The organism is Gimesia aquarii (assembly GCF_007748175.1).
GTDB classification, from domain to species: domain Bacteria; phylum Planctomycetota; class Planctomycetia; order Planctomycetales; family Planctomycetaceae; genus Gimesia; species Gimesia aquarii_A.
Genome location: NZ_CP037422.1, coordinates 6,779,952 through 6,837,622, shown reverse-complemented (window position 1 = coordinate 6,837,622; position 57,671 = coordinate 6,779,952). Strand labels below are relative to the sequence as shown.

The following is a 57,671-nucleotide window of genomic DNA, read 5'->3' as shown; positions in this document are numbered from 1 at the left end:
CTGTCCCAGGCAGAAGAAATTGATGAAATTCGCACACTGGTGCGAAATAGTGGCCTGCGAAGCACTGCGGCCCGAATTACAGTCATTCAGTTTCTACGTCAGGCCTCATCACCTCTTACGCACGCAGAGATTGCCGAAGATCTGACGCCGATGGGATTCGACAAGGCGACCGTCTATCGTAATCTCATCGATCTTGCTGAAGCGGGGCTCGTCAAACGAACAGAACTTGGAGATCATGCGTGGCGATTTGAATTACGCGATCCCAATGAACCGGAGGATGCTGAGCACCCTCATTTTGTCTGTACCGAATGTGGCAGTGTTTCCTGTCTCCATGATGTCGAATTCAAGACACCCAGTAATAAGCATTGGTCTCAGGTAGGAAAAGTGACAGAAATTCTCCTGAAGGGAATTTGCAGTGAATGCGACGAAGCTTGAGCGGGAATAAAACTCGTCTAGTGACTGTGATTGTGTGAGTGCTCGGCTTCGTGATTTGAAGAATCCGCTCCATGACTGCCATGGTGATGGACATGGTCAGGTTCAATGAAACCAATTCCATATGCGAGTGCGATACCCAGCAGTAGCACAAAGGAGAGTCGAAACCGGTTATGCGAATGAAATTCCATTTCCGGCAGTAAGTCTCCCAGAGAAATACAGATAAATACGCCCGCCGAAAAGGCAAGCGCGCATCCGATGATGATATGTTGATTTTCCGAAAATTGTTGAACTCCCAGGAAAAACAACAAAGCTCCTAATGGGCACATTAAAGCAAAACCAATATTCACGGCATTGCGCCAACCTGCAGACCAGCCTCCTGCAGCCATCAAAGAAGTGATCGAAACAGCATCGAGAGGTTTATGTAATGTGATTGCCAGAAACGTTCCCAGTCCGAACAAAGACAGAAAGACTTCATGATGTTGCTCGGCAATGATACTCGCACCCAAAGCCAGCCCGTCAATCAGAGTGTGCAGTGCTAAGCCTAAGGCAATACCGACCCAACTCAATTTATGGGAATGCGTATGTGAGTGCACGTGAGCATGAGCGTGGTGATGGTCGCAGTCATGATCGTGCGTGTGTTCTTCGTCCTCGTCAAGCTCTACGGTGCCGTGTTGGTGAAAATGGAAGGTACGGATCAGGAAAAACAGTGTCAGGATACCGGCCATCATCCACCAGACAGCGCGATCAACGGAGCCCATTTCAGCTACGGCGTGAGGCAGCAGATGGAATACGCCAATTCCCAGCATGAGCCCACCGACGAAACTGATCAGCGTTTCCATGCGCGTGTGAGTCAAGCGAATGAGTGATGGTAACCACCCACCCAGCAGGGAAGAGAATACGATGACACTACAATAAACACCCAATAGAGTATAAGCCCACATGATGCTGATTGGTGCTTTTGTATCCGCATTTGCAACTGTTGATGATTCCGATGTGTTTTCAGATTCAGTATGTGGATGAGTATGTTCAGCCGCCAATGTAGGTTGCGAAACAAAAAATCCGGGTGCGATCAAAAACAGAACGAGAGGAATCGTCATTAAGAGTAACGTAAGTTTAACGTCATTTTTGAAGTGAGAGAGCGGTTTCATTGAGTTAAAAAGCCACCAGAGATCCAGATAGAGTGAGTTTCCCAGATTTCCAGGCCAAGCGTCACTCGCATATTGTAATAGCAAATTAGTTGCGAATGACTTTAGCTTTTGTGAAGGATCATAGCAAGAGCCTTCTCTGACTGTATTTGAGGAGATTCTGAACTTTTGCTCGGTAATGAATCCGGATCATTGAATTTCAACCTTAAGGTTTTGAATACCAGATCCCAGTGATTTCCAAGTGAAATCACTCATTTACCGAGGGTAAGTTCAAATCGGAACACCTTTTAAATGTTAAACTGTAACGGTTAGGTTTTCTTTCAGGCGTGTGCGCGTTGAAGGGGTAAATGTTAAGGTCCTTCATCGTTTCTTAATATTCGCTTAAAAAAAGAACAGCCGATAAGACCCTCATAATCGGACTATTCGTACATAGCCGCATAACACGTAAATTTAGTACAGAATCGCTTGTCATGACTTCCAGGCGATCAACCATCAGGGATGAGTATGCGCACGTTCATTAAATTTGCAGGGTTTCTACTTCTCTTAGGAACGATCTTCCGTTCTCAGAGTAGCTTTGCTGAAGACACTAAAATCAGTTCTGATAAATTGGAAAGATTACTCGAGCGATTAGAGGCCGCCGAGAGTCGAATTCAGGAACTGGAGAAAACCAAGGCTCAACCATCAGCGCCAGCAAAAGCCACGGTGTTACCACCCCAACTGGAAAAAGTGGGAGGCAGTCTTGATGAGTCAGATGAAATGCTCATTAACAGTTTTCGTAATGCCGAAGGAGACCCCGCACTGGAAAGTCGCCTGTCGACTCTTGAAGAGGACTGGAAGAAATTCAGTGAGTCCGAACAGGCGAAAAAGGCAAAAGATGCTTCCAAAGTTACGACCCTAAAAGTCTTCGGTCGAATTCATTTAGATGGATGGAATTTCTCTGATAGTACACCGGGGATTGCTGCCTTTAATAATCCGGCAGACCCAGCCGATCCAGAAAACCGTTTTGAATTTCGTCGTTTGCGTATCGGTGTTTCCGGTGATATTAAAGATAACATGCTCTATAAATTCGAGTACGACTTTGGTAATCCCGGAGATCCTGCATTCAAAGATGTTTATATCGGATGGAAGGACCTACCCGTCTTTCAGACGCTCTTGATTGGTAACCAGAAGCGTCCCCTGGGTATGGATCACCTTAATAGTAGTCGTTACAACACGTTCTTGGAACGTCCTCTGGTAATCGAAGCATTCAATGAAGATGCCCGACGTTTGGGGATCGCCGCTTATGGTGTTTCTGAAGACGAAACCTGGAACTGGCGCTATGGTATTTATAATTTGGAGAATATTGCCAGTGATGGAACCTATGTTGGTGATGCAGGGCAAATGAGTGTGAACGGTCGTTTGGCAGGAACTCCCTGGTATGATGAAACCTCTGGCGGTCGTGGCTACTTGCATCTGGGGATTGCCGATATGTGGGCTCATCCGGATGGAGACGTGGTAGAACCCAGTTCTGATAACAACGAAGCCCGGTTTCGAACTCGACCCGAAGCACGTACGGGAAGTGTGCGTTGGTTAAATACAGGTCGAATTGCCGGAGCAGACTGGTTTAATACGCTCGGTTTCGAATTCATGTTGAACATCGGATCGTTCTCAGTTGTGAGTGAATACCAGGTTACCAATGTGGGACGTGGTAATGATGGACCCGATCTCACTTTCGATGGTGCATATGTGCAAGCAGCCTACTTCCTGACAGGTGAGTACCAGCCCATCAATCGTAGAACAGGTACTATTGCTCGTGTGAAACCTTTGGAAAACTTTTTCTTAGTCAACACCTGCGATGATGGCAAAGCCGGTGGTTGGGGGGCCTGGCAGATTGCTGCTCGCTATTCTTACCTCAACTTAACTGATGCTGATATCACTGGTGGTGACGAACGCAACTTCACGTTTGGTATGGTTTGGTGGTGGAATTCGCATGCCCGCCTGCAGTTCAACTATATCCATGCTCAAATTGACGATCGTGGTCCGATTGATGGCTTCACCGGTGGTCGGTCAAACATCTTTGGAGCACGATTCATGGTTGACTTCTAACAGCAGAATAGTGTTGATTTAAAAGTGTGATACTAAAAAATTAATCTCTCAGGAAATGAGTAATATGAAATATCCAGGAATGATTTTACTGGCGATCACAGCCACGCTCATAAGTGGGCACCGGAACTTTGCCGAATCTCAAGTGCCCTGTTATGATCAGACGAAAGGTGTTTGTGGAAACACCAATTACTGTTCACAGGGTTGCAAAACCTGTCGAATGCATGTGGAAACATTAAAAGTCAAAAAGCATTGTTACTATATTGAATGCAAGGATATCTGTATTCCTCCCGTACGTTTTCCCTGGCAGAAATGTTGTGATTTAAAATGTGGGAAAATCAAAACGGTTCGTGTTCTGAAAAAGCATAATTATACTTGTGAGAAATGCGGATATAAGTGGACCGTTGAATGCAACTGTGATTCCTGCTCGTCTGGTAGTTGCGTAACAGCTGTTCAAAAACCACTCCAAAAGCCGGTCCAAAAACCAGCTCAATCCGCCAAAGCACGACCTCCACTGGCTCCTGCGACGCTAATCAGAAAATAGTAAAAAGAAACCACTGCGTAACTTTTGAGTCAGTCCCTCGTAGTGGTCCTGTTTCTGATTTGAAAACAAAACGCTTCCTCTACTTTATCATCTGAGGAAGCGTTTTTTATTGAAAAGAGACAAAACGATCAGCGTGTCAATAAATTTGCCGAAGAACAAGATTGGCGCTTTCATTACAACACAGATCTGGCATAATTGATGGGCTTCGATTTGTAAAAGTGTTCTGGCTCTACCATCTCATTTCAGATTGATTGTGAAGCAGCATGATTTGTACCTCCGTGACTCCCGAATCCCGTAGCTTTGCCAAAGTGGATATTCTAAATGCTGCTGCACAATCTGATTTGGTGGAGCTCTGCCTGGATCGGTTGATTAAAACCCCCGATATTGGAGACTTGATCGCCGGCTTCGATGTACCCATTCTGGTTTCCTGTCGTCGACCCGAGGAGGGAGGGTCTTTCAAAGGGACCGAGTCAGAACGGATCAATCTACTGAAGCAGGCCATCATCGCAGAACCTGCTTATATCGAACTAGATCTGGAGACCGCTCAACAGATTCCGCGATTCGGAAAAACGAAACGTGTTATTAGCTATACGAGTTTAATGAAACCGTTGGCTGCGGTAGATGATATCTTTGATGAAATGGAAGATGCCAAGGCAGATATCATTAAATTCACCTGGCCGACTCCCACCTTGCAAACGGCCTGGCCTTTACTCGCTGCGATCAGCCAGAAACGGGAGATTCCGGTGGTCGGTTTAGGGCTGGGAGCCGCAGGCATCACCTTTTCATTACTCGGTTTGAAGTATGGGTCTCCCTGGATCTATGCTGCTCTGGAAAAAGGGATGGAAGCCTTCGAAGGGCAACCGACCTTGGCAGAATTAGATGAAGTCTATCATCACAAAAAAATCTCAGCCAAAACACGCTTTATCGGTGTTGCCGGTTTAGGTATCGCAGAACGACGCACAGTGGAAGTCTTCAATAAAGCTTCAGAACAGTTGGGGCTGGATTTTATTTGCCTGCCACTGATGATTAATGATTTCAAACAAGTTCATAAAATGCTGGGGATTCTAAAAATTCGCTCATTAGTGGTGAGCCCGCGTATGGGAGAATTTATTTTACCGCTGGCAGAGCATCTGGAAGAATCATCACAAGCGACCGGTTACGGGGATTTGCAACTCAATCAGCCAGATGGTTGGCACGCTTACGATACAGTGCGGCGGAGTGCAGTGAAAAGTCTCGAAGCCACCTTTGAAGAGCATGCGACAGGATCAACGAGTGCCTTCCAGCGTAAAAATATTCTCGTCCTGGGTAGCAGTGGTTTAACAAAAGCCATCGTTTATAGCCTGGTGCAACAGGGCGCTGTTGTCAGTGTTGCTTCGGGTAACGACAAAGCAGCCCAGGCAATCGCGCGTATGTTTGATGTTCGTTATGTCCCGTTTGCCAATTTATACGATACTCTTTCTGACGTCGTCATTCAGACCGACCCTGAATTAAAACTGGGACCTGGCAAGACCGAATTTAATCCTGCATACCTTCGCGAAACAATGACTGTGATGGATATCAGTCAGCTGCCCGAAGAAACGGAACTCATTCGCGAAGCCGAGGGCAGAGGGTGTGAAGTCGTCGATGTAAACGAAGTATACCGCAAACAGCTCAATCAGATTTTCAAAGCGATTACGGGATCGGAAATTCCAGAAGCAGTCTTTGAAAGTCGCAGCGAGTATACAAAGTAAACGCGGTGACAATGAGTCACACTTCTTTCAGCTTTGTCGTTGCCGGCGTCTGGAGCAAACGCAGGCCATTGAATATGACGAGCAGTGAAGCCCCCATGTCGGCGGCGATGGCTGCCCACAACGAGGCTTGGTCAAAGACCATCAACAGCATGAATAACACTTTGATACTCAACGCAAAGATGATGTTCTGACGAATAATGCGCAACGTACGGTGCGAGTGACCAATCAGCCACGGGATTTTGGTCAGGTCATCTGTCATTAATGCGATGTCAGCCGATTCGATGGCGACATCACTGCCAGCGGCTCCCATCGCAATTCCTAAAGTCGAACGACTCATTGCGGGCGCGTCATTCACGCCATCACCGACCATCGCCACGTACTCGAATTCTTCCACCAGCGATTCCATGACGGTGAGCTTATCTTCCGGCAGTAATTCGGAATGCACGGTATCCATACCCACTTCTTCAGCAACCGCTTGAGCAGTGCCCGCGTTGTCACCCGTCAGCATGACAAGCTGTTTTACACCCTCATGGTGTAGGTCGCGAATCACATCCGCCGATGTCTCGCGCACACGATCTGCTAAAGCGATGAAACCACAGACATGAGTTTCATTCCCGACAACGACTACGGTTTGACCAGCGTTCGAAAGCGCCTCAAGCTGCCGGTGTACTTCGGGAGTTTCTTCATTTCGCTCTTCCAGGTAGCGATGAGAGCCCAGCCAGAATTCTCGCCCATTAATCAGCGCCGTTGCGCCTTTACCTTGAATAATCTGGTAGTCTTCCGCCGGCTGATATTTGACATTCTGTTTTTCAACCGCGTCCAGAATTGCTACCGCCAGAGGGTGATTACTGTGCGCTTCCAGTGCGGCGGCCCGTTCAAGTAACTCTGATTCGGTGTGACCGTTCAACGGAACAATTTTGGTGACGACAGGTCTGCCTTGTGTGAGCGTACCTGTTTTGTCCAGCGCTAACGCTTTCAATTTGGAAGGTGCTTCAACAAATTCGCCCCCTTTAATCAGCACCCCATTCCGGGCTGCTGCTGCGAGCGAAGCCACGATGCTGACCGGCGTGGAGATCACAAGTGCACAAGGACAGGCAATGACTAACAGCACAAGTGATCGATAAAGCGAATCGTGCCAGCTAATTTGCAATAGAGGCGGCAGAGTCAGCAAAATCAACAATGCTGCCGCCATGACAATTGGTGTATAAACTTTAGCGAATTTTTCGACCCAAACTTCCGATGGCGCACGGCGAGTCTGCGCTTCTCCCACCATGCGAATGATTTGTGAAAGGATGGTATCTTCCGCCAGTTTGGTACATTTCGCTTCCAGCAGGCCGTCCCCATTAATCGTCCCTGCGAAAATTTCATCATCAACTTGTTTCATGATGGGGATCGATTCGCCTGTAATGGGCGCCTGATTGACTTCGCTTTCCCCTTTTACCACTCGGCCGTCCAACGGAATTTTTTCGCCCGGTCGGATGAGAAAAATCGTATCGACTTCCACAGACTCGGGTGTGACCGTCGTTTCGTTTCCTTGCTCATCGCGAATACGGGCAATCGGAGTTGTCAGGTCCATTAACGCCGCGACTGCTTTGCGTGCACGACCCACACTCCAGGCTTCCAGCAGTTGTGAGAAGGCGAACAGAAACGCGACAGCCGCGGCTTCAAACCACTCATCTATAAATAGCGCTCCAATCACAGCGATGCACATCAACAGATTCATATCCGGTCGTAATCGCTTTAATGCAAACCAGGCTTTAGGCAGCACAAACCAGATTCCTGTGATGATGGCTGCCAGATATTGCAGACGGACAGGCAACGGCATTGATGCGTTGACCGTTTCTTCCGCACCCAGGGCAGCGCTGAAACTGCCTGCTAAAATGATATGAGTCAGAAACGCTGAGCACATCATCACACCGCTCAAGCCAGTCAGTAGAGAGCGTCCCTGTTTCGACCAGAATGAACCGGATTCCGCTTGTTGTTTCTCTGCATCCCAGATCTCGGCCCGCATCCCGGTTTCATTGATGGCTTGAATCACTGCTTCCGCAGAAACAGGTTGCGTTGATGGCTTGACTGTCATTCTTCGATTGAGAATGTCAAAAAACAGATATTCCTCTCCACCGACGAGTGGGGAAATTTCCCGTTTCAACACGGAAACTTCTTCGACACAATCCATGTCCTGGATTTTAAAGATTTGTTCGTCTTGGTTCTGGTCCATGAAAAATCGATATCGAAAATAGAGAGAGGAAGCAGGGGCATATCCTAATCAAAAGTAATAAAATCATAGCACCTCAGGAGAAGAAACAGAAACTTCGGATTTTTTTCTTCGCAAATTTCTCATAAAAGGATTAAGATCCGACTTTGACCGTTTTAAATGGAATCATTTCCATAATCGCTTTGATCGGCATAGCGAGCCAGATGGCAACTTACAAAAATGTAACAGTTGGTCAGCAAAATTTATAGAAGTAAATCGCGTAAAAAACAGCAAGTTAGTGCGACTATCAGCACTAGTTCATAAAGGAATCCCATGAGTAAAGACTATATCGCCGCCAGACAGAAAAAATTGAATTCACTCCTGAAACGCATGGGAGTCGAAGCACTGTTAGTCACCAGTGAAACGAATGTGACCTATCTTACCGGTTTTGGGGGGGATTCCAGCTACTTATTAATTGGAAAAGCGCAAACCGTTCTGATCAGCGATGCCCGATATACGATTCAAATCGAGGAGGAATGTCCCGGTCTGGATGTTTACATTCGCCCGTCCACCGAGTCGATGACAACGGCTCTGGAAAAAGTCTTGAAAAAAGCACATTTGGAAAAGGTTGGATTCGAAAGCCATGTTGTGACCTGTTCGCTCTTAGACTCTTTGAGTGGTATCACACCTGCCATCCAGTGGACCCCCCTTGACAGTTTTGTCGAAGAGCTACGGATGGTGAAAGATGCTTCGGAAATCGAGGAAACCCGCAAAGCCGTTCAACAGGCACAACAGGGCTTCGGTGTCTTGCGCGCCATCCTGACGAAGGACATGACCGAGCTGCAGGGGGCACACGAATTAGAACATGCCATGCGACGTTTCGGGGCTCGACAAGCAGCCTTCGATCCCATCGTCGCAGCGGGCGAGCGGGCAGCGTTACCGCATGCGATACCGTCCGAGAAACGAATTGGGGAATCTCCTTTTTTGCTGGTCGACTGGGGCGCTATGACCCAAAAAGGATATCGAAGCGATCTGACGCGTATGATCATCCACGGTCGACCTACAAGCAAGTTGGAAAAAGTTTACAACACGGTTTTGAAGGCGCAGTGTGCTGCCATCGAAGCCATAGGACCGGGAGTGACATGTAAAAAGGTCGATTCCGTCGCAAGAAAAATCATCGACAAAGCAGGATTTGGAAAATACTTTTCGCATGGACTGGGGCACGGCATCGGTCTCGACATTCACGAAGGTCCGCGTCTCGGAGCCAACCAGTCCACAGAACTCAAGCCGGGCATGATTGTGACCGTGGAGCCAGGCATCTACCTGTCAGGCTGGGGAGGCGTACGCATTGAAGACGACGTACTCGTGACCCGCGACGGGCATGAAACACTTACCAGTGTGCCGAAGGAGTTTGAGTCTTCCCTGTTGTAAATTCAGTGCAACAATCACCAGTCTTTTCCAAAGCGGTTCTACTCAAAATATTCTCTTGACAAAAGGGAGGCTATTGAAACGCAATAACGCTTCCGTATTTTCAGTGTTTAAATTCAACTTGACACCACCGCGCTACTCGCGAAACTCTGTGATCTGCGTCGCGCGCGCGAGGCGCTCATTTTTTTCGAGTGCATATCTTCACCCCTGCGGATGTTATCACCATAAAAGTCCCTTGTTTTTGAGAGTTTGCTACGATACATCTCGAACACATTCCCTTTGATCACGTTTGTTTTGAACCCAATCAAACGAATTTCATTTAAAAATCGATGCGTTTCAGGACAGAATTTACCAATGTCGAGACAATAACGCGCATAAGTAATCTGCTTGACCCACTCACGCCATTTGTGATGATGGTTCGAAATCAGATCACAATCTGTGAACCAGAACGAAAGCAGAGAACGATGCAGCACAGAACAACACATTAGGTCATCTCCATTGAGTTTAAGTGAATCAGGATCAGTCAGGCAGTGAGAGCAACCCCCCCGCACGAGCAAACAGATTCTGCGCAGACGCATTCTACCCGATAAGAACCGGCACACAGGAGATGAATATTGGGAACTAACTTTACTTCAAAAGTGTAGGCAGTCGTTGATTGCTCTTTTCGAAATATAAAAAGTGTATGAGTATGAGGTATTTTCAGGTCGTCACCCTAAGGATTGTTTTTAAAACGGCCGGTTTACTTGCTGTGCCGCAGTCGACAAGTTTCGTGAAATGATTGCAGCCAAACGAAGAGTTGTGGATCCTGAAGGTCTTTAGCACCCCTGCTCTCGACGCGACTCATGGGCTGTTTACTCAACAACAAACAACGATCTCGGCCGCGAGACGTAGTTCAATCGCCGCATGGGATGAAAGAGGAATCAATTTGAGTGCGTACGTAACGCAAAGAGGTTGATCAATATTGCCCGGAAGTCCCTTCGCCCTGGCTGGCACCGTTCCACGTCAGTGACATCGCATAAACTTCCTGGTTAATATTCTCACTGACGAAAGTCACGCGACCGTCAACCCACAGCATGTTTACACCGCCGGTATGCCGTGAATTGGGCGCCGGCATCAAGCCGTGCGATCCACCGGCGGAATGTGAAACAGCCGCGTTAATTCCATAACGCTCCAGATCGGTTGAGATAATCTGCAGCGAGGTTGGAAATGCCGTGTCGTTACCAGCAGACGATTCACCTTGCAGTTGGATGCCGTCGTCACCAATACCGAACGCGACATTACACAGGCCGGGACTCCCGGAGACCGGGAGACTGCTGCCGGAGTAGATCACATTATGCGAGAAACTGCCAGCATACAGATTTTCTGTCATCGCAACCGTGTTCGACGTACCATCGCCAACGTTGACGTGCGAGAGGTTCACATGCTTGTCAGACCAGAACATTCCTGTCCCCCATCCGCCGTCGGCCGTCTCTGTATTATGGCGGTTTGTCGCGATGACACTAAACGGGACACTTGGATGCACAAAACTAGGCTTTTGAATGAATCCGACTCCGATCGGGGCCGAGTTGATCGAACTGCGCCCCGTGTAGCCAAAATTGACCACGTATGTCAATTCTCCTGGTACACCTGATGCCGAGCTGTCATCGGGACATGTGTAAACAGGGATGGTAACGTTGCTCAAATCGAATGCCGGGTTTTGCTTCAAGGATTCATAAATGTTTTTCTGTTCGAGGTACGGCAGCAGCGTGATCGCCCACGAACGATACTCACCTGGGTCACCGGAGTGAATTCCTATCAACGGAAAGTCGCCGTCGTAAGTCGATGCAAAATTGTGTAACGCCAGCCCCAATTGCTTCAAATGATTCTTGCATTGAGCCCGTCGTGCGGCTGCGCGCGCCTGCTGAACCGCAGGCAAAATCAGCGAGACAAGAATTCCGATAATTGCGATGACGACGAGAAGTTCAATTAGTGTGAAACCATTTCGATGCTGCAACTGCTTCCGACATTTGTGACAAGTTATCATTATATCATCGATCCTTTTCCTAATGCAATTATTGACAATCCGATTCAATATGACCCGATATAAATGGAGGGTTGGTTTGGAAAACGCGAATCGTCGTCTTGATTTATGCGTCCATCTTAAGTTGCCGATGAACGGCCGTCGCTGACGCCCCCGTTCCATGATGCTGAATCTGTTGCCAGCGAGCTGAGCATGATAGCTGGTCTAAATCACATTTCAAGATATGAAGGTGTGACTTCATTGAGATTTAATACTTAGAACTAATCTTCAGCAAATATTAATCAACGGAAAACGCAACAAACTGAGAAAACAGCATGATACTTGTTGAGCAACTCATAGAGAATTTGAAACGTAAACTGTTTTCCGGTTCGCGATGAATCTGCAAATACCGATGGATTTCCTGCATTCAGTTGTATGAAGTCAATTCTAAAATAGGTGTGAATATTTATTGTTGTAGGTGTATTAGTTGATTAGATCAAGAGAGGCACTAGTGTCGCATAATCCTGCATATTAATACCGGCTGAGTTTTTTAACCCTACGCCAACGAAATTCCACCAAGTTTGGGCTTAGTACAACAATGAAAGTATTGCTCGTATGAAGCCCAGTGAATAGCTTGTCAAAATCGAGTCATCAACCCCGATTCTCCAGTGGTTCTGCCAAACGTCGAATCAAAATCTATTTAACCAGCACGCGCGTTCGACTGACCATTTGAAAACACCCGGTGTGCGTGTTCGGGGGCATTGGATTGTTACGTGACATCCTCTGCCAATTCATCGAGCGCTGCTGTGTTGTCCCAACCATTGAATTGCAGCGATTCGTCTCCGTGACAACAGCAAAGCACATCGCGATCGCGGATCAAAAAGCAGACTCCATGTTCGTCGTCGACGGGTGAATCAGCGTAAAGGAACACATAGGGCGTGTCGGTATGTTCCAGATATGGTACTGAAGCGTATTCGGACACAAAAGACAGTTCGTCTTCGTCTAGGTCGGCGCTCAAATACGCAATCGCATATTTTCGCAGGCATTCGGTGAGCGCTGGCTTCATTTTTGGAGTCAGGTCTCGGACGAGTTGCAGGCATTTTTCTTGTGTTCGCGTAAGTCCGTCGGAATGCCGTGAGGGAATGTCAACTTTTACCGAGCCAATCAGATCGCAGCGCACGTAGATCTCCCACGAACCAGTGCCGTTACCGTTGTCACGCCACTGCAATTCGTCATGTGGTATGTCGTGGTTTCGCACTAGCTTCATCCATGCAACTTGAGTTAGACTGAATTATTTCGGTATCACCCATTAAGGGCAGAATTGATGGAACCTTATTTGACCAGAGACGAGTTGTCAAGCAAATTACAGCCGCGCCAGGCATAACAGCTCTGCGCGGAGAGTCGACCACGTTCACTCTTCAGTTTCTTTTAGTACGTCCTTTAGCAGATTTACCAATGAAATCAATTCAAAGTGTTCTACGACAATAGAATCGTACAAGGCATGGCACCGTTTATCTGAGGAAGGTCACTGTTTGGGTATTTCAGTGCGTTGCTAAAGTGATCCCATTGTCTTGTTCGGCTGCGTTTTTGCTCCAGAATTTAAGTGATGTTCATGAACCAATTGAGACGTCTCTGTTAACTGCATCAATAGTTCGATCAAGTTTTGAGGAAACTTTGGTTAAATCGCACATTTGGCAAAAGGTACGACTTGGTGGGATACCACTTGGTGCCTGACTAGTGATCAAGCCGCGGCGAACTTATATCTTAGTGGGCGTCAAGTCCAATTGACCCCCTGACTGCATAAATGGTACACTCCCGCGCAAAGCTCTCTGTGGAAGAGAGCGAACTTCTCCCCGTTAATGGAATGGAGTCCCATCATGCGCACGGGTACGTATCTCTGCAGTATTCTCTTTTTGGTTTTTGCTAGTACTTCTTATGCGCAGACCGATCTTCTGCCTGACGCACCGGATCTGGTGGATTCGGCGGTGCAGATCAAGCAGGCGGTTCCGAAGTTGGTGGACGAGGCAAGTGATAAAGTTTACCATTTGGAACAAGCCGCCAATCATCTCGAAGCCGCTGGGCTTAACAGTGAAGCACAGCGTCTGCGCAGTCAGGCCACGTCGCTGCGCAATCAGCGGCAACTAAAAGAAAAACTCAAAGCCCTGCAAGAGCTTCAAGACGAAATTCGCAAACTATACCGGCTGACTGGTGTTGTCCAGCAAATCCAAGTCGACGTAAAGCTCATTGAATTCGATTTGGAGAAGCTCGCCACAGACGGGGTCAAGCTGTGCGAATTCAACGTCGAAGTCCCAAAGTGCAATAGCTGCAAGCAAGAGGCGCCAGAAAAACTATTCGACGAACACGGTCAATTCTCAACGACCGGGCAGCGGCTTCGCAAAGCGGGAGTATTTAAGGTAATTGCCGAACCATCACTCATTACTACTCCCGGGCAGCCCGCCAATCTGCTCAGCGGTGGAGAGTTTCCGATTCTCATTCCTCAGCAATCCGGCAAAACGAGCGTCGAGTGGCACGAGTTCGGTACTCGGATCGAAAGTGTCACAGCTGTGATGCCTGATGGCAAGATTCGTTTGGAGTTACAGGTCGAAGCCTCTCATCGCGACTTCAACAACGCTATCAATATCAGCGGGAACGTTGTTCCGGGGTTGACTTGCCGCTGTATCAATACGCACGTGTTAGCCGAGCCGGGCAAAACGATTTTGATCGGCGGTCAACGCTCGCTGCAATCTCAGGAGAAGTCTAAAGGCGGGAAGATAACAAAGAAGTGTCTGACCGTCGCCGTGACACCAACGCTCTTGAGTATCCCGAAGGTGAATCCAGGCAAGTCAGCAACTGAGTCAGACGGGAATCCATAGAGGGAACGAAATTTACATTTTAAAATGAAGGCGTTGAAAATACAGGTCTGGATGAGAAGAAACCGAATCCTCTTTAATCGCTGGTCCATACTGGATCGCCCAGCACGTCCATCCTTGGTCGAATCCCGAGACCCGGACTTGTCGAAGCGGACATGCGTCCGCCGACGCGTTGGGGGGCTCCTTCGGCGATTGACGTTGTTACATAGCTGTTAAAGTCGGTGGATGTAAACTGAAATTCGGGAGGTGTTCCTTGCGCCAGATGCGCGATGGCAGCGGTGACGATGTCGCCGCCCCAACTGTCTTCCAGCGTCATTGCAATCCCCAGTGAGACACACAAGTCGCGCGCCTGCTTGGCGCGTGTCAATCCACCAAATTTGCTGATCTTAATATTAACGACATCCATGGCACTATCGGATGCGCCTTGAAGAATGGCCGCCGTGGAGTCGATCACTTCGTCCAGCACAAACGGCAACGTGGTATTGCGGCGGATACTGAGGCACTCATTGTAGGTCAGACAGGGTTGCTCGATATACACGTCGATATCTTTCACCGCATTCACCACACGCATCGCTTCATGCATTAACCAGCCGGTGTTGGCATCAGCCACGAGTTTGTCTTCCGGTTCCAGTACTTCCCGAGCTGCACGAATACGGGCAATATCGTCATCGGGGTGGCCTCCTACTTTCAACTGAAAACGTCGATATCCCTCGGCACGGTATTGTGCAATGTTTTCCGCCATTTCTTCGGCCGGACGTTGCGAAATTGCCCGGTACAGGGTGATATCTTCGCCATAGCGACCACCGAGCAGATCGCAAACTGGCATTCCTGTTAACTGCCCCAGCAGATCCCAGCATGCGATATCGATGGCGGACTTGACGTAGGGGTGCCCTTTCAGCACCCGATCCATCTTATGATTGATGACGAGTAATTGCCGGGGATCTTCGCCGAGAAGTGCAGGTGCCAACTCTTCAATCCCCGCGCGGACACCTCGTGCATAAGCGGGAAGATAGACCGGACCCAGCGGGCAGACTTCGCCGTAGCCGGTAATCCCAAGATCTGTCTCAACTTCGACAACAGTCGAGTCAAACACATCAACACTTTTTCCCTCAGACCAACTGTATTTTCCTTCCAGCAAAGGTAAGTCCACCTGGTAAACCTTGATTCGCGAAATTTTCACGCTTGTACTCTCTTTCTAATGCTTGCCTGACGTGGTTGAGTTCACGATGAAGTGTGTGAAATGAAGTGAATCAACGATTTCTGTGAATGAAAACAGACTCCCAAAGCCTTAAAAGCTCCTTATTTCTGGTTACTCGATCATACACATTTCGATCCAATTCTCTATGATCACACTCATTTTGACCATGATTAAACGAGTTTCAAAGCAAAATTTCAGTCATTCAGAATGAGAATGAATCAAATCGAGACAGTACTGCGCCTCAATTTCGGATTGACAGGTTTACGCCTTTCGTACAGGAGATGAGGATTCGGGACTGACTCTGTCGCAAAAGTGAGGACAGCAGATTGTGATTCTTGGAATTTTTAAGACCGTAACTTAGCTTGTTAGAAATGCCAGTCCCAGGAGGGGGCAGGTAGCCGAAATGCAGAGTCGAGTTGGGTAAGCAACTCAGGGGGACCGTTTAGCTGATCGGTTGCCACCAGACCGGTTGCAGGTCGCACACCCAGCCACAGGCGCGTGAACGCGCCGACTGTTGCAGTGAGTGTTGGCAGGTTGGCTACGTTCCCTTGCTCGACTTCCGATTCGTTCGCAAGTGTCACAACGTACTGCCCGGCCACGCCGCGCCATGGCTGGGTGTCGTCAAGGAATTCGGCGATTGGATCTTTCAAATCGAGATTGAAGCGTAGTGGTTCACATTCCAGTCGCGTCTCTTTTAGACAAGCGTGTAGATTACAGATGCGTGCCTGCCAAACAGCGTAGCTGCGGATGCCGGTGCCAAACTTCCCTTCGTTTAATGTGGCAAGGCGATAAAACGGGCGCGACACTAGATCTTGCAACTGAATATCTGGTGGCTCGAACAGCGTGACCAACTGGACCTGGTCTTCCAGGCTCTTAAGTGTGCCGAGCAATTCCAAAAGTTGCCTGTGGTTTTCATAGACCATCGAAATGACATGATACGGACCCGACTCGAAATCATCGGTGCGGCACCAGAGATAGTGAGTCAACGCTTCGTTTGCTTTATCTCTAAAGCCGAATCCAAATCGATCGTCGCGAATGGACTCACATTGTGTAGCAGTAGGTGAAGTAAAGGTGACGTACCCGTGTCGCTTCATTCGCCGCATGCGGCACGCATGCATCTCTTCCCAGTCAGCTGACGAAAGCCGGTTCGGTGCCCTCTGAGGAAGTGGAACGCACAGGTCCTGTGGTTGCACGGATACCCGGTGGTCGTAGCTCCCTGTGCCGAAACCCAGCCGATCGTAATAGCCTTGGTCGAAGATCCCAAGCATACTCAATGCTGCCCCTTCAGCGGCCATATCTGCTATGAGTCGGGCTGTTACGCGGCGGGCGAGTCCTCTCTTGCGGGCCACCCAACTTGTGCCGACTCCGGTGACCGCTGCCAGTGGCAGTTCCGAATCCATATATTGCAGTATCGCGTTCGCTCCCATGGCGATCGACTCGGTAGCATCCTCAATGCGGGCAACCCGGACCGGTCCGAGGTCCAACTCCGTTTGCAGAAGCGTTTGCTCTGTTTCGGAATTGTCGCGCAGCCAACCGATTTCATGCCAAAGCCGCTTGACCGCTTCCAAGTCGCGATCGGAGTCGTAGTTGGCGACTTGAATATTCATAACCCTCGATACCTTATGTTCTTGAGTTCATCTTGAATAAGCAAAAAAAGTTTAATCAGCAGGACGACACAGTTCGGCTTCAAAAGGTTCGCTAGCAAAATCCGACGAATCGCCCATGCCTTCGATTATGGATTCGTTTGACCGCAACTCTAACTGAATCTTGTCAGACTAAAGTAATGCGCAAGCGAAATGTGCCGATTACAGAAATGCCCGAAGAATGGATTGAGTTTTCCGAATAATGCCGAGCATCACTGGTTCGACAGTGATGACTTTCCATTTGAGACCGACCCAGCCGCCGAGTCTTGTGTACGCAATGGTTTGACAGTCGCACTGTGATGGCCCTTCCGATATTTGATCAGAAAACGGAGTTTGTTAGCTTCATCGTCCCGCCAGATTCGATACAGTTTTCGCTGCAGCGCAGAGTCAAACAACAAATCGAATCTTTTGTCCAATCTTGCAACGCAAGTCGCAAGTTCGTTTGAGCCAATGGCTCCGTTTCCGCGTACGTAGGCATCAAGCCAATCATAAACGAACGCACGCAAAGCGTCGAGAGTTCCCGGCATTTGTTCAGGCCGTACATTTGCAATGCGGAACAGCGCTTCTGCGGACGGGGCCACATACTTGATTTCGTAGAAAGCCCCAGCCCGTTGTTTGTAGAATGGATTATTGCGACTGAATTCATTCTTGATGTCGACAATTGATCGATCCACCGGATATTCGACAAGTTGATGTTGATCATCGGCGCGCAACTGTCGATGGCACGCAACAACGGCAAAGATGATTAGAAATATTTTCATGATGTTCCTGTCTCACTTAAACGTTTGAGCTAACCGAGCGGTGGGCTAAGTTTTTCAATTTCAGAACACGCGATCAACCGTAGTTCCAGTGGAGTGATTAGTCGATCGAGTTCAACTCATCGTTGATCCAACGATACCTCCTCTGGCCCTCATCGTAGATCAACGTTTTGTACCAGTCTTGACCTCGATGGTCGACACCTCCCACGATCATGATGTCAAGAAAACCGTCTGAATTGAGATCGGCAAGCCGGATGTCGCTCCTCGTGATCGGCTGGCTGTTGCGTATTTGGAAATGCTGATTAGCGCGTCCCTCCACGGTGATGTGGAAGTCGTAGTGGTGGTTGCTTAAGGCACTTTTTGGCGTAACTTCAATGGTGAGCCATGGTCCGTCGCGCTGGATCGGAGCGACAATGCGGAGATCCGACTTCTTGGCCGGAGTTGTGATTCCAATCTTCCCGCTACAGTAGCGCTGGTCGCTTGCAAACTCCGCAAGCGAAAGCACGTAGCGTCCCGAAGCAGAGAAGGGATAGGTCCGTTTTCCTCGGTAGAGTTGCACCATAAATCCGGCGTCTTTCAACGCCTGCTTTCCGACTGTGAAATCGGAGACGCATTTCCCCCCGGAGTCGCTCCAACCCTGCATTGCTACAAGCCCTTTGCTGTTGTTAATCGACATCATTGCATCAAGCGCGTCAACTCCTTCGGGTGCTTTGGCTGTGATTGTAAAGGCGTATTCGGGGTGCTCCACATCATTGACGACCAGCCTGTAAGCAATGTGAATGCCCGCCTGTTTCAGTTTGCCGGGTTCATCGGGATGAAGCATCCAAGTCGGGTTCCCGGCCCGAGCACAGTGTGCAAAGGAAAGCAAACAACAGACCGTGATACACAGTGTTTTCATTGCTACACATTTCATCGTCCTGGTTCCTTGGTTTTGAAGAGAAGGATCGCTTTCCAGTGAGACGCCGCGGTTATAGGAAAAGTTCCAAAATTTCCTACCTGCGATAAAGCTGACCGGGTCGCCCTCTAATCAGCCAAAATCAAATGATGTTGCAGAGTATCATTCAGTAAGTCAAAGCGATTGCCTATGGCGGCTACTGATTGGTAGACCATATTCACAGCCGGAAATCTGGCTAGCATCTGACTTTGGACGAAGTCGATGCGACGGTTTAATTTGTCTGCGATTTCATGTTCCGAGAGACTGCAATACAGCGGACATTACCGCTCCTGTCACGACAAATGAGTCGACCGTTTGCAAGGATGACATGGGGCCAGGCATCGGTTTTCGATAGAATGCTTTCAGTGGCAAGTTGTGTGTATTTTTGAGGTGATCGTTTTGCTGTTTCGACGAGTGATAGATCACCCTTGTTTGCATACACGATCAGACGATTATCGCCAGTCAGAATGCAGGAGCCCTGCGAACCGACTTTTCCGCCAGACCACAGTTCTTTCCCTGTTTTAAAGTCGACGCAGTGAACTCCACGCCAAGCCCAGTACACGTGACCAGAGTGAATGAGCGGACTGCAGACTCCCGATGCCAATTTGTTTTCCCAGACTTTTGTTGCCCCGTTTAGTGTCACTTTAAGTCGGCACATTGAGAAATGGTTATAGGCCGAGGTAATAATCACCGAATCTCCACTCACGGCTGGTGTCGCGATGTTGTTGCCGAAATCCGTAGTCCAGGGATAAACGGCGACGGTCTGGCCTGAGTTCGGGCTGTCAATCCTCGTCACGACAAGATTCCGCAGTGTCAGGACAGCTACGCAAGGGACCCCCTGAATAACGATCGGCACGGGACCACCGGTGTGACCGGCTTCATCCCGATTCTCTGATTTCCACAGCTCATGGCCGGTTCGTTTATTGAACGCGACAAGGTTACCAGTTTTGCCACCGACTTCCACGATGAGTTGATTGCCGATGACAAGTGGCGAGCTCATATAGCCGTAATCTCTCCGTGTCTTTTTGCGTACAGCAACTTCGGGCCGCCGCTGGGCCTTGTATTGTTCATAAAGATTCAGCGACCAGACACGTCGGCCTTTGTCTCGCGTGTCCCAGGCATGCAGGTCTCCATCAACACCAAGCGTGAATAGCATACCGGTCTCCGAGTCATACTCGGGAGTAGAACATGCTCCTGAGTACAGACCTTTGTCACCAATGGAGAAGCGACCATATCGCGGCGAGTTGTATGTCTGTCTCCACTTTTCCTTACCGCTTTCGGCGTCCAGGCAGATGATCGTGTCACGATTGTTAGACCAGCCTGTGAGATAGACTCGGTTGCCGACGACCAGGGGAGATGAACTGCCTTCGCCGACAGACACGCTCCATAATTCTCCCTTGAGCCACGACTTTCCGTCCCAGCCGGAGGGCTCCGAAGTAACGTCATTGCGGTTCGGTCCTCGCCAGTGAGGCCAGTCGGCGCTTTCTGCAGGCACAATTGATAACAAAGTGATTAACAGTGCGAGGTAACGAATCATGAAACACCATGACTTTCTTCAGCTTCGTAGAAGTTTTGCATTTTATCATACAAAAGCGACGCATTGAACTATGATACTAAGCGTACCTGGACAATCCAACTATCGTCTTGGAACGTTCGCTTCGATTATGCTATTGAATCCAATAGGTTGTGCGAAGAGAGCAAAACCCTATTTCGCAAAAAAGGTCCAAGTTCTTGGGGTACGTGCGAAGTCTGTTTTAAGGTTCGTTTTTGTTTGCTGTCCTACATGTGACAAGTTTCGCAAACAAAAATCGATGAAAATCTCATTCGGCCACTTTGAGTTTTTATTTCACAGTTGATTAATCATAGTCTCATGTGATCAAAGTTAAGTGTCAATGAATTGGGGCCATTTTGGTGAAACGAGAGATTGCCTACGCTGATAGCCGTGTGATATATTCATACTTTGCCTGTCAGTAAATTTGACAAGCTTCGGTCACGAGTTCTGCGAGGTCATGCTTGTCATAAATCCTATTTCGAGGTGTCCCTGTGAAGAGAAACGTCCTTTTGATGATGCTGGTGATCTTCAACACTTCGTGGGTGCGCGCAAACGAAGTGAGTAAACAAAAACAGGCCCTTCAGTATTTTCAGGCGATCAAGTTTTTCTGGAATGAGAAAGATGGAACCCTTTCCAATGGGAATAAAGGTACTCGGGGACACGAGAAAATATTCACAGATGAAAGCCTGAAGCATGTCAAATCGCTACCGAATCTACGTCACCTTCATCTGAACCATACCAGTATCACAGACGCCGGATTGGTCGAGTTAGAAGGACTCAATCAACTTGAATCGATACATTTGTGGGGAACGCGAATCAGCGACGCGGGTCTTGTGCATCTTGCGGGTTTAGAAAAACTTCAAAAGCTCGACCTTAGTTGGACGCAAGTCAAGGGGCCGGGACTTGCTCATTTAGGGGATCTCAATCGCCTTCAAGAATTGCAGTTGATAGGTATCACTATTACCGACGAAGCTCTGAGGCACTTAGTGCCTTTGAAATAATTACGGTCACTGAATCTCTGGCATGCCAAAGGATTTACCGGTCGAGGACTGGCCCACTTGCGTTCCATGGAACGTCTGCGCGAAGTCCAACTTGCTGGTAGCAGTGTGACAGACGAGGGACTCATTGGGTTAGCAGAACTAAAGCAGTTGAACTATATCGGATTTCGAAGAACAAGAATTACGGGAGCGGGATTGGTTCATCTCACTTCACTGCAAAAAATAACTTCACTCGAACTTTATGCGTCAAAAATTACCGATGCCGGATTAGCAGGCATCAAAGAAATGGACCAGCTTCAGAGGCTGAATCTCTACGAAACGGGCATCACGGATGAAGGTCTCGTGCATCTACAAGGATTGCAAAATCTTCGAACTCTGAATCTCGCCAGCACGAAGGTGCGTGGGCCAGGATTGGTCCATCTGGCGATGCTTCCCAGACTGGAAGAACTGCAACTCGGCGGCATGTCACTGACTGATCAAGGATTAGTCCATGTGGGTAAGATGCATTCGCTGGTTAAGCTTGAATTTTTGGGTGATACAAAAATGATTTCCGATGATGGACTCGTTCATCTGACCCACTTGACGAAACTCCGCGAGCTCAAATTAGGCTATGCTGGCTCACCGATCACCGATGCAGGCATCGTACATGTGGCCAATATCAAAGGTCTGCAGCGTCTTGATCTCTCGCAGTGTAAGATCACTGATGTGGGAGCGGCTCATTTAACAAAATTGAAATCGCTCAAATACCTCAATCCTCATAATTCAAGGATCACGCCTGCAGGTAAGGCCAAGCTGGAAGCCGCATTACCAGAGGTCTATATTTTTCTGGATGCCGAACCGTAGTCAGATTTTTTATCAGATCACTTGATAATACAAAAAAGAACCTCAGGACCGTTTGTTGTACATGTGGTTCTTTCCCGTTACATCGAACCTAGTTTGGAAGTGCTGGACCGTCGGGTTCTGCCCGAGTTACTCAAACTCAATTATGAAGCAATCGAGGACGGACGCTATCACTGCCCTGCCCGTCATTTCTATCCTGAGTGGAAAACTTATTCCAGTTCTTCAGGGATTTCTAACGGTGGACAATTTGAGCGTCGTCGCAGCCAGTTGATGCTGCGGAGGGCTGGTTTTTGTGAAATGATCCAGCGTTCGAGTTGAAACTTGCCCGGAAAGTCAACCAACAAGATTCCAATGATAATTGTCACAAGCCCCTGGCCCGGCAGTGCCAGTAATAAGATTCCGACACCAATAAAGAGGAAGCCGAAAAGGTTTTTACCTGTCAGTAGAATGACTCGAACGACAGGGTGCCGCGAAGCCCAGGGCAGAGATCCTCGTTCTTTACGCATGAAATAGTCAACCGGAATTCGGACCACCAATATCGGAATCAGAATGATTGTTCCGATGAACGTGATTACCGAAGCGAAGGCTAACCATCCCAGTAATTCGGGAGACAGTTGCATTCTTTTTCTCGAATCTTAGTCTTGTAAATTAAATTCGCATTGATCAACGTAAGAAGAGATCTTCCTCTTCGTTGTCAAAAACAATAATCAAACTACAAGGAGGTAATATCGTGTCATAGTATGATTGCACATTTTATGACTAGAGTGCAATCCAAGTTGCCATAGGGAATGGTTTGTCAGATCAGAGAGATAGCTCTATTTTATTGCTTCAGAAAATCGGAAAACGATTTAAAAGGGCACTAAATTTGTTTGATCCTGGATAGTCAGAAAGAAGGAGTCTGGTTCTTCGGGTAGGGAGTTGTCTTCCAGGTCGATGTTTAATTTCCCGGAGAGATGCCTGCGAACTTTTGGAGACAGGGGATTTTCCACCACTCCTTCGTCTTCATGGCGGAGTTCGTAATCAATAGCAGACCAGAAGTTCAACTGACTGTCATCTTGATCGGGATCAGATAATTCAATGAGTGATAACTGACTTGATCGATCAAAAATACTTTGCTCGTCTATCGTGGACTCCACAAACGAGTTTTGATTGCTAGAGTTGATGTCGATACGAATGGTACCGAGAACGACAGGACTTATGGTATCGCCTTCTAAATCGACGACCTGCGGATCGAGATGTTCATTTGGACTGTCTATCGTTTTATCTACGGTGATTACTGTGACAGGAATTAGTAACGGCCCAGTCTGAGTATTTTCGTTTAATAAATCGATCCAATATTCGTGAAAAAATTGTGGATAAACTATGGCTGATTGATCGAGTTTGCTCTTGCCATAGTTTCTGGCAAACAAAAATAAATCTTTGAAGTTGACACGATTATTATTGTCCAGATCCGTTAGCCAGGAAAAGTTTGAACTCGACTCGCTGGTGATAGAATTGTAGGTACTGACAAAAAGTATTAGATCGCGAAAGTTGATCTTGTCGTCATCGTTTATATCAAAGGGATTGGCCCAGATTTGTGTGGTGGGTGAGGGACCGTGTAGCTCTTCACTGGGAAAATCTCCCACAAAACGGATTTCTGAGTTTTTCACCAAAAAGTCAGGGCTTTGCGAATTTAGGCCCTGTCCTTGTAGATTCAAGTCAATCGCATCGTTTGAGGTAGATTCAAATTTAATGCGAGCAAAGAGCAAATACTGATCATCACCCACATCGGTCGTGCTGGTCTCTGCAGACAAATTTTCAATGGTTCCACTCAGATCATTAATGGTGCCTGTCTGATTCTCTGTGAAGGCAGCACCATATTCGATAGAGGTAGCGGTTGTAATATCGGTATTATAAGTGAAATTGAGATTCGCTGAGAAAATTCCAAGATCCGTCGTTGATGGCGAGCTGATCCAAATTTCGACCCAGTAATTGCCCCACTCATCAATCCACGTCAGGTTTTCGGGGAGTGAAGTTCTCTCACCATTGACTGAGGTCGGAGTTTTAGAATTGACGACCCGCAAATCAATTTGTGTGAATGGAGCCTGAACTTCAAACGCACCGATATCGACTGTGCCATCAATAATTCGGGCAGAGCCAGTTCCGCGTTGATCATTGGTTAAACCAGCAGCATTAGCAGCGTCATTATCACCAGCATTGATGGCCGCGCTACCAGCCAGTAATGTATGGGTCTTACTGGGACCACCGTTGTCTCTGAGAACGGGGTCGAGTAATCCATCAATACTGTCCTGAATTATATTGGTGTTGCCTATATAATTACCTTCGATTTGAGGGAATGTCGCTGCAGTATTTCCCGCCACGATACTGTTGGTGATAGTAGTTTCTTCGGAGTATCTCCCTTGCCGAGAATCAACGATGCCCCCCCCTGACTGTTCTGCTGAATTTCCTGTAATGGTACTGTTCGTGATTTCCAATTTATTTATGGGATGTGCTACTAAAGTGGAAGTTGTAGATATAAGAGGATTAAGTTCAGGCGAGCCAACCTCATTTGTGGTTGCTGGGTTGGCATGTTCTTCGATAGAAGGATTATGAATTACTGTATCGCTAATAAAATAATCGGAGCTGTATATGCCACCTCCCAAACCACCAGCATGATTCTTTGAGATTGTACTATTCTTGATAGAGACATTACCATCAAGGCTATAAATTCCGCCACCATTAGATGTCGCAATATTGTTATTCAGCGTGCTATGCTTAAACGTTAAACTGCCTAAACGGACCTCAATGCCTCCTCCCACCAAAGCTGTATTGTTTGAGATAGTACTCTTCTCAATATAAAGATTGTGGTAATTGGAAATTCCACCACCTTTAGAGCCTGCAATATTATCTGAAACGGTGCTCTCCTTAATTGTGAGGCGGTCATGATTTTTGATTCCTCCACCTGAACGAACTGCTGAGTTATTCGAAATGGAACTGTTTCTTATTTCCAGCAAACCACTTAAATTAAAAATTCCACCTCCATCATCTACTGCAGTATTACCAGTAAAAGCACTATCGACAATTGTGAATTCCGATTTTATTCTCTCGGAATTCTCATTTGTAATTGATGAATACAAGATAACGTCAATCCACCATGGACTGGGGCCTTTTGTATAATTACTGAATAAACCCCCTCCATTCATCGCAGAATTCTCAGTGAAGCTGGTGTCTGTGATTGTGATCGAGTTAAATTCTAAGTCATACTTTGGAAGAAATACAGGTAAGACTATTACTTCTACTATTTCATATGTTGGTAAAGATATGTCTCCACCGCGTGGTATAATCCGGTACCTAATTTGTGGTTCAGGTTGTTCGCGGAGTTTATACTTGGAGACTCCTTGCAGAGTATAGATGCCACCTCCGTCTTTTGTAGCAACGTTTCGGTAGAAGGTACTCTTCGAAACAACTAAATCCTGAGTGGAATTATAAATTCCACCGCCACTTTCATTTGCTAGGTTTTCAGCGAATGTAGTTTCGTTAATCGTCAACAAGCCAGCTGCATGATAGATCCCTCCACCGTTTTTAAGGGCCTTATTTTTTGAGATTGTGCTGCTAAAAACCGAAAGGTTTTCATGGTTGAGGATCGCACCACCATTCTCGGCATAGCCGTTTGTCATTGTGAGACCACTGATATCAACATTGATGGTTGTCTCCGCGTCTCCATCATTGATATTGAAGATGCGGTTATCGCCACTAGCATCAAGAGTGAGTTGATCTGCGCCAAGACCATTAATCGTCAGGTCATCGGAAATCAGCAGCTCACTATCAAGAATAATTGTCTGACCAGCAAGCGCGGCGTCGAACGAAATAGTGTCCGCGCCGACATTCACGTTTGCCAACTCGATTGCTTCTCTAAGACTGCCGGTACCGGAGTCGTTGGTATTCACAACCGTGAATACCGTTAATAGGGTACGGTCTTCTAACCTTTCTGCAGCAGTTCGGGAAACGAAAGCGGTTGCTTCTCGGAAGCTTCGCAGCCGAGAATGTTTTCGCTGTGATTTAATGCGTCTGGTAGAGCCAGCGCGTAGCCTGTTTGACAAAGAAGTAAGCCAGTTGAATTGAAACATATGGGAAATATCCGGTGGGGATCGGGTAGGTCTTTTGTCAAGAAATTTTCGAATATATATACTACCTCGGTGTGGACTAATAGCAATCATGAACCAATGAAAACACCGGGTTTTTGTGGGGTAAAGAATGTGATTACAGTGATGGGAACTTTTTCTTCGTAGAAACCTCTATATGCACGAGTCAAAAGACTTGTGACGTTTTGATCACTTTAAAAGGGGACTAACTCAGTTTCATCCTGGATAGTCAGAAAGAAGGAGTCTGCCTCTTCGGGCAGGGAGTTGTCTTCCAGATCGATGTTCAATTCCCAAGAGGGAAGCCTGCGCACTCCGGGAGGCAGGGTGTCTTGCATGAGGCCTTCGTTTTCATGTTCGAAACCCAACAGATGTCCGAGTTCGTGCATGATGACCGACCAGAGATCAACGTGTCCCGCGGCATCAGTTTCGGGCAGGGCGATGAGTGATAACTGACTTTCTACTTGGAACTCGCTATTGTCACCAGGCGTCGCGTCCACAAACCAGCCGTAACCCGCGGCGTTGGCGTCGATATAAATCGTACCGGAAACAGCGCGGCCCAGAGTATTGCCTTCGAGGTCAACGACCTGAATGTCAATTTGCTCCAGCGTTTCATTCTGGCTGGGGTTAAGCTGAGGACTGACATGTTCGACCACATTATTCAGTGCGGTGTCTGCCGTTGATTGTGAGAGAGTCTCGGGTGCCAACTGTGGCTCACCCTGAGTGGTATCGACCAGCAGTTGATTGTTCCAGGCATGAGGAAAATTCTGAGGATAGACGATCGTTGGATGATCAAGTTTTCTTTTACCGTAGTTACTGGCAAATAAGACCAAATCTTTAAAGTTAACTCGATCACTTTGATTCAGATCAGCAAACCAGGAATAATCTGAACTCGATTCACTGGGAATCGTGTTATAGACGCTGGCGAATAACATCAGATCTTTGAAATTGATTGCATCGTCATCGTTTAAATCATAGGGGTTTGCGTAGATTTTTGTATTGGGTGAGGAGCCATGAATCTCTTCGCTGACTACATCTCCGGTAAACAATATTTCTGGACTGTGGATCGCAAACTCGGGAGTTTGCTGATTCAGACTTTGACCGGCAAGATCCAAGTCAATGTTATCATCGTCAGTTGACTCAAATCGAATGCGGGCAAAGAGTACACATTGATCATCGCTAACATCGGTCTGGCTTGTCTCTGCTGATAAGTTTTCAATTGTTCCCGTCACATCATTGATCGTTCCTGTTTGATTCAATGTGAATGCTGAACCATATTCAATTCTAGTAGCCGTGGTAATTGCAGTGTTGTAACTCAGATTGAATGCAGCCGATAGAATTCCTAAATCGATTGTAGAAGGCGTACTAATCCAGATTTCTAACCAGTAACCACTCCATTCATCTATCCAGGACAGATTTTCGGGGAGTGTGGATCTTTCACCGTTGTTATGAGTGGGAGTTTTTGAATTGACGATTCGTAAATCGATCTGGGTATGGAAAATTTGTACTTCGTATGCGCCTAGATCAACTGTTCCTCCAATAATACGATCAAAGCCAGTTCCTCGTTGGTCTGTCGTGAGCTTACTGTCATTAGCTACAGCATTATCACCAGCATCAATGGCAGGACTATCTATCAGTAAGGCATGCGTTTGGGTGAGACCACCATTGTCTCTCAGAACGGGGTCGATTAATCCTATGATACTATTCTGTACAATGCTGGAGTTGTTTGTAAAGCTTCCATTGATTTGTGAATCATCTGGCGCTATATTTCCTGCGAGAATACTATTCGTCAGAGTCACTGAGTTTTGTCGGCTGTAAATTCCACCTCCAAAATGTGATGCAGAATTCCCTGTAATGGTACTATTAATGACGAAGACCGGTAGAGTACCTTGATAATAGATCCCACCTCCATAACCATTACGATCGGTTGTTCCTGTAACATTATTTCCCGACAGTGTGCTATTGATAATCAAGATCATTCCAGCTTCACTAAAAACTGCACCACCACCAAAGGTTGCCCTATTGATTGATATTGTACTGTTTCGGACTGTTACTGTTTCTCCGGCATAAATTCCACCTCCGTAATTCGCTGTGTTTTCTGAAAAGGAACAATCCGAAATCAACATGTTTCCACCAAGATTTGCGACGGCCCCTCCTCGATAACCAGCTGAATTCCCTAAAAAACTGCAATTGGTGATTTCGACAGTCTCTTCCTGCGAAAAATAATTCGCAATTGCGCCTCCGTCACTATTAGTTGCAGGCTTAGTTGCCAAGTTATTAGAAAAAGAACTCTGTTTTACAATCATCGATTTTTGGCTATGGTAAATCGCTCCTCCACCATTGCTCCCAGAGTTTTCAGAGAATGTGCTCCTCATGACCATAAGTGGAGACAGACGAGTAAAAATTCCTCCTCCCCAAACTGGAGCTGAATTTCTAAGAAAAGTGCTATCAATAACGTCTAATGAACCATTTGAACTAAAAATTCCCCCTCCTTGCCCCTGAGTGGTTGTGGCTGTATTTTCTAAAAATGTGCTATTGGTAACAGTTACAGTGCCTAAGTTATTGTAGATCCCACCACCATCAATCGATAAATTTTTTGTAAACGTTGTGTTTGTGACAGTCAGTGTTCCTTTAATATGATGAATCCCGCCGCCGTTATTGATGGCTTCATTTTCGGAGATCATGCTGTTTGAAATGGTAAGAATTTCTTTGTTGTGAATGGCACCACCATTAGCAGCGTATCCATTTGTCAGAGTGAGACCATTGATTTCTACATTTATCGTTGCATTCCAGTTATTATCATCCACATAAAAGATGCGGCTATTTTGATTACCGTCAATGGTGAGTTGATCTGCTCCGAGTCCGATTATAGTCAGGTCATCGGAAATCAATAGTTCCTCCGTAAGGGTGATTGTCTGACCGGTAAGCGTGGCATCAAAGGTAATTGTGTCCAAATTAGGATTCAGGTTTGCCAGTCTAAGTGCTTCTCGTAATGAAAGTTGACCGGGTGAGAAGTCATTGTTCTCAAGGTCTGATGTTGTATCAACCACAAGTGATAATGCCTGAAATTCAAATGCCCCTATGTCAATCGCATTCTCACTAAAACGCTCAAATAAGGAACTGCGTTGGTCTGTGATCAATCCTGCATTGATGCCAGCATTATTATCACCTGCATTAATGGCATCACTACCAGCCAGTAACGCATGGGTTTTCGTGGGGCCTCCATTGTCTCTGAGGATGGGGTCAATCAGTCCATCAATGCTATCCTGGATGATATTGGAATTGCCGATATGACTTCCATAAACCTCCGGGGTAGAGTCTGCAATATTTCCAGCGATCAGACTGTTTGTAATCGCAGGTGTCACAAAATGGCTATAAATCCCGCCACCCTGGTTCGTCGCTGAGTTTAGAACGATGGTACTATTGATGACCGTCAGCGATAAATTGCCGGAAGAGTAGGAATATAGGCCACCACCCACATTAGATGAGTTGTTTCCAGAAAGCGTAGTGTTGGTGATAGTTACCCTACCGGTTGAGTTATTAAAAACAGCGCCTCCTGATATACCAGTTGTATTTTCTGTGAGCGTACTTCTGAGAATTGAGAGTGTTCCCCGATTGCCAATGCCGCCAGCGGTCCTTGTTGCTGTGTTTTTGTTAAACGTACTATCTTCAACAGTCAGAGCAGCTAAATTATTGTAAACTCCTCCACCGCTATTCATAGCAGAGTTTTCGATGAAGGTGCTCTCAGAGATCGACATGATACCGCTTACAATATTGATTCCCCCACCATGCGATTTTGCATGGTTCTTCGAGAAATGACTCTGGGAAATGACAACTTCATAAATTTCTGGATGGTGAGAATTTGTGGCATGATGAATCCCTCCTCCATCAGCCGTCGCTTCATTTTCAATAAAAGTTCCATCTATCACAGTCATAGTGGCGATGGTATTATAGATTCCGCCACCATTTCTAGCTGAATTTTGGATGAAAGTGGAGTTGGATACGAGATGTACATCGCTTATTGTATTAAAGATTCCTCCACCAAATCTCGTTGCCGTGTTACCCGAAAACAGACTGTCACTAACTCGCAAGGATCCATAAAAGGTGCTATAAATCCCTCCCCCTGATCCAAAATAGCGAGGGTCTGATGCTGTATTCTCTGAAAAAGTAGAACCATCAACTGTTAGTATGCCGCCACGACTAAAAATCCCAGCACCGTCTGATGCTTCATTGAGAGAAAAATTGCTTTGTGAGACAGTTAATGAACCTGGTGAAATATAGATCCCCCCACCACTGACAGCTTTATTTTCAGAGAATATGCTATCTGAAATGCTCGAAGAACTATTGGCGATTTCGAATTCATTCTGGTAATAAATTCCGCCACCGTAGGTTGTAACATCGTTATTAGAAACATTGCTGTTTTTGACGATTAAGGTGCCATTGTTACTATAGATTCCACCCCCATGAGATGATTGATTTTCGGTTATAGTAGAGTTGAAAACAGATAAGTCTCCCTCTTTTGTGTAAATCCCTCCACCAAAAAATTGTCCTTCATTTTTGGTGATAGTGGAGTCGACAATTGAAAGAGTTTCTGAATTCCGAACCGCACCACCGTAGTCTGAAAATCCATTGGTTAAATTAAGACTACTGAATTCAACTAAAATCGATGTATTGGTATTTCCATCATCAATATCAAAAATGCGGCTGTTTTTATTTCCATCAAGTGTGAGTTGATCTGCTCCAAGACCTGTGATGGTCAAGTCGTCAGTAATTATAAGTTCATTCGTAAGAACAATGGACTGACCAGAGAGGCTGGCATCGAAGGTAATGGTGTCTGCGCCTGCGTTGGCATTTGCCAACTCGATTGCTTCTCTGAGACTGCCTGTTCCAGAGTCGTTCGTATTCACAACAGTGAATGCTGTTAATAGCGTACGGTCTTCCAATGATTCAGTAACGAACTTGGAAACAGAAGCCTGTGCGAAAGGTGCTTGAACACGGCGATTTTGCTTTCGACAGTTTCTGCGGTTTCTGGAGTGAGGGATGCGGAGCTTATCCTTCAATGAGGAAAGCCAACGGAATCGAAACATATGAAAAAAATCCGGTTGGGGATTAGATTAGGTATATTGTAAATAAGGTTGGTTTAAGGTCACCTATACTAACACGATTTAGGGCAGATACAATGATCGTTTTATTACGATCGCAGCTGTAAATAGAGTGTTTTTATGAAGTAATGGTCTTTACTTATGGCGTTTTGGCCACTTTAAAAGGGGACTAAATTTGTTTGATCCTGGATAGTCAGAAAGAAGGAGTCTGCCTCTTCGGGCAGGGAGTTGTTTCCCAGATCGATGTTCAATTCCCAATCAGGAAGCCTGCGCACTCCGGGAGGCAGGGTGTCTTGCATCAGCCCTGTGTCTTCATGTTCGTATCCCAACAGATGGCCGAGTTCGTGCATGATGACCGACCAGAGATCAACGTGTCCCGCGGCATCAGTTTCGGGCAGGGCGATGAGTGATAACTGACTTTCTACTTGGAACTCGCTATTGTCACCAGGCGTCGCGTCCACAAACCAGCCGTATCCCGCGGCGTTGGCGTCGATATAAATCGTACCGGAAACAGCGCGGCCCAGAGTATTGCCTTCGAGGTCAACGACCTGAATGTCAATTTGCTCCAGCGTTTCATTCTGGCTGGGGTTAAGCTGAGGACTGACATGTTCGACCACATTATTCAGTGCGGTGTCTGCCGTTGATTGTGAGAGAGTCTCGGGTGCCAACTGTGGCTCACCCTGAGTGGTATCGACCAGCAGTTGATTGTTCCAGGCATGAGGAAAATTCTGAGGATAGACGATCGTTGGATGATCAAGTTTTCTTTTACCGTAGTTACTGGCAAATAAGACCAAATCTTTAAAGTTAACTCGATCACTTTGATTCAGATCAGCAAACCAGGAATAATCTGAACTCGATTCACTGGGAATCGTATTGTAGACACTGGCGAATAACATCAGATCTCGGAAATTAATTGCATCGTCATCGTTCAAATCATAAGGGTTTGCGTAGATTAATGTTTCTGGTGAAGGGCCATAAGCCTCTTCTATGGGAGAGCTTCCGGTAAAAACGATCTCTGATTGTCCGATCAAAAATTCAGGGCTTTGAGGATTCAGGTTTCGCCCTTGCAGATCTAGGTTGACCGCATCGTCAGAGGTTGACTCAAAGCGGATACGGGCAAAGAGTACATGTTGATCATCCCCTACATCAGACAGGCCTGTCTCCGCTGATAAGTTTTGAATAGTTCCCGTCACATCATTGATTGTTCCCGATTGGTTTAATGTGAAGGCAGCGCCATATTCGATACTGGTGGCTGTAGTAATCGAGGTGTTGTAACTCATGTTGAATGCAGCTGACAGAATTTCTAAATCTGTCGTAGACGGTGTGCTAATCCAGATTTCTAACCAGTAGCTACTCCATTCATCAATCCAACCAAGATTATCCGGGAGCGAGTTCGATTCTCCATTACTCAATGTGGATGTCTTGGAATTGACGACTTTCAAATCGATCTGGCTATGAAAAACCTGTACTTCGTATGCTCCTAAATCAACGACTCCTCCAAAAATACGATTAAAAGTAGAGCCTCGTTGATCGGTATCGATTTCAGCGTCGACGATTGCTGAATTATCACCGGAATTAATGGCGTTACTGCCAGGCAGTAACGCATGGGTTTTGGTAGGTCCTCCGTTGTCTCTCAGAACAGGATCAAGCAATCCTACGATACTATCTTGGATGATGCTACTAGTAGTGCTATTAGAATGAGTTATACTTATAGAGTTTTGAGGATTGGAGTCATTTGTAGGATTACCAGCGATGATGCTATTAATGATGCTAAATGGTGTAGAGCTAGTATAGAATCCTCCTACATAGTTCGCAGTATTTCCAGTGATTGTACTACTTATGATATTGACTGCTGTTGGCCCTTCAAATCGGCGTGTGTAGATGGCACCACCGGTAAAAATAGCACTGTTACCTGAAAGTGTACTGTTTACAATTTCGACAATTCCAAGACTGCTATAGAGAGCACCGCCATTGTTGCTGGAACTATTTTCTGAAAGCGTACTGTTAATAAGGGAAAGGTTTCCCCCACTTTCATAATAGAAAAAGCCACCGTTACTGATTCCACCACCATACAGTCTCGCGGAGTTTTGATTAAACGAACTATTCTTAATCGTCAGCGTTGTCCAACGGTTTGAAATTCCTCCCCCTATTCGATCAGAGATATTTCCTGCAAATGTGCTGTTAAACACAAATGCCTTTCCGCTATCAAAGTGTATTCCTGCACCGTTGCCACTTACAATATTTTCTGAAAACGTACTGTTCATCACAGATGCCATATGACTATCGTTTTTATAAGGTGACTCAAAATAGATTCCGCCACCGCTTGTCGCTGAGTTTTTCAAAAAAGTGCTGTTTGTGATATCCATTACTAAATTAGGAACAGGGCCACTGTTGACATAGCTGCTATTGAAGTGAATTCCAGCACCATTCGTCGCTGAGTTTTCTGAAAACGTAGAATGATTCACAATTAAATTGCCATCATAATTATAGATTCCGCCTCCATCACCTCTAGACGTTGTCGCTGAATTTTCTGAGAACGTGCTGTTCGTCACGGTTACGGTGCCGTTACGATTATAAACTCCACCACCATCATTTGCTGAGTTATTAGTAAATGTGGAGTTGTTGATTGTCAAAGCACCTCGAATATTATGAACGCCACCTCCATTATTTACAGTGCTGTCATCATATTGTAGTTCTGCTACATTGTTCCCAGACAGAATACTATCTGTAATAGTGAGGTTTTCATAATTGAGTATGGCTCCACCATTATCTGAATGGCCATTTATGAGTGAGAGTCCACTCAATTCGACGATAACTTCTGTTTCAGTGCTTGAGTCATCGATATTAAATATGCGATTATTGTTGTTCCCACTAATTGTGAGTTGGTTTGCACCGAGTCCTATGATGGTCACGTCATCGGAAATCAAAAGTTCATCCGTGAGAACAATTGTCTGACCGGCGAGACTGGCATCGAAAGAAATGGTGTCTGCACCCGCGCTAGCATTGGCTTGTTCGATTGCTTCTCTGAGACTACCGGTATCGGAGTCGTTGGTATTCACAACCGTGAATACCGTCAGTAGGGTACGGTCTTCTAACCTTTCTGCAGCAGTTCGGGAAACGAAAGCAGTTGCTACTCGTAAACTTCTTTGCCGCGCATATTTTCGCTCAGATTGAATGTGTCTCGTAGAGTCCGCGCGTAGCTTGTTCCGTAAAGAGGTAAGCCAGTGAAATCGAAACATATTATTAATATCCAGCGGGGATAAGGTAGGTTTATGGTAAGTAAAGCTGGTCTAAGGCTACCTATATTAACACGATTTAGGGCAGATACAATGATCGTTTTATTAAGATCGCAGCTGTAAATAGAGTGTTTTTATGAAGTAACGGTCTTTACTTATGGCGTTTTGGCCACTTTAAAAGGGGACTAACTCAGTTTCATCCTGGATAGTCAAAAAGAAGGAGTCTGCTTCTTCGGGCAGGGAGTTGTTTCCCAGATCGATGTTCAATTCCCAATCAGGAAGCCTGCGCACTCCGGGAGGCAGGGTGTCTTGCATGAGGCCTTCGTTTTCATGTTCGAAACCCAACAGATGTCCGAGTTCGTGCATGATGACCGACCAGAGATCAACGCGTCCCGCGGCATCAGTGTCGGGCAGGGCGATGAGTGATAACTGACTTTCTACTTGGAACTCGCTATTGTCACCAGGCGTCGCGTCCACAAACCAGCCGTATCCCGCGGCGTTGGCGTCGATATAAATCGTACCGGAAACAGCGCGGCCCAGAGTATTGCCTTCGAGGTCAACGACCTGAATGTCAATTTGCTCCAGCGTTTCATTCTGGCTGGGGTTAAGCTGAGGACTGACATGTTCAACCACATTATTCAGTGCGCTGTCTGCCGTTGATTGTGAGAGAGTCTCTAGTGCCAACTGTGGCTCACCCTGAGTGGTATCGACCAGCAGTTGATTGTTCCAGGCATGAGGAAAATTCTGAGGATAGACGATCGTTGGATGATCAAGTTTTCTTTTACCGTAGTTACTGGCAAATAAGACCAAATCTTTAAAGTTAACTCGATCACTTTGATTCAGATCAGCAAACCAGGAATAATCTGAACTCGATTCACTGGGAATCGTATTGTAGACACTGGCGAATAACATCAGATCTCGGAAATTAATTGCATCGTCATCATTCAAATCATAAGGGTTTGCCCAGATACTGACTCCATCGAATTGTCCTGAAATGGTTGTGGCAGGAATCTCACCAACTAAATGGACTTGCGCAGAGTTAATATTAAAGCCTAAGTCATAAGGGCCGATGTTTTTCCCTGAATAATCCAGTTCCACTTGATCCTCCGCCAGCGGTTCAAATTTGATGCGGGCAAACAGAAGATGGTCGTTGGATCCCAGATCCGATGTATTCGTTTCCGCAAACAGACCTTCGATGGCTCCTGTTGTATCGTTAATCGATCCGGCTTGATTTTGAGTAAAGCTGGCACCAAATTGAATTTCTGTGGCCGATGTATATTCTGTGTTATAATCGAGATTGAATTGTACGGAAAAGATCCCTTGATGAGTTGAGCTACTGGCATCAACCCAGACTTCAACCCAATAGGAAGACCATTCTTTCACCCACTCTACATTATCAGGAAGTGAACCTGCTTCGCCGTTGGGGCGTGTATTTGTAGGATCATGAACTACACGTAGGTCAACCCTGGCTGTGGCAGTTTCGTCATCAATGATAGTGACTTCGGCCTGATCATCGGCGAAGATGACATCACGACCACCTGCTTGAATATTAGACAGATTCACCAGGAAAGTTTCATCGCGTTCCAGCAGATCCGAATCCACGATGGAAATGGTAATGGTTTTTGATTGCTCACCCGAGTTGAAGGTCAGAGTACCGGCTGAGGTGAGATAGTCATTGGTCTGATTCGCACTTTGATCAGCGGTTGTAAAATCAACACTGACTGCGGAATCAACGGGTTGGTCGAGTGAAACCGCCACAGTGGCCGTGCCGGCATGTTCATCAACTGAAATGTCATTGATGGTAATCCTGGCTTGGTCATCATCTATGACGGTTACTTCTGCCTGGTCATCTATCAGAAGAATATCAGCGCCGTTCGTCTGCAGGTTGGAGAGTTTCACCAGAAACGTTTCATCAAGTTCCACCAGATCGGAATCGATGATCGAAATGGTAATCGTTTTGGTTTGCTCACCGGCATTGAAGGTCAGCGTACCAGAGTGCGAGAGATAATCACTAGGAGCAAAGGCTGACTGATCAGCGGTAGAGAAATCAAAATTGATAGCTGTTTGTACTGGTTGGTCTAATGACACGGTGAGTGTGATCGTTCCAACGTCTTCGTTCACAGTCAGATCGTTGATTGATAAGTTGGCTTGATCATCATCCATGATCGTGACTTCTGACTGATCGTCTGCAAAAGTCACTTGGGCACCGTTGGCCTGAATGTTGGTCAGGTTTACGAAAAATTGTTCCGTGCCTTCCACAAGACTGGAATCCAGAATGGGAATCGTGATGTATTTTGACTGCTGCCCTGGGAAAAACGTGAGCGTACCTGCCTGGGATAAATAATCTGTGAAGTTTGAGGCTGAATTGTCAGCGGTAGAGAAGTCAACACTGACTGTGGTATGAACCGGGCGATTCAGAGACACTTTCAGCTTAGCGGTTCCCGCCGTTTCATCGACTGAAAGATCGTCGATCGAAAACATGGCCTGATCATCATCGACGATGGTAATTTCTGCTTGATCATCTACAAGGATCACATCGGGGCTGCTGGTTTGCATATTGCGCAAATTGACTAGAAATGTTTCGAGTCCTTCGACAATGGAATTATCAAGAATCGAAATTTCAATCGTCTTCGATTGCTCTCCCGGATCGAAAATCAAAGTGCCTGATTGGAAAAGATAGTCGATTGAATTTAAGGCGGACTGATCGGCGGTGATAAAGTCGACACTGACAGAGGTGTCAACGGGCTTCTCTAGAGAAACAATAACGAAAGCCGTGCCCTCTGTCTCATTTACTGTGAGATCACTGATTGATAAAAAGGGGTCATCGTCGTCTACAATCGTGACTTCTGCCTGATTGTCTGTGAAAATAACGTCGGCGCCATTTGCCTGGATATTTGTAAGATTCACTAGAAAGGCTTCGTCGGTTTCCAGTAGGTCGTTATCTACTAGAGAAATCGCAATAGTTTTTGTTTGCTCACCCGGGTTGAAGGTAAGGGTGCCAGTTTGTGTCAAATAGTCATCCGGATTGTTGGCTGTTTGATTGGCGGTAGCAAAGTCAACACTGACGGATGTCGCAACCGGTTTGTCGAGAGATACCGTTAAGGTGGCTGTTCCTACAGATTCATTGATGGAAAGATTATTAATTGTGATCCCAGCTTGATCGTTATCTGTGATCGTCACTTCTGATTGATCATCTTCAACAATGACATCAACATCATTAGCCTGAAGGTTACTCAGACTGATCAAAAACATTTCATCCGCTTCAATGAGGTCGGTATCCACAATTGAGACCGTAATGGTTTTTGACTGCTCGCCAGGATTGAAAATCAGGGTGCCAGATTGTGATAAATAGTCTTCTGAATTAATAGCTGTTTGATCGGCGGTGGCAAAATCAATGCTGATAGATGTGTCAACAGGTTTGTCAAGAGTCACAATCACCGTTGCCGTTCCAATTGCTTCATCGACAGAAACATCATTGACAGAAACTTTGGCATGATCATCGTCCAGAATCGTGATTTCCGCCTGATGATCTGTGATGTTAACACTGCGACCATTGGCTTGCAGGTTGCTTAAGTTGACGAAGAACGACTCATCACTTTCAATGAGGTCAGAATTTACAATGGGAACTTCAATTGTTTTTGACGACTCTCCTGGATTGAAAATTAATGTATCCGATTGATGTAGATAATCACCAGGAGCAATAGCTGACTGATCGGAAGTGACAAATTCGACACTGACAGATGTGTCGACTTGCTCGTCCAGTGTTACAGTAATGGAAGCAGTTCCTGCAGATTCATTTATCGTAAGGTCACTGATAGAGAGATTGGCGCGATCATCATCTTGAATGGTGACTTCGCCCTGGTCATCTGTAAAAATAATATTGGCACCACTCGCCTGGATGTTGCTTAATTTAACCAGAAATGTTTCGTCAATCTCTACCAGGTTGGTATCTACAATCGAAATGGTAATCGTTTTGGACTGTTCACCCGGGGTAAAACTAAGTGTTCCTGACTGAGACAAATAGTCGTCAGGATTGCTGGCTGATTGGTCGATAGTGGAAAAATCAATGTTGACGGTAGTCTCAACAGGCTGAGATAACGAGACGGTTAAAGTCGCAGTACCTGCTGTTTCATCTACGGTGACATCGTTGATTGAAACACTGGATTGATCATCATCGTGTATTTTGACTATGGCTTCACTGTCTTCTAAGAGCACATCCTGGCTTGCTGATTGTAGATTGCTCAGTTTAAGTAGAAATGATTTTTCAGCCTCTACAATATCATTATCAATGATAGAAACGGTGATCGTTTTTGATTGTTCTCCCGCATTGAATATAAGTGTGCCCGAAGTTGCTAAATAATGATCTGGATTTAATGCAGACTGGTCGATGGTGGCAAAGTCAACTTGAACCTGATCGAATAACGGTTGATCCAAGGATACTGTTAAAGTAGCCGTTCCCTCATTCTCGTTTATGGAAACATCATTGACAGAAACTTTGGCATGATCATCGTCCAGAATTGTGATTTCCGCCTGATGATCTGTGATGTTAACACTGCGACCATTGGCTTGCAGGTTGCTTAAGTTGACGAAGAACGATTCATCACTTTCAATGAGGTCAGAATTTACAATGGGAACTTCAATTGTTTTTGACGACTCTCCTGGATTGAAAATTAATGTATCCGATTGATGTAGATAATCACCAGGAGCAATAGCTGACTGATCGGAAGTGACAAATTCGACACTGACAGATGTGTCGACTTGCTCGTCCAGTGTTACAGTAATGGAAGCAGTTCCTGCAGATTCATTTATCGTAAGGTCACTGATAGAGAGATTGGCGCGATCATCATCTTGAATGGTGACTTCGCCCTGGTCATCTGTAAAAATAATATTGGCACCACTCGCCTGGATGTTGCTTAATTTAACCAGAAATGTTTCGTCAATCTCTACCAGGTTGGTATCTACAATCGAAATGGTAATCGTTTTGGACTGTTCACCCGGGGTAAAACTAAGTGTTCCTGACTGAGACAAATAGTCGTCAGGATTGCTGGCTGATTGGTCGATAGTGGAAAAATCAATGTTGACGGTAGTCTCGACAGGCTGAGATAACGAGACGGTTAAAGTCGCAGTACCTGCTGTTTCATCTACGGTGACATCGTTGATTGAAACACTGGATTGATCATCATCATGTATTGTGACTACGGCTTGACTGTTTTCAAAGATCACTTCAAGGCCATTGCTTTGAAGATTGGTCAGATTAACCAGAAATGATTTTTCAGCCCCTACAATAGAATTATCTACGATGGAAACAGAGATTGTTTTTGATGTTTCTCCAGGTTCAAAAGTGAGTGTTCCTGAAGTCGCAAGATAGTGACTTGGGCTCATTGCAGACTGGTTGGCAGTTGAATAGTCAACTTGAATCTGATTGGATAAGGGTTGGTCCAGCGAAACGGTTAAGATTGCTGTTTCCGCATTCTCCTCAATGGTGATATCTTCAATATTGAGAACAGTAAGATCATCATCCTCGATGATTCCGAGGCCTACTGATTTTTTTAAAACGGTTCCACTAGAAGGGTTTGTGAGATGAACGAGAAAGGTTTCTGAACCCTCATAATCATAATCACCATTGACGAGGACAGTAATGGTTTGTGTCTGTACGATTGCATCTGGATCTGCAAGAAATGTAACGGTGCCAGATTTAAAAGCATAATCATGATCGGCAAGCTTGGCTGATAAATCCAGGGTTGTAAAGTCGACCATTGAATCAAAGTTTAAATCGCCGACTACCTGTCCACGACGTTCTATGTTAAAGGTAAAGACTGTTTGGTGAGGTTCGTCTCCTTCAGCTTGAATGACATCACTGATAACAATTTCAGGAGTAAAAGGGCGGAATACATAGAATTTTCCTATATCGTCACCAGCCTCATCATTGAGTGGTGCACCGACAATCACTTCTGAATCGGAGAAAGCAACCGCATATCCAAAGAAGTCTTGAAATACACCGTCTTCAGCAAAAAGTGTTTGTGATTGAACCCATTCGTCATTAATCAATCTGTAAAGGAAAGCGGCTCCAGAATCGGTCTCTTTTCCATCACTAAACTGCGATCCAATTACCAGTGTGGATCCAGAAATGCGAATCGAAAAGACAGATCTATCAGCGTCATCTGATTCCGGTGGTGTTAGCTTTTGTTGAAATTCCCAGATTCCTGCATTATTAACAAAAAGGTATGCAGATCCCTTGTTGTCATCATCACCAAAGGCGACAACCCCCAGATGATCTCCATCGACATGCAAATCAGAACCGAAGAGATCATTATGCTCACCGTCAGGCGGTCCGAGAATCTGTGCCTCGTGCCAGATTCCGGCGGCTTGATGAAAAATATAGATTGCACCAGCGTCTTCAGGAGACTCAGCTGCTTTAGCACCGACTGCTGAGATGAAGATGGTACCATTGTGAATGACTGCCGAAGAGCCAAAACGGTCAAGTATATCGTGATTAGATGCCGTTAGAATTTGCGACTCGGACCAATTGCTACCGCTTCTGTTAAAGACATAAACGGCACCATCATCACGGTCGAACGGGGAGTCACTGTTCCGGAAACTGGCTCCGACGATAATAGTATCATTTTCGATGGATACAGAACTTCCAAAGTGGTCATTGGGCTCTCCGTCCGATGCCGTTAATTTTTCTTCGAATTCCCAGATGGAACCATTGAGCCGGTAGACGTAAGCGGCACCACTATCTTTACCCAAAGCATCTTCCAGGTAGGCACCAATGACGAGAGTGTCACCATCAATGGAAATACTGGATCCAAACTGATCGCCGGCCCCTGCTTCAAGGAGAGTCAGTGTAGAATGATAATCCCAGGTGTCATCAGTGTCATTGTAGGGGGTGTTTTGATCGTTTCGATGATATATATAGACGGCACCTGCTGAGGGGGCCCTGAGATCACTATCGATGGCAGCCACAATCATGTAGTCACCATCAACCTCGATTTCGTTTCCGAAATGATCGCTGTCGGCGGTAGGGGCAGGGGGGATAATAGTTTCAGATTGAACTAGATTGTTGTAATCGGGGGGCCTGGTGTAGCTGTAAACACGGGAGATATCCGAGTTAAAATGTTTGTCAAGCAGTGCCACGAGCAGATTGTTGTTCTGAAAGGCGACTGTTGAACCCAAGCCTCTGTCATACAATTCGGAGACTTCAGGTAAATTGATCCGCGATTCCTGAATCTGATCCCAACCATCAGAACCGTCGTAAATATAAACGGAATTTGATTCTGGACTGGTTGATGAAGCGCCGACCACAATCGTGGTGCCATCAATATCGACACTGCCTCCAAAGTCTTGAGTGTTTGACGCAACCCGAATATATTTATCATGGTTATAGATCTTTGCTGGGATGACTTTATATTCTTTGGGATTATCCCAACCTTTTGAGCCATCAAAAATATAGATTGACCCAGAAAAAAAACCTGAATCACTGTCTCTAATCGCACTGATGACTATAGTATTCCCATCAATGGCAACGGATGTCCCGAAAAGATCATCATCTCGAGAATCATATCCAGTTAATTTAATTTCAACTGCATTTTCCCAGCCATCTTCTCCCTTGAGATAGAGATAAGCAGCGCCGCGATATGATTCGTCTCTATAGGCACCCACAATGATTTTGTCTCCATCAATATCAATAGCATATCCGAAATTATTTTTCATCGTAGTGTCCGAAGCCTTCAGAACTGATCTGGTGGGGGATGAAGTCGACCAGTCGTTACCATTTCTGGTGAATACGTAGACCTGGCCTGCCTCACTTGGGTCAGTGGTACTGAAGGGATCGCTGACAAGGATGGTGTCATTTTCAATCGCTACAAAATCTTCAGCATTTAGAGCCCCATCAGGATACCAGGAAATAAAAGTACCAGTCCTGGAGAGTAAAGGGGTAATCTGAGGGCTAAAAGTCGACCAGTCGTCTCCTGTCATTTCATAGGAGTAGACTTCAGAGAAACCTGATTTCATCTGGGCAGCAATCAGAAGCGTGTTCCCATCAATGTCGATACTGTGACCAAAACCAGTAGTCAATTCAGGATCTGGTGCAGTGAAAGTTGTCTCATAAATCCAGTTGTCATCAGTCGAATCAAACAATGTATTTCCATCATCTTTGGCATATAGATAGACGACCCCGTTGGCTGAACCAGTTTCAGTGCCGGGTGCGGCAATCAACATATATTTTTCGCCTATGACAATTCTTCGGCCATATCTATCACCACCATTGTGTGCCGTCTGGCTGACAGCATGACTGATTTCATGAATCAGTTGATAGCTATCGTTTTGATCCAATTCAAACCCATAGATCATTCCACTTTCGATGCTCTCTGTGTCAACCCGAGAGGCTCCAGCCAGAATTGTGGTACCAGAAACAGCAACAGACTCTCCAAAGAGGACATTACCGCTGACTGGTGCATTCAATACCGTTCTTGATGCCGTACTTGGATCCCAGTTTGCCCCGTTTTTGGTGTAGACATACACTTCCGATGAGGATGACAGAAATACGTCACGGAAAGTTCCAACAACAAGGTGCGTATCTGTCAGGGCGATTGATGCGCCAAAATGTTGGGTTAAGGGTTCACGAGGAAAAATAACTTCGGTGGTGGGAAGAGTAGACCAGTCCGATCCGCTCTGTGTGAAAATATAAGCCTGACCAGAATAACTTCCTGTATTGGTGTTGGTGGCACCGACTGCCAGCTGATTCCCATTGAGTGCTACTGATTGTCCAAAGTGCAGATTAGGTTTAGCATCCGAAGCTGTGAGCTTCACCTCGTGAGGCGCGATGGATGTCCAGTTGTTTCCCGTTTTTGTATAGATCAGGACAGCCCCTGCGCGTGATCCTTCTTCAGAATCAAATGCTGTTCCAATTACAATAGTATTTTCCTGTATTGTCACCGAAGTAACCGAGGCTTCAGTTAATTTTCGCATAGCAGGGGCAGACCAGTCTACTCCCGTTTTCTCGAATACATAATTTCCGACGACGATAGTCTCTTCATAAACTGCAATAAGTGAAGTTGCTTGACGTGAATGATAGTGCAGGCGAGGGATTAAAATTGATTCTCTGCGCGGGGGTGAAGATACCCAGTCATCACCGTCTCTGGAAAAAATATAAACAATCCGACTTGAATCGCCGTAGGGACCAAGGAAGGCACCAATCAGAATCGTATCATCATGGATCGCGACAGAAGCCCCAAAATACTCCAAGTCTGACCGATTGTCGTGTCGTAGGATTGTTTGAAAATCCCATGTATCGTCTGCGGAATCTTCCGGAGTTTCATGCTGATTTCTGGTGTAGACATAAGCTAAACCAGGCCCATTGTCAGTAGTTCCAATATTGTTCGGGACGCCTATGACAAGAACATTTCCATCGATAGCGAAATACCTGCCTGCGTGATCATAAGAATGATTTGCAAATCCAATATCTGCCTTCAGTTCCTGCTGAAAACTGAAATCCGATTCATCATTGGTGATCACACCAGTAGCGTCTAATGTCGTTCCATTACCTTTCAGTACGCTTCCCCCTGTGGCGTTGCTTAAACGTCCGAGAAACGTTTCTGTCGCTTCGAAATGAGTGTCACCGAAAATTGGAACTTCTACCGTCTGGCTTTGTCTGGTTGCTGAGGGACTGGCATTAAAATCGAGAACACGGACTGTCGAAGCATAGTCTTCGCCTGCTGTCGCTGTTCCATCAATTGTGTTGAACAAAACCTGTGTGAAAAAGTTGAGATCTCCGGCTGACTCTCCTGTGCGAGTGATTGTGAATTCAAGGTAATCTGTACCGTCATGTCCTTCTATAATCTTTGTGCCTTCTATATTGAAGGTTGAGCCTGGCAGGTAGTCATCATTCAGGATGGTTCCCATGCCTGTGTCATCAGAAATTATCAACGTAGAAGGAAGTGAATCGCCGTTAATTTTAGGGTCGCTGATTACCAGTGAGAACGTTTCATCCGGTTCTTTATCATCATCATCCAGAGGATGAACTGTAACCGTCGTCGATATCTCTCCTGCTTTGATCGTTACCAGCTTGTTTTCAAAGTAAGTGTAATCACCAAAAAATCCACCTTCTTCTGCGGATCCTGCGACGGTTGTCGCTAAAAAAGTGATATCTGAACTGGCAACCTGGTTAAGTGTTATTTCAAAAGATAGTGTGTCATTTTCATAAGCAGTTGCATCACTGACACTGAGGGATACTGCCTCGTTATCAATAATGGTCGCGATACCGATATTTTTCTCTATGATTGTATTAGGTGAAGTCGTGGAAATGAGTAATTGAAAGGTCTCATTTCCTTCGACTTCTAAGTCATCATGGATCAAGACAGACATTGTCGTGGTTTGTGTCGTTGCTGTGGTTGAAGCGGAGAAAGAGAGGGACCCGGTAACCGAATTGTAATCAACATCGTATCCATTTGCTGTTTCATCCTGTGTTGTGAAATCAATCTCAACTCTACTGTTAAGGTCTCCTGGATTTATGCCAGTCCGCGTCAGTGTGAAGTAAACGAGGGGTAATCCTGCATCTTCTTCGATGGTCACATCATCAATACTAATTACCGAGGTCAGCATCGTGCGGTCTTCGAGGTGCTCGCAGCCGATCATCTGTCGGCTTAGTGCTGGCTGGTATCGATTGAGGACACGTGAGCGTTGATGGCGATGATGACGGGGGCGGAATGGTCGACAGTGGGAGGCAATCGACTTTAACCAGTTGGTTAACAGCATCGGGGGCAGGTTCTTTCAGTTATCTCTAAAACTTTCGCAACCTTGACTTTTCAAGCGGTTTGCGAGAGTGGGCATTGGTTGTTTGGGTAGGTAGTTTGGTAAGTGGCGAAAACCGAGCAGGGTTTTTAAAGTATCTGAACCACATTGTCATGCACAAAGGTATCATCTCCTAGTGCTTGATTCCAGCGCATTCTACTTAAATTAAGACATTTTCATATTGTTTTGAGACGCGCTTGAAATTAGTGGTGATTTCAACGAAGGGGAATCCAATTCCCTCTCTTTCTGTAGGCTTGATCAAAGCAAAATGTCTCTCGCAGGGGCCAGTGTTGATCGAGGACGATCCAATTGCTGTTGTTGAGAATTTCCCTAATTTATTGGTTAATTGGCGATTAAAACAAATCTGTTATCTGGTCTTGAGATGAGTTGATTTGACTTAAAAGTCCTGATCCGTGACTTCCTGTGATTCTTAGAATATAAAGAAGCTTAAAAATTTGGTGAAACTTGTGGATCCACAATATTTTCACCGATATGATGGGTGCTAAGTAGACAATAGAGCACTCAGCCTCGATCTCATACGTCGTTCACGAGAATCACTCATTTCGGAGTAATAACAATGGCGGACTCAAAACAGAATGCGACCCCTTCAGAATTCAATTCTGAGAATAAGCAAACCGTCAATAAAAAAAAGCGATCGCCTCTGGAACGTGTCATCGTTTGGGGATTGATTTCCGTTGCTCTGATTGTGGTTCTTCTCGAAGTGAATGCCCGCTATGGTTACAGCAATACGCTAACTGAAATGCAAAACCGCATCGCTCAGGAAGCAGACGGCAAAGAGTTTTTACTCAAAGACGCCAAAGCGATGGTGAAAGGATTTCCGTATGGGGATGAACGGCTGACTCAAAGCGGAAAGCAATTGCAATATCGCTGGTTCAGTTTGTTTCGAACTTATGCGATTCAAATCTCGGTCGGAATCGATGGAGAAGTCCTTTCTCTGGAGACTGATGTTGAACAGTTCGATGATAAGAATTTAAAAGCCGAATCTTCGAAGCCGTTGGTTCATCGACCGGCCCTTCCGGAAAACGGTCTGAGCTCGAAATTTGAGAATGTGGCAGTCCTGAAGACTGACAAACTCGAATCTCAGTATCCCAATATGAAGGGAATGCTCACAAGAGAAATCGTACGACAGGCTTTCTTGATTGGCGCTCGAGAGGGGCTTGGCTTGAAGACACGCGATGCGTCCTTGCGAGGTGAGGTTCTTTTAATTGACAATCCTGAAACTTTCCCTCTGAAGCTGATCACGCAGATTGATCCCAGCCGGGAGGTGACTATCGATTTAGAGCGTCCTTACAAAAACAAGCCTCCTTTTCACTGGTATTCCGAACCCTTTATTCTACCACAAGAACTCGGTTTCGAGGTTTTAATAGAAAAAACAGAAGAGTTTTCCCGCAAAGACTTTGTCGATGCATTGAAACAGGCAGGTTACACAGGTAAGGCTCCTCAGTGGATTGAAGCATCAACTATTCCAGACACGTCGCTACAACGATTGAACGAATGGAACTTGGTCTCACAATATACTGTGATCCAGGATATGCATGCAGCGATCGAAAATGAGGGTGAATCCCCCGAACGTTTAGCTGTGCTGGTGCGGGCTTATGCCAATCTTGGCAGTTTGACCGAATCGCTTTGGAGTCCTGCTCATAAGGTCTTCAAGGCTCGGGCGTTGTTGTACGCAGAACGGCTGACGGCACGCAGAGAGGATTCACCCTGGGCATTGGCACATCGTGCCTATGCACGAGCCTTCGCAGGGCGTCATCGGAGTGCGCTGACAGATATCGAAGTCATTCGATCAGTAAAAAGTGAAAACTCTGAGAATAAACGACCTCTTCCCGATTGGGTTGATCTGATTGATGCGTATTGCGTTTACAAGCCTGATGTTTTGGACAAAGCTGTTAAAAATGAGGATACCAAACATCTGGCAATTTATTTGAGTAGCCTGCTGACAGATCCTGTTGCTAATGAAAAGCAGATGCTGACCATTACTGAGCAATTGCTTGAACTGGAACCGGCCTGCTGCCGGGCGATGGATCGACTTTGTGAGGTAAACTCCCTGGGGATTCTGAGGGTGGTCACCGAACAGCGCCTGGACACACTCTGGCCACAGATTTACCGAAAACTGTTAGAGGGTCATCTTCCTGATTCAGGCAAAGCTCCTATCGAAAAATATTTGTCGACTCCATTTAATTTGATCAGCGAACCTCAGTTACGGGTTCAAGTGATTGATTTCCTGAAAGATTCCGAATCAAAGGCAATGGAACCATCATTGAATGGTCTGGGACAATTACTCCAGGAAATCTCTTTTCTACATACACATCGGAAACTGAAACTCCTAACTGGGAATCTCAGAGTCAATGCTGATGACGTTCTTTCACAATCGCGACCTTTGGTCAAAGGGCATCCTTATGAGCAGTTTATTGAAAGCTATTCATCGAACCCAGATGAAGCGAAAGCCGCTTATGAGAAGTTACTCCAGTCTCACGACCCCCACGAACTGGAGTTCAATTCATTTCCGATGATTTTCAATAGTAACTATAAATTAAACTCACAAGCATACAATAAACTTTATATGGAAGCGGTTGAGAACGTTGATTTTGTGTACCAGGATCTATTCCGCCGAGTACTTTGTTTAAAAGAACTGGTTTCTGAGAATCGACAAGAGCAAAATAGCATGTTTGCTGGATTACTTCTGAGAGTCAGCCCTCACATGCCGCAAACTGTGGCCTTAAACATCGATACAAACAGAGAATATGTCGAAAAACACAATGCTGAGTTAATGGAGAAATATGGAAAGAACCCCGTTGTTTTAACGGCCTTAGTTAATAGACATCTCGCAGATTATAACGATGCCAAAGCAGAGGAACTTCTTCAACGTCGAATTGCAATCGTCCCTGATTATCAGTCATATACAACTCTGGCAAATATCTACAAAAATCGTGGTGAGACGGAGAAGTGGAAGAAAACATTGGAAAAAGCACTCGAACTTCCTTCAACAGGCCTTCGAAATCCTCTCATCCAGAGCAAACTGGCACACTATCACATGGAGCGTGGCGAATGGGAACTGGCGAAGCCGTATGCGATGAAAGCAGCCGCGACCTATTCAGGATGGGGATTACAATGTGCTGCCAAATGTTACGAGGGGCTTGGCGATCTGAAACAGGCGGAAGCGTTTCGGAGAGCTTGTTCGATGCGGTACAAATCCAGTGCTGCTGATTGGTACTTCTGGTGTGTGCGAACCGGCCAGGGAGATATTGAATCGGCTCGTCAGTTGGCCGAGAAATATCTCCTGGCAAATCCTGATGTAAATAATCTTGATCTGAGAATGCAAATTGGTGTATTCCAGACTATTCAGGGAGCTAAAAAACAAGCATTCGATATTTTCCAAACCGCTTTCAAGAAATACAGAGACGCCTACTGTGGTTTGCATGCGGCTTTGCTCGCTGATGAACTTGAATTTACAGACCAGCGCGATAATCTACTAAAACAGGTATCGCAACAATGGAACAAAGACTTTGCGAAGGCTGAACTTTCTAATCTATTCCAGCGCAATTTACAGAAACAAGATTCAACTGACTGGAGACCAATTTGTTTCCAATCACTAATCGCTCAGGTATCAAACGGGAGTCCCACAAACTATTATTATTTTGCCGGGAAGTTTTTAGAGCAGCGGGGCCAAAGCGAATTGGCAGAAAAATATCTGCAACTGGCAGCCACATCTCCGATGTTTGTGAAATATAATTGTGTATTGGCTGTTCATCATCTACGCACACAGAATAAGAAGATCGGAGCACGCCGTACCATGGAAATGGATGCCGATTACGGTCAGGCGGTGTTGCTTTTGCATAAGGCTTTATATTTGAAAAATACGGAGAAATTGGAAAGTGCGATCAAAAAAATCGACGAAATTCTGGAGTTAAAACCTGACCTTGTCATCGCTCTGACACATCGAGCACAGGCTAATGAATCATTGGAAAATTACGCCGAAGCCATTTCTGATTACAAAAAAGCAATCAAAATAGAACCTGAGTATTGGTTACCACATCACAGCCTGGTTTTTTTATTGGCGGCTTGTGAAAGAGAAGAAATTCGCGATGGTTCCCTGGCGCTCAAGCACGCGCAGCAATCTTTAGAGCTACTGCCGATAAAGTTCTGGGTGAATTATGGCGCTTTGGCAATCGCTTATGCAGAAACTGGTCAATTCGAAAAAGCCATTGAGACGCAAAAACAGGCTGTGTTACTTGCCCCTGAAAAGCAGAAAGGCAAAGCAAGTCAGAGAGTCAGGCTGTTCAGCGAGAGGAAACCGTATCGGCGTTCTTCAAAGAAAAAATAGCTTCCTATTGCGGCTTCTTTAAGTAACATTGTCGGAGAAGTTCCGGAAGAACGAAAGCAATTGAAATCAGTGAATACATTACGGCAATCTGAATGATTGCCGAAGTTGTGCCTCCAGTTTTTTCACGCGAACAGCCTGATTTGGATCTCCGGCGATGTTTTGTGTTTCCAGCGGGTCGGTTTGATGATCATACAGTTCGCGCTCAACAATGTGGCCGTTCTTCTTCTTGAACCAGGACACAAAACGGTAGCGGTCTGTGCGGAGCGCACGGCCCATGTATTTCTCGCGGAAGCGTGTGTGCTGACTGAGTGCAACGGACTTTCTGTTCTGCTCAGGTTGCCGCAATGAGGGGACCTGACTTTTGCCTTCGAGGTGTGGTGGCTTTGTGAGTCCTGTCAGTTCGCAGATTGTAGGGTAGAGATCTACCAATTCTGCGAGATTGCGCGTGCGGCCTGGTTTGATTCCAGGAGCGACAATGAGGAATGGCACGCGGGTGGCGATTTCAAAGTTCGTCATTTTGCTCCAGGCACTCTGCTCGCCGAGATGCCAGCCATGATCGGAACATAAGACGATGATCGTATTTGACAGACGATCCGTCTGCTCAAGTTCGTCTAACAGTTTTCCAATCTGAGCATCGACATAACTCACGCAGGCAGCATAGGCCTGCAGAAGTTTAAGCTGCATTTCTAGGTCAATCAGACCCTGATTGGGGGCCCCCAGATAACTCCGCATTTCGTAACCATTCCATAAGGGACCCTCTTCGCGACTGGGTGGGTTCGGCATTGTGAGCTTTGCACGTAGCGCCGCTTTAACGTAACCATCAGAATTAAACCATGCCATCACAGGGGAATTGTGTGGCGGATTTTGGTTTTGCGCGAGCCACGAATTGTCGGGTTGGTGGAGATCGTAATATCGCTGTGGTGCAATGAAGGGGAGATGAGGACGGCGATATCCCACGGCGAGAAACAGTGGTTTCCCCAGCTTCTGTTTGTGCAAGGTACGAATCGCTTCATCCGTCATACGACCGGCGAAGAAGTGATTGTCGGGAACATCCGGGTTTTGCATCACCGGACAGGCAAAGCGTTCGGCCACAATCGTCGGTCCTGCAGGGTTTGATTGGTCGAAGATCTCCCACATCTCCCTGTCCCTTCCGGGAAAGGCGGGGCTCGACCAGTCTGACTCTACATTCCAACCATCGTGGTAGATCTTACCCAAACCCCGAGTCTGATATCCGTGATCCTTCAACCAGCGCGCCATGGAAACGGCATCGGGACGACGTTTTCGGAATCGTGTTGCCGAATCATTGCGATGGTCAAAGACGCCGATGGTATCAGGCCGCAGTCCGGTCATCATCGAAAGCCGCGAAGGTCCGCATTTGGCATACTGGCAGTAGGCGCGCTCAAAGACAACACCACGTGCCGCCAGTCGATCGATGTTCGGCGTCTGCGCACGCGGATCACCATAGCAACCCAGCATAGGCCGCAGATCATCAACCACGATCATCAAGATATTCGGCTGATCGGCTGCGGACGCACCGACTGGCTGCCAGCAAATCGCCAGGATGACGACAATACAGGTTCGTAGCGAATTCAGCATCAGTTTAATGGTGGATTAAAACCGTTAAAGAAAAGTGATCGTAGAGACGTGTGCTTGTCTCCAGTTTCGTATTTGCTGAGTATACCATCTCTAGTAGTCAGCGGGAACAGCCGAACTTACTACTGTCCTTTCTCACTGAGATCCTGCATTACCAGCGCTCGTGCCCATTGCTTCTACGGATCAATATAGAAATGGAATGGGACTTCCAGCAACTAGATTCAGTGCAATTAAAAAAATCGAAACAAATTTCACAAATAGCTGATTGTGTTCTTCAGCCGATTGCGGTTTACCAAGTGTCGGTTGCAACCAGACAACAAATGAATCATGGCGAGAAAACGGGTTCTATCTCTTGACTGAGTGAGCGATGTCATATGCCGTTTAACCTCCTTTGATTGATAACAGAATGTGTCTTCCTCTGTCTGGAACTCTCAAAAGACCTGACAAAATGGTTATTCCGCAGAGGTCAACTAATTTTAGTCCCCTTGAAAAAACTAAAGGAAAGTATGATGGCAAATTGTTTTTACGATATCTTGACCGCTACAGCTTCTATGACTGATTGCACACTAGAACCAGACGACGACACAAAATATATTGTTACAATTCGAAATAGGAGTGAATGTGTCACTGCAAAAAATGTTATCGCGACGATCGGTCTTGTTGGAGGACATGTGCCTGGGATCGAAGTTGTTCCAGACGACCGATGGTTTGGTGACATCCCGCCAGGTGGGAAAGCACAAAGGGAAATTGTGATCTTGACTAAGCGAGCCCCCGCATGTTCAAAGCAAAAAATTTGTTACCATGTTCATTTTGAAGCATCGTATCAACAGTGCGAAGGCGAAGTGACAGAGTTTGAAATTGGCTGCGACTGACGCCGAATTGATTTCCAAAGAGGGCGCTGTCTTGCAGCGTTCTCTTTTTTTCTGGCGGGCTATAGAAGCACACTGACTGATTCATAAGAATATTGCAACTGCGGTTCCAGCTTGTCTTCGTATGAACCTCTTCAAAGACAAATCCCCGCTTGGGAATCTCCACATCAGGCCCCATTCTTTGATCAGTGTTTATGGGTCGTGCTCTCTATACAAATAGCACAGTTTGCTGAATTGTCCAGAAGGTACAAAGCCAGTTACGAAAATTTGAAACAGATCAAGATTCATAATCTTCAATGAGCATCAATACGAAGTATCACTACCCGATTTTCTACTAAAGGGCCAATGAAATGTTGATTGATCACAGGTCTCGCCGTGCATTTACACTGATTGAACTACTCGTAGCAATCTCAATTCTTGCCTTACTGATCGCTCTGCGTGCTTCATTTGTGAATCAATATTGTCAGATTGGTTCAACTCGTTGCGGGCTCGGCTAACTATTCAGGGCGAACTATGTGTAAAGTCCGCCTAGACTCTCTGTATGTAGTTTGAAGGAGAAAACAATGAAACGGTTCAGTATGTTTTTGTGTGCCCTGGTTTTATTCAATCCATTCGTATTCGGAGAAGACAAGGCATGTCAGGATGAAAATCTTAAGAGCTTTCCGTGTGTATGTCCATTGATTGATTTAGGACTTTTTTGGATTGGAGAACAACATGAAGCAGGTAGTAATTGTCTATCGCCAGTGCCTGTCTTCTTACCAGGATCAGACTGGGATTACGGTATATGCTTGCCAGAAACCTGCACGGGAGCGGGCTGTGTCGGCGTACCGTTAGTAAGTGAAAATGCTCCACTTTTAAAAGAGCCAATCCCCCCTTTAGGAAATCCTTTTCCAGATCCTAAATACGCGCGATTCGTAGATCCAAAATTCGTCAAGTTAAAGATTAATGATAAAGAAACCTATGTCAAAATTTTCACCGTCGTGGTTAATGTCAAACAAATAGCCCATGACCATAATCTTAAAGTGAACCCACTCCGCGGATCATCCCAATTTTTAATTGTTGGCTATGAAACTACCGGACTACCAGATGACAATCTAAAAGCAATTAAGACATTTAAACCAATAAAACACAACGCAAGGGAAGCAATCATTGATTTTGGTTTGCGTAAAGGAATAGTCTTTCTAGCCTCAGCACAAAAGTAACACATATTTCAATTTGTTATTATGAACGAACCTTAGGCTTATGATGGAGCCTAAGGTTCGTTTTTTCTTTCTCTAATAAAGAACGAGGTTAGAGACAAAGATTTGATTCATCAAACGAATTACCATAGCAAAAAAATCAGTTACAATATCTCGAAACGGTTTCAAGAACCATAAAAAGACCCTGATTAATTCATTAGACTCAACGCATCACCAGTGCCGGTTCTTTACAGCAAGAACTGATAACGCAAATCCTCACAATGAGCCAATCACCGACTTTCCAAGTCAGCAATGCGTCCCGTTCCTGTTTCAAAATCCCCTAACACATTATCAGCCGTATTGGGATTCATCAGAATACCGCAACTACGGTTTCAACTTGTCTGTGTATGAAACTTTTCAAAGATGAATCGCCGCTTGGGAATTTCCACATCAGGTTCCATTCTTTGATCAGTATTTACGGGCCATGTTTTCTATACAAATAGCACAGTGTATTGAATTATATAGAAGACACAAAACCAGTTACGAAAATTCGAAATGACTCAAGATTCTTGATTCTGAGTGAGCAGAAAATGTCCTCACTCGCGGTTTGTCTGTTAGAAAATAGATGCAAAACTCGAAAGTGTTCCTATGTGCAATATGGGGTGTTTAGCTGAAACAACTAGATAGTAGGGGACATTTATGATTATTTTGTTGATTTCAGAAAATAATTTTCTAGGGTGAAATGATCAGCAGGCATCTATACGAAGTACCACAACCAGATTTTCAACCAAAGGGCCCATGAAATGTTGAATGATCACAGACCTCGACGCGGATTCACACTGATTGAACTACTCGTAGCAATTTCGATTATTGCCTTACTCATTGCTCTACTTTTACCTGCCATCATGCAGGCCCGCGAAGCAGCAAGGCGAACACAATGCCGAAACAATCTGAAACAAATTGGTCTCGCGCTTCACAATTACCATGCCAGTCATAAGTCCTTTCCCATTGGTGCACGATCACAGAGTGGATTTGGCCTCTCATTCTGGCCCGGTTTATTACCTGCCCTTGATCAAGGAAATCTCTATCAGCAGTTTGATCATGATTCAATCCAGAATGGTTTGCCCCTTTTGCCGTGGGTAAGGAATGGTCCCTTACTGGATGGTGTGATCATCCAGACGATGCGATGTCCGTCCAGTCCGTTAGATGAAACTCATCCCATGGGATTTTTTAGACATATGCAGCCTTCGTATGTGGGGATCTCAGGTGCCTCGAATGAGGATGGGTTTAAAGCCGACCGAGTTTCTCCATGCTGTGCGCCGATCAGCCCACCTGATGGGATTCTCTCCGCAGATGGAGTGCTAATTCCCAATGCCAATATCAAATCCAGAGACATCACCGATGGAACATCCAACACGATCGTCATTGGCGAAGCATCCAACTTTGTGCTTGACAATAACGGTGATAAGCAACATGTGGGTGGTGCATTCCCCATGAGCTGGGTTACAGGGACATTCGGAAATGGAACACCTCCCCATTATGAACCGACGAATCTAGCCTTTCCACCTCCTTGTTTCAACATCACGACGATTCGCTATTCACCCAACTCAAGCTATGATCAACCGGGTGTTCACAATAACCATGGTCCGAACAATCCCCTTGCTTCCGCTCATGAAGGAGGAGTCATGGTCCTGTTGGCAGATGGTTCTGTTCGCTTCATTAGTGAAAACATCAATCTGACCACATTGAAACAATTGGCTGTCCGCGACGACGGCCAATCCATCGGAGAATTTTAGCAACAAACAGTTAAATTACTCTCTCGATCTCATGCACTAAGTGCTCATTCTCAGCGCAAGTCAGAAAAATTCTATCGCTATCGTCGGGAGCGCAGCTCCCATTCTATTCAGGGCGTTCTAAGTGTAATGTTCGCCCCTATTTTCTGTCTATAGTTTTAATGGAGAAAGTTATGAAGCGTTTTTGTATCGGTTTGTGTTTTTTATTGTTATTCAGCACCACACTCTTTGCCAAGAAGAAACCCTGGAAGCATAACCGGCGCTGTGTACCCTGTGTGCCCTGTGCGCCAGTCCCCCCGGCTCCTCCTTGCACTTGTGCTTTGCTTGATGTCGGAACCTTTTGGATTGGTGAAACACATCCCGTTCCTTCACATCCTAGTTTAACTTGTCAGAATCCAGTTCCTGTTTTCTTACCGGGATCAGGATATACTTATGGCATATGTCAGACAGGTAGTTGCACAGGAAGCAATTGTCTTAATACTTCTAGATATAGGGTAGAAGACGCAGACCCTGTTCCCATAATAAATGAAGCAATTCACTATCAGTCAGACCCGATTTTTGATTCAAGATATACTCTATGCAAAGATATTGATCCAAGATTTATTAAGGTGATGGTCACTAAACCTAGCGGTCAAAAGGAGATCATAGTCAAGCTATTCACCATTAAAATTGATTTCAATAAGATTTTCGTGGACTACCATAGTGGTAGGCTACCAAAAGGGCCAGCTGATAGCTTAACTTGGAATTACGCACTTGATGATCCACGAATTATTTTTGTTGGTTTTGAAGCAAGGGATGTGCCATCCAGTCGAATAGAACCAAACCCTTATCAACTGAAAGATCCAAATAATGCACGAGAAGCGATTGTGTTAGATCCTATAGAACCTACAGATCCTAATAAAAAAACATATGCAATTGTTTTTCTGGCTCCCTAAGTAAAAGAATCAGATCAAATCTGAGAGAGAATTCTCAACGAGCCTCAGGATTTTAATTCTGGGGTTTGTTTTTCTCTTGATGTGGACTTGAAACAAAATCATCTATCGTCAGTCGGGGACGAGCGCTCTTCACACACCGCACACCTAATCCTGCGTGAGTTTGACCACGATGCACAAAGGACCGTAATCGTGGATCACGACTCTGACTATCCACGGTGGGATTCCCGTCAAAGATAACCGAGTCACTGCCACCTCGTACGACACGATAGTTTCTTAAAGAAGTCGGAGTTTCATTTGAAAATTCTAATTTCTTATCGGAATGAAAGTAAACCTGGGTACAAGTCCATTCTGCCACATTGGAACAGAGGCCAAATATGGGAGGAGTCGTTGGCAACTGATCAAACAAGGGATAGCCAACTGGTAAGAACTGTTCCTGATTCAACTGTACTTCCTCGGGTAATTGGTTTCCCCAGGAAAAGCGAGTCTTTCCTGCTTGCGTGGCTGCATACACCCATTCAAATTCTGTGGGTAGACGTTTGCCTTGTTTTTCGGCTAAGTTAACGGCCATATCATACTGGAGCAATACTGCATAATCAGGACCTTCTCTACCAGTAGGCTGTAGATTTGGATTCATTTCGAATAACCTTGTGAATATTTCTACGGAAAGCTCTTTGGAATCCATCCAAAAACCAGGCATGCTCCGGTCGTGCTGAGGCAGAGCGTATCTACTATCCCCTCCAAAGGACGCTCGATTTGGACCCTCAAGGTACGCCATATCCTTCGTGACCTCTTTTAATCTTCGAATCTTAATTGATGGAAGTATGATATAGTTGTGGTGACGTTTGTCTCGGCTAAATCTTCGATGTGCAAAATTTTCAGGTATGCCTTCATGTTTATCCGGTACATGCCGGTAGACTTCGTGGAACCACTCGTCATTAAAGTAAGCCACCACCAGATAATCACCCGGTTCCAGCGGTAGTGTTACAGGTGAAGTTCCTTCAGCATGAATGATCTGTTCAGGCAGCGGTTCGCCGTTTTTTTTGCTGAGGGGGATAAACGCAACCTTAGCGCCTTCCGGTTCTGTGTTTAACGTCACAATCGGAGTGTCAGCTGAAACAGTAGGAGTGGGAAAAAGGACCTGAAAAGCCAAGAATATGAAAAGGCAAGAAACACTTGTTGAGAGACTATAGACAATCGGCCTCTGCTTGATTTTTCGCCAGAGTCGACCTAACACAGAAACACGCCGCGACTGAATCGGTTCATTATCGAGAAAGCGTTTCAAATCCGCGGCCATCTCACTCGCGGTTTGATAGCGATCTCGTTTTTGTTTGGAAATGGCTTTGAGACAGATGGTCTCC

General features: G+C 45.9%; 31 protein-coding genes (1 of these 31 only partly in view). 14 read left to right on the top strand and 17 right to left on the bottom strand.

Annotated elements, in window-relative coordinates; genetic code table 11:
* Positions 1 to 435, top strand: partial view of a Fur family transcriptional regulator gene (locus V202x_RS25790; protein WP_144990009.1) — the 3' portion only. It extends 9 nt beyond the left edge of the window; the window shows 435 of its 444 coding nt (coding positions 10-444); the start codon falls outside the window, past its left edge; the stop codon is at positions 433 to 435.
* Between the two features lie 17 nt (positions 436 to 452).
* Here the strand turns inward: V202x_RS25790 and V202x_RS25785 are convergent, their stop codons facing one another.
* Complete coding sequence (locus V202x_RS25785; RefSeq protein ID WP_145179715.1) at positions 453 to 1,583, bottom strand: ZIP family metal transporter; 1,131 nt, start codon at positions 1,581 to 1,583, stop codon at positions 453 to 455.
* 501 nt (positions 1,584 to 2,084) lie between these two features.
* Between V202x_RS25785 and V202x_RS25780 the strand changes: the two genes are divergently transcribed.
* The 3 genes from V202x_RS25780 (at position 2,085) to V202x_RS25770 (ending at position 5,936) form a co-directional block, all read left to right on the top strand.
* Positions 2,085 to 3,665, top strand: coding sequence for a porin (locus V202x_RS25780; RefSeq protein ID WP_145179713.1), 1,581 nt, complete (start codon positions 2,085 to 2,087; stop codon positions 3,663 to 3,665).
* 64 nt (positions 3,666 to 3,729) lie between these two features.
* Positions 3,730 to 4,206: a hypothetical protein gene (locus V202x_RS25775; RefSeq protein WP_145179711.1), complete on the top strand. Its 477-nt coding sequence runs from the start codon at positions 3,730 to 3,732 to the stop codon at positions 4,204 to 4,206.
* 263 nt (positions 4,207 to 4,469) lie between these two features.
* Positions 4,470 to 5,936, top strand: a complete 1,467-nt coding sequence (locus tag V202x_RS25770) for a type I 3-dehydroquinate dehydratase (protein ID WP_145179709.1) — start codon at positions 4,470 to 4,472, stop codon at positions 5,934 to 5,936.
* A 16-nt stretch (positions 5,937 to 5,952) separates the two neighbouring features.
* On the opposite strand, the gene V202x_RS25765 is transcribed toward V202x_RS25770, so the two are convergent.
* Positions 5,953 to 8,154 (bottom strand): heavy metal translocating P-type ATPase, encoded by a 2,202-nt coding sequence (locus tag V202x_RS25765; protein WP_197993099.1) that lies wholly within the window; start codon positions 8,152 to 8,154, stop codon positions 5,953 to 5,955.
* A gap of 309 nt (positions 8,155 to 8,463) precedes the next feature.
* On the opposite strand from V202x_RS25765, the gene V202x_RS25760 reads away from it, so the two are divergent.
* Complete coding sequence (locus V202x_RS25760) at positions 8,464 to 9,561, top strand: M24 family metallopeptidase (protein WP_145179707.1); 1,098 nt, start codon at positions 8,464 to 8,466, stop codon at positions 9,559 to 9,561.
* 113 nt (positions 9,562 to 9,674) lie between these two features.
* Here the strand turns inward: V202x_RS25760 and V202x_RS25755 are convergent, their stop codons facing one another.
* From V202x_RS25755 to V202x_RS25745, 3 genes are all read right to left on the bottom strand, one after another.
* A complete protein-coding gene (locus tag V202x_RS25755) occupies positions 9,675 to 10,043 on the bottom strand; it encodes a hypothetical protein (RefSeq protein WP_145179705.1) in 369 nt (122 codons plus the stop codon).
* Between the two features lie 470 nt (positions 10,044 to 10,513).
* Positions 10,514 to 11,581, bottom strand: coding sequence for a DUF1559 domain-containing protein (locus V202x_RS25750; RefSeq protein ID WP_261343748.1), 1,068 nt, complete (start codon positions 11,579 to 11,581; stop codon positions 10,514 to 10,516).
* A gap of 745 nt (positions 11,582 to 12,326) precedes the next feature.
* Positions 12,327 to 12,815, bottom strand: a complete 489-nt coding sequence (locus tag V202x_RS25745) for a hypothetical protein (RefSeq protein ID WP_145179701.1) — start codon at positions 12,813 to 12,815, stop codon at positions 12,327 to 12,329.
* A gap of 619 nt (positions 12,816 to 13,434) precedes the next feature.
* On the opposite strand from V202x_RS25745, the gene V202x_RS25740 reads away from it, so the two are divergent.
* Positions 13,435 to 14,430, top strand: a complete 996-nt coding sequence (locus tag V202x_RS25740; protein WP_197993098.1) for a hypothetical protein — start codon at positions 13,435 to 13,437, stop codon at positions 14,428 to 14,430.
* Between the two features lie 73 nt (positions 14,431 to 14,503).
* Here the strand turns inward: V202x_RS25740 and V202x_RS25735 are convergent, their stop codons facing one another.
* From V202x_RS25735 to V202x_RS25715, 5 genes are all read right to left on the bottom strand, one after another.
* Positions 14,504 to 15,607, bottom strand: coding sequence for a cis-3-hydroxy-L-proline dehydratase (locus tag V202x_RS25735; RefSeq protein WP_145179696.1), 1,104 nt, complete (start codon positions 15,605 to 15,607; stop codon positions 14,504 to 14,506).
* A 383-nt stretch (positions 15,608 to 15,990) separates the two neighbouring features.
* Positions 15,991 to 17,232: a GNAT family N-acetyltransferase gene (locus V202x_RS25730; RefSeq protein WP_145179695.1), complete on the bottom strand. Its 1,242-nt coding sequence runs from the start codon at positions 17,230 to 17,232 to the stop codon at positions 15,991 to 15,993.
* A 248-nt stretch (positions 17,233 to 17,480) separates the two neighbouring features.
* On the bottom strand, positions 17,481 to 18,029 hold the full coding sequence (locus V202x_RS25725) for a hypothetical protein (protein WP_145179693.1): 549 nt from the start codon (positions 18,027 to 18,029) through the stop codon (positions 17,481 to 17,483).
* 97 nt (positions 18,030 to 18,126) lie between these two features.
* Positions 18,127 to 18,939 carry a hypothetical protein gene (locus V202x_RS25720; RefSeq protein ID WP_145179691.1) on the bottom strand — a complete coding sequence of 271 codons (813 nt, stop codon included), beginning with the start codon at positions 18,937 to 18,939 and terminating at the stop codon, positions 18,127 to 18,129.
* 253 nt (positions 18,940 to 19,192) lie between these two features.
* Positions 19,193 to 20,497 carry a PQQ-binding-like beta-propeller repeat protein gene (locus tag V202x_RS25715; protein WP_145179689.1) on the bottom strand — a complete coding sequence of 435 codons (1,305 nt, stop codon included), beginning with the start codon at positions 20,495 to 20,497 and terminating at the stop codon, positions 19,193 to 19,195.
* A 506-nt stretch (positions 20,498 to 21,003) separates the two neighbouring features.
* On the opposite strand from V202x_RS25715, the gene V202x_RS25710 reads away from it, so the two are divergent.
* Together V202x_RS25710 and V202x_RS25705 are read left to right on the top strand one after the other, a co-directional pair.
* Complete coding sequence (locus V202x_RS25710; RefSeq protein ID WP_145179688.1) at positions 21,004 to 21,513, top strand: leucine-rich repeat domain-containing protein; 510 nt, start codon at positions 21,004 to 21,006, stop codon at positions 21,511 to 21,513.
* Positions 21,514 to 21,579: 66 nt separating this feature from the next.
* Positions 21,580 to 22,353 (top strand): hypothetical protein, encoded by a 774-nt coding sequence (locus V202x_RS25705; protein ID WP_409996691.1) that lies wholly within the window; start codon positions 21,580 to 21,582, stop codon positions 22,351 to 22,353.
* 206 nt (positions 22,354 to 22,559) lie between these two features.
* Here the strand turns inward: V202x_RS25705 and V202x_RS25700 are convergent, their stop codons facing one another.
* The 5 genes from V202x_RS25700 to V202x_RS25680 all read right to left on the bottom strand — a co-directional run bounded on the left by V202x_RS25700 (position 22,560) and on the right by V202x_RS25680 (position 45,561).
* The gene (locus V202x_RS25700) at positions 22,560 to 22,970 is read right to left on the bottom strand and encodes a hypothetical protein (protein ID WP_145179684.1); all 411 of its coding nucleotides are present in this window, start codon (positions 22,968 to 22,970) and stop codon (positions 22,560 to 22,562) included.
* Positions 22,971 to 23,198: 228 nt separating this feature from the next.
* A complete protein-coding gene (locus V202x_RS25695) occupies positions 23,199 to 26,456 on the bottom strand; it encodes a choice-of-anchor Q domain-containing protein (RefSeq protein WP_145179683.1) in 3,258 nt (1,085 codons plus the stop codon).
* Between the two features lie 209 nt (positions 26,457 to 26,665).
* Entirely contained in the window at positions 26,666 to 31,555 is a 4,890-nt protein-coding gene (locus tag V202x_RS25690; protein WP_145179681.1) for a choice-of-anchor Q domain-containing protein, read from the bottom strand.
* Between the two features lie 173 nt (positions 31,556 to 31,728).
* Positions 31,729 to 34,809, bottom strand: coding sequence for a choice-of-anchor Q domain-containing protein (locus V202x_RS25685; RefSeq protein WP_145179679.1), 3,081 nt, complete (start codon positions 34,807 to 34,809; stop codon positions 31,729 to 31,731).
* Positions 34,810 to 34,980: 171 nt separating this feature from the next.
* Positions 34,981 to 45,561, bottom strand: a complete 10,581-nt coding sequence (locus tag V202x_RS25680) for a Calx-beta domain-containing protein (RefSeq protein ID WP_145179677.1) — start codon at positions 45,559 to 45,561, stop codon at positions 34,981 to 34,983.
* A 613-nt stretch (positions 45,562 to 46,174) separates the two neighbouring features.
* Here V202x_RS25680 and V202x_RS25675 point away from each other — a divergent pair.
* Complete coding sequence (locus V202x_RS25675) at positions 46,175 to 49,945, top strand: tetratricopeptide repeat protein (protein ID WP_145179675.1); 3,771 nt, start codon at positions 46,175 to 46,177, stop codon at positions 49,943 to 49,945.
* Positions 49,946 to 50,023: 78 nt separating this feature from the next.
* On the opposite strand, the gene V202x_RS25670 is transcribed toward V202x_RS25675, so the two are convergent.
* Positions 50,024 to 51,541 carry a sulfatase gene (locus tag V202x_RS25670; protein ID WP_145179673.1) on the bottom strand — a complete coding sequence of 506 codons (1,518 nt, stop codon included), beginning with the start codon at positions 51,539 to 51,541 and terminating at the stop codon, positions 50,024 to 50,026.
* 503 nt (positions 51,542 to 52,044) lie between these two features.
* Between V202x_RS25670 and V202x_RS25665 the strand changes: the two genes are divergently transcribed.
* The 5 genes from V202x_RS25665 (at position 52,045) to V202x_RS25645 (ending at position 56,313) form a co-directional block, all read left to right on the top strand.
* A complete protein-coding gene (locus V202x_RS25665) occupies positions 52,045 to 52,410 on the top strand; it encodes a hypothetical protein (RefSeq protein WP_145179671.1) in 366 nt (121 codons plus the stop codon).
* A 347-nt stretch (positions 52,411 to 52,757) separates the two neighbouring features.
* Positions 52,758 to 52,904 (top strand): type II secretion system protein, encoded by a 147-nt coding sequence (locus tag V202x_RS25660; protein WP_197993097.1) that lies wholly within the window; start codon positions 52,758 to 52,760, stop codon positions 52,902 to 52,904.
* A 66-nt stretch (positions 52,905 to 52,970) separates the two neighbouring features.
* Entirely contained in the window at positions 52,971 to 53,609 is a 639-nt protein-coding gene (locus V202x_RS25655) for a hypothetical protein (protein ID WP_145179669.1), read from the top strand.
* 779 nt (positions 53,610 to 54,388) lie between these two features.
* Positions 54,389 to 55,381, top strand: a complete 993-nt coding sequence (locus tag V202x_RS25650) for a DUF1559 domain-containing protein (protein WP_145179667.1) — start codon at positions 54,389 to 54,391, stop codon at positions 55,379 to 55,381.
* Between the two features lie 170 nt (positions 55,382 to 55,551).
* Complete coding sequence (locus V202x_RS25645) at positions 55,552 to 56,313, top strand: hypothetical protein (RefSeq protein WP_145179665.1); 762 nt, start codon at positions 55,552 to 55,554, stop codon at positions 56,311 to 56,313.
* A gap of 52 nt (positions 56,314 to 56,365) precedes the next feature.
* Here V202x_RS25645 and V202x_RS25640 read toward each other — a convergent pair.
* Positions 56,366 to 57,671: formylglycine-generating enzyme family protein (locus tag V202x_RS25640; RefSeq protein ID WP_197993096.1), on the bottom strand; the 1,306-nt coding region annotated here is incomplete at its 5' end.

What these genes read in the sequence shown, in the direction of transcription:
- V202x_RS25720 (WP_145179691.1), bottom strand. Translation starts at nt 18,939, where the DNA reads ATGAAATGTGTAGCAATGAAAACACTGTGTATCACGGTCTGTTGTTTG.
- V202x_RS25775 (WP_145179711.1), top strand. Translation starts at nt 3,730, where the DNA reads ATGAAATATCCAGGAATGATTTTACTGGCGATCACAGCCACGCTCATA.
- V202x_RS25660 (WP_197993097.1), top strand. Translation starts at nt 52,758, where the DNA reads ATGTTGATTGATCACAGGTCTCGCCGTGCATTTACACTGATTGAACTA.
- V202x_RS25770 (WP_145179709.1), top strand. Translation starts at nt 4,470, where the DNA reads ATGATTTGTACCTCCGTGACTCCCGAATCCCGTAGCTTTGCCAAAGTG.
- V202x_RS25715 (WP_145179689.1), bottom strand. Translation starts at nt 20,497, where the DNA reads ATGATTCGTTACCTCGCACTGTTAATCACTTTGTTATCAATTGTGCCT.
- V202x_RS25755 (WP_145179705.1), bottom strand. Translation starts at nt 10,043, where the DNA reads ATGTGTTGTTCTGTGCTGCATCGTTCTCTGCTTTCGTTCTGGTTCACA.
- V202x_RS25750 (WP_261343748.1), bottom strand. Translation starts at nt 11,581, where the DNA reads ATGATAACTTGTCACAAATGTCGGAAGCAGTTGCAGCATCGAAATGGT.
- V202x_RS25695 (WP_145179683.1), bottom strand. Translation starts at nt 26,456, where the DNA reads ATGTTTCAATTCAACTGGCTTACTTCTTTGTCAAACAGGCTACGCGCT.
- V202x_RS25725 (WP_145179693.1), bottom strand. Translation starts at nt 18,029, where the DNA reads ATGAAAATATTTCTAATCATCTTTGCCGTTGTTGCGTGCCATCGACAG.
- V202x_RS25685 (WP_145179679.1), bottom strand. Translation starts at nt 34,809, where the DNA reads ATGTTTCGATTTCACTGGCTTACCTCTTTACGGAACAAGCTACGCGCG.
- V202x_RS25785 (WP_145179715.1), bottom strand. Translation starts at nt 1,583, where the DNA reads ATGAAACCGCTCTCTCACTTCAAAAATGACGTTAAACTTACGTTACTC.
- V202x_RS25730 (WP_145179695.1), bottom strand. Translation starts at nt 17,232, where the DNA reads ATGAATATTCAAGTCGCCAACTACGACTCCGATCGCGACTTGGAAGCG.
- V202x_RS25680 (WP_145179677.1), bottom strand. Translation starts at nt 45,561, where the DNA reads ATGCTGTTAACCAACTGGTTAAAGTCGATTGCCTCCCACTGTCGACCA.
- V202x_RS25780 (WP_145179713.1), top strand. Translation starts at nt 2,085, where the DNA reads ATGCGCACGTTCATTAAATTTGCAGGGTTTCTACTTCTCTTAGGAACG.
- V202x_RS25645 (WP_145179665.1), top strand. Translation starts at nt 55,552, where the DNA reads ATGAAGCGTTTTTGTATCGGTTTGTGTTTTTTATTGTTATTCAGCACC.
- V202x_RS25650 (WP_145179667.1), top strand. Translation starts at nt 54,389, where the DNA reads ATGTTGAATGATCACAGACCTCGACGCGGATTCACACTGATTGAACTA.
- V202x_RS25690 (WP_145179681.1), bottom strand. Translation starts at nt 31,555, where the DNA reads ATGTTTCGATTCCGTTGGCTTTCCTCATTGAAGGATAAGCTCCGCATC.
- V202x_RS25705 (WP_409996691.1), top strand. Translation starts at nt 21,580, where the DNA reads ATGGAACGTCTGCGCGAAGTCCAACTTGCTGGTAGCAGTGTGACAGAC.
- V202x_RS25655 (WP_145179669.1), top strand. Translation starts at nt 52,971, where the DNA reads ATGAAACGGTTCAGTATGTTTTTGTGTGCCCTGGTTTTATTCAATCCA.
- V202x_RS25670 (WP_145179673.1), bottom strand. Translation starts at nt 51,541, where the DNA reads ATGCTGAATTCGCTACGAACCTGTATTGTCGTCATCCTGGCGATTTGC.
- V202x_RS25740 (WP_197993098.1), top strand. Translation starts at nt 13,435, where the DNA reads ATGCGCACGGGTACGTATCTCTGCAGTATTCTCTTTTTGGTTTTTGCT.
- V202x_RS25665 (WP_145179671.1), top strand. Translation starts at nt 52,045, where the DNA reads ATGATGGCAAATTGTTTTTACGATATCTTGACCGCTACAGCTTCTATG.
- V202x_RS25760 (WP_145179707.1), top strand. Translation starts at nt 8,464, where the DNA reads ATGAGTAAAGACTATATCGCCGCCAGACAGAAAAAATTGAATTCACTC.
- V202x_RS25675 (WP_145179675.1), top strand. Translation starts at nt 46,175, where the DNA reads ATGGCGGACTCAAAACAGAATGCGACCCCTTCAGAATTCAATTCTGAG.
- V202x_RS25700 (WP_145179684.1), bottom strand. Translation starts at nt 22,970, where the DNA reads ATGCAACTGTCTCCCGAATTACTGGGATGGTTAGCCTTCGCTTCGGTA.
- V202x_RS25765 (WP_197993099.1), bottom strand. Translation starts at nt 8,154, where the DNA reads ATGGACCAGAACCAAGACGAACAAATCTTTAAAATCCAGGACATGGAT.